Source organism: Ignavibacteriales bacterium, assembly GCA_016709155.1.
Classification (GTDB): domain Bacteria; phylum Bacteroidota; class Ignavibacteria; order Ignavibacteriales; family Ignavibacteriaceae; genus JADJEI01.
Window position 1 is genome coordinate 634,386 of the sequence record JADJEI010000001.1, and the last position, 57,671, is coordinate 692,056.

Sequence of the window (57,671 nt, forward strand, 5' to 3'; positions counted from 1 at the left end):
ATATTAGTGAAGTAAAGGCATACTTCCCCACGTGAAGCACAGTCGCGTGCAAATTGCAATCCCAGTAAAGTCCTGCCTGATTTATGCTGCCCGATTAAAAGATATGATCCCCCTCGATAGAAGCCTCCCCAGGAAGAATCAACTAATGGAATTCCGGTTGGTATAATTTGTATTCGTCTTTTCATTTTCAAAATTTTCAAATAAATGCCAAATTTTATGCCGTTTCAAAACAAACTGAATGAAAACAATTTCAATGGATAAATTGAATTCTCTTGCTCTAAACAGAGACAAGTAATTTTACCTGTATTAGATTGCAACATAAGAAATATTTATGCAGAAAGTAATACTTATCTGCTAAGTGCGAAGGGAGAAATGAAATAAAGTTTTTCACAAAAAAATATAAAATCTTTTACCGGTTTGAAAAAAATCCATAGACAAATATTGCTGTGGCATTCCCGGATATTGTTGGCTCGTTTGTTACAAAGTCCTGAAAGTCGTCAAAGAATTTGCCGCTATCAGAATTAAATTTTTCATACTCCAAATTTTTCCGGTTTATGGGATATTTATCTAAAACGGATTGGGGAGCAGGTCCTGCAGTAAGAGCTCCGGGCAAATAACCATTGTGGAAATAACCGACTTGCGAATGCATGCGTTGGGGAAATTTTTTCCCAACTCCATAAATGAAACTTAATCCCCAGGAATTTCTACCCAGCACAAAATCACGGTGGTTATAAATTAAATTATCGTATTTATTACTATGAGAAATAGCTTTGAATAAAATTCCTTGTAGAGTGATTCCAAGAAATGAATTTGTTGTTCCCCATGAATAAGGCATTCCCAAACCAAAGGAAGAAGAATCAGAGAACTTTTGAAATGACTGAAGATTATTTTCGATATATTTTAAATAAGAATTGTCAATCTTTGATAATTTATAGTGTGCTAATGAATTTATGTTTGACGAGCTCCACCAATAATCGGATCCAGCACTATCGGCGAATTGCTTTGCATCATTCAAATATTCTTCTTCGCCTGTCGCATAAAATAATTCGACAGCCCCTAAAGCAAGTTTTCCCCAAAAAGCATTATCCTGATAAAATCCGGAATAACTGGAATCAATATTATCAACACTATTTTTAAAATCGTAAAGGTTTAGAGCAGCATTCAAACATTTGACAGCGAAAGAAGAATCAAGAAATTTATTGTGCCATATACGGTAAGCAGAAGCCATTACAGCGGTGAAGATACCGATTTGATTTTTCCAATTCCATAAAACCCAGGCCTATCAAACATCAACGAATCGTCTTCAGGCATTCTCCAAATAAGTTTGTGGTCATCCAGGTCCTGAACTTGAGTAATAATTTTTCCCGGGGCATAATTGCAGCGCAAAAGCCAATCCAATCCGATTCTTGCTTCTTCTAAAATATCGGGGACAGAATTTCCGTTATTATCAAAATTAAATTTTTCTTCATCAAACTCATAAGCAAACAAAAGCATGTAGGTTGTATAGGCAGCAGTAGAAAAAAACTTTATATAATCACCTGCATCGTGCCATCCTCCTGTTACATCAATGGACACCACAGTGGAATCACCAATTACAGCAGAAACATCTGAAAGGTGGCAAGGCTGGTGTAGAAATGGATTGGTGGGTCCGCATCTTTGAACTTTTAAGAATAACATGAGCGAATCAACCATTGAATTATAAATACGCTCCCCTATCAAAAATGCTTCAGATCGAACATCAGAATAACTGATATAATATTTTCCCGGAGTTGTGATTGAATCAAAACGAATTTCTTTACAATTAAAAGAATCACTGCCTGGAAAAGATATTTGAGTTACAATGTTCGTAAAACAATTTGATTGTTTGATACATCTATTATTTTAAATGAATCTGTTTGAGTTGGGGTATCAACCAATATAATAGCTGATTTAAGATCATCTGGAAGAAAACCAACTTGATTTAAACGAATAAATATTTGCGGTTGGCTTTGACTAAAAACAGAAGTAAGCGAAATGATAAAAAAAAACATAAGGACTGAATGAAATCGTTTCATCCAATCAGCTAATCTAAAGTCGTCATTTTTTTTTAACTTCAGCCGGAAAATTTGTGCCTACAATTATATCCCATACAGGCGAACTAACTCCGTAACCTTTATTTGAGTTGAGGTAGTGATGTCTCATGTGGTGATTTTTTATTGCAAGCCAGAATTTACCGTGCATGTTAAAATGATGAACTGCATAATGAGTAATATCATAAAAAAGATATCCGCCGATAAACCCGATGAAAAATGGTGCGACATATATTCCGCCTAAAAAACTCTGAAAAATAAAATAAAATAATGCAGCGAGAGGAATGCTGACAGCAGGAGGCATCACTAATCTGCGCGAATCGCTTGGGTAATCATGATGAACACCATGAAACATGAAATGCATTTTTTTTCCAAATGAACTTTTTGGTTCATAATGAAAAATAAAACGGTGCAGCAAATATTCTGTTAATGTCCAAACAGCAATTCCAAATAAAATGAACTCAGAAATCTGTCCGGCAGTTAGCGAGAAAAAAAATATCGACCGATAAAAAGAAGAAACCTATCACCGGCAAATAAATATAAAGCGGGACAGTGAAGTGAACCCGTGAGAAAAATTCAAGAATATCGTTCTTGAACATTCTAACTGTTTCATCCTTATTGGATACAAAATTTTTAGCCATAGTTACTTTCCTTAAAAATACATTTCATAAGATTATTGAGATTAACTAAATCTTTGAGATCAAAATAAATATTTTTCACTTACTTGTAAAGTGCAATTTGTCAATTAAGATACATAAATCAATTCTTAGAGGTCAAAAAGTAAATTTGAAGGTTTTTACAACAAATCTTTAATGACAATTATCTTCCTCCCAAATTATGTTTTTTGCAGATATGGGGATAAATACTTTCTTTAACTTAATTATTAGATTCAACTTGAACTTCTCTTATGAAATTCATAATATTGTTTAATAAAATTTATTGACTAATTAAACTGTTAGGATGAGCATGGGATTAACAACTTCTGGGATTATTTTTATGACCGCCGCATGGGGTAGCATTTTCATACTAACTATTTATTGCTTCCTCAAAGTTTTAAGATCTGATAAAAAATAACCCTTATACATCAGTAATATTTCCTGAGTGCTATAAAAAATTAGTTGTGGGTTAAAGTAACTTTCATTTGGAAATTATCCCGTTTGGAATTTCTTCCTTACCGTTAAAAGTCCTGTTGATATAAATGGCTTTGAATGCTTCATTACTTTCTACCGCAGCAAGTTTGATCTTCCCCTCTTTTATACTCTGATAAAGCAAATCACCTTCAATGAGATAATAAAATTTATTTCTAAACTCCTCAAGTGAAATACCACAAGTAGCGGCATATTTAGCTAATTCGTGTGGATCCTCAAAATCAGCCTGGTTCAGTCTTAACATATATCTTCGCGCAATATAAAATGATTCGGAACTTGGATCAACCAATCTAACTTTTGTCTTATTAGTAAGCGGGTCAATAATATCCTGAAAAAACAAGGGGACAAAATATCCATTTTGAATTGAGACCATCGCACCTGAACCGCCATTCAATATAAATTGAGCAGCAGCGAATCCAAGATCTCTCGTATATTCCATGTCAAATGGAATTGGGTCAGCACAACGAAGTTCATAACCAATATTTTTTGCAACGATAGTCGCTTTAAGATTAAACTCCTTCAGCCTTTCTTGAACTTTAAATTTTAAAATCTCACCAAAATTAATTTCGGCAATTCTAATATTATCGTGATCATCTCTTTCTACATTCATTAATGATTCGAGCTCACTGCTATCTAAATGCTCTACCAATCCTTCAGCAATAATAGCTACTCCGTCGGTGCGGCCATAACTGAGTCTTTTAATAATAGAACCAACTAAAATATCGGTGATATGCGAAAGTTTAATTTTTTTTCCTGAAAATTCTTCCGGAATTAAAGTAAGTGTAGAACCAGTTGCTTTACCAATTCCAAGTGCCAGATGACCGGCTTTTCTACCCATTGAAACGACAAAATACCATCGTGATGTTGTTTGAGCATCAACCATCAAGTTCTTAACTACTTCAACTCCGATATGCCTTGCAGTTTGAAAACCAAATGTCGGTATTCCATGAGGTAGGTCAAGATCGTTATCAATAGTTTTCGGAACGTGCACAACTTTAATCCTTCCGGCAGCCATCTCGTTAACTTTAAGTGCGCTGAAAGCAGTGTCATCACCGCCAATTGTTATTAATTTATCAACGTTCAATCTTAATAAAGATGTTACAGTGTTCTCTAAATGCTTTTTATCTTTTGTAGGGTTTGCCCGGGATATGCCGATGTAAGAACCACCCCTGAAATGAATTCGGCTAACATTCTGAATAGTCAATTCTTTTATGTGAGAAATATCCCCTTCCATAATCCATTGGAATCCATCTTTAACTCCGATCACTTCAACACCTTCGAGCGCTGCGCGAATAGTTGATGCACCGATAACGCTATTGATTCCGGGGGCTGGTCCTCCTCCAACAAGTAAAGCTAATTTTTTAGGTGCAATTGACATATAATTATTCCTAGTATCATTCAATAAATAATAAAATCTTTACGGCAGAATTTTTAATTTGGCAAATTTAAGCATCAGTTGTTTTAGATTTCCGCCTTCAAACTGGACAGTAGCTTTTTGCATATCACCTGCCCCAACGACATCTGTTACTTTCCCAAGTCCAAATTTTTCGTGCATCACCCTTGCGCCGGGTCGAATTGAGACTGTCACATGGCTAAAATCTTCATAATCAACTTTTTCAAAATATTCATAATAAATTTCTTTTTTAGATTTTCTGGCATTTTTTCTTCCAAGGGCACCGTCAAGCTCAGCAATGGTAGATGGATCTAATTCATCAATAAACCTCGAGCGAGACTGATAGGCAACTTCACCAAATCTATATCTGGAACGGGCATGAGAAAGATAAATTTTCTTTTGCGCACGAGTAATTGCAACATAAAATAATCTTCTTTCCTCTTCCAAAGAAGCATCTGAAAAAAATCTATTTGAAAGTGGAAAAATTTCTTCTTCCAATCCGGGGATAAATACAATCGGGAATTCCAGACCTTTAGAGCTGTGAATGGTCATAAATGTAACTGCATTTTTTTCTTCTTTATAATTATCTACATCCTGCATCAGAGAAACTTCTTCTATAAATTTTTCAAGAGTATTTGCAGTCGATTGACTGGAATACTCGGAAAGTGCGCCAAGCAACTGATTAATATTTTCCCAACGGGATAAAGATTCGGGAGTGCCTTCTTCCTTAAACATTCTTAAAATTCCAAGATCATCTACCAATGCTCTTGAAAGTTCACCGATGGATAAATTATTTTTAAGGCTTATATATTTATCGAGCAGCAACTTAAAATGTTTAACATTCTTCTGTATTCTTTCTTTAATGTTGATAACTTCAAATACCCTGCCCATTGTATCGAAGAGTGAAAGTTCATGCTTGCGAGCAAAGTCTATCATCCGTTTAATTGTTGTATTGCCAATTCCACGTTGTGGAAAGTTCATAATCCGTAAAAGACTTTCCTCATCCTTTGGGTTTGAGATAACCTTGAAGTAAGCAACAATATCTTTGACTTCCTTCCTTTTGTAAAATTCTACCCCGCCAATTATACAATAAGGTATTTTTTCCCGCCGGAAAATGTCTTCGAGTGCACGGCTTTGGGCATTAGTTCTGTAGAGCACAGAAAAATCCTTGTAAGCAATTTTCTTTTTAGCAATTTCAATTTTTATAAATTTTGCTATTTGCATTGCTTCATCTTTCTCGTCAGCACAGCGCATCAAAGTAAGCTGCTCGCCATCATTGTTTTTTGTCCACAGCGTTTTCGAGTATTGCTGTTTATTGTTTTTGATTAACGAGTCTGCAGCGGCAAGTATTGTTTTGGTTGACCGATAATTCTGCTCAAGTCTAAAAACTTTACATTTAGAAAAATCCTTTTCAAGATCAAGCATATTATTGATATTGGCTCCGCGCCAGCTGTAAATGCTCTGTGCATCATCACCAACTACGGCAATTTTTCCTTCGCGGGATACAAGCATTTTTAGCAACACATATTGGGCAATATTTGTATCTTGAAATTCGTCAACAAGAATGTAGGAAAACATTTTTCTATACTTTTGATGAATGCGCGGATTATCATTAAATAAGTCAATTGGTTTAAGAAGAAGATCGTCAAAATCCAGCGCATTGAATTCTGAAAGACGCTGTTGATATTGGGTGTATACTGCGGCTATTGTATCATGGTGGATATATTCTTTCTGCTTTTTCTTATATTCTGCCGGAAGTATCATGTGATTTTTTAAATAACTGATACGATGTCTAACGTTATTTGCAGATAACCCTTCAATATCAATATTCAAGTCATCCATGATATTCAATACCAGCGAAGTTGAATCTTCAGTATCGTAGATTGAAAAATTGTTTGAGTATTCTGAATACTTGGATTCAATTCTCAAAATTCTGGCAAAAATAGAATGGAAAGTTCCCATCCACATTCCATCAGCCTTCGCCCCCACTAACTTTTTGATCCGCTCCTTCATTTCGTTAGCTGCTTTGTTCGTAAAAGTTAAAGCCAGGATGGTAGAGGGGTCATAACCCTTATCTAAAAGGTAAGCAACTTTATAAGTAAGCACCCTTGTCTTACCGCTTCCAGCGCCAGCAACTATTAGTTCTGCACCATCTAAGTATTCGACTGCCTTTTTTTGGGCTTCGTTTAGTGATTTTAAATCTATCATTTCCTCAACTAATATTTTTTGAAGTGCAAATATAGCTAATCAATTCTGATTTTTAAATATTTGAATTAAACCGGGTACTATAGCTGAATTAACTATATACTTCTTAATTGATTATTTCGATGCTTTTAAAATCAAAATTAAAATCAATTAATTGGTAATTTAGTTATCAGATTAAATAACATAATTAGTTCATATTTGAATAGTTTAACAATACTTTAATAATTTTCGAGTGGAAATATTTTGGACGTAACGATCCTTTTTTTTTATTATTATAACAACAAAAAAGTAGAATGTAAGCAATAGCAGTGCAGATATTATATGAAAGCAAAACGAACATCAAAAACGAAACCCTTAATTGATACAAAACTTCCAAAAATTTATACTGAAATTTTCGATAAATTAAACGAAAATATTGTAGTATGCTCGACTGACCGCAAAATTGTTTTCATTAATAACTCTGCAAAAAAAATAATACGTACCAGTAATTTCTCCGAAACCCAAACTATTCTTTTAGATGAATTCCTATCGGAGGATAACCTTGAGAATATAGAATCCATATTTGACAAAATAGTCAATAAAAGTAAAGGAGAAATTCTTATTGATAATAAAATCAAAGCAAATAAGAACTTGTTTGAATGGACATCTTTAAAATTTTCACGATTGGAGATAGAGCCCGGCGTACTATTTGTAATTATTTCGATAAATGATATCAGCGAAATAAAGAAACTTGAATTTCAAATACGGGATGATGAACAGCGCTATAAAATGATGGCAAACTTAACCACCGAGGGAATACTCATCCACAATAATGGTATAGTATTAGATGCTAATCAATCATTGTTAAGACTTTTAAACACCACAATTCAAGAAGTAAAAAATAAAAACATCATTGAACTTTTCTCCGCCTCCGAAAAGGATAAACAAATAATTTATAATAATATCTCGAACAAGCTGGAAAATTCTTACCAGGTAGCAGCTAAATTAGCGAATAAGACAAGAATTAATTTGGAGATACAACCGAAAAATTTGTTCTACAAAGGCAAAAATTTACGAGTTGCGCTTGTTAGAAACATATCTGAAAAAAAGAAGGAAGAGAAAAAAAATTTCGCACTTTATAAAATTTCCGAGGCTGTACATGATTCGGGTAATTTAAACGAACTTTATTCAATAATACACAAGATATTAAGTGAACTTATTCCCGTTGAGAATTTTTACATTGCTATTTATGATGATGTTGCTGATAGAATTAGCTTCCCTTTTTTTGTTGATAAAGTTGATAAGGCGCCATTAACTCAAAAACCGGGCAAAGGATTAACTGAATATGTGATTCGTACAGGCGAACCGCTTCTAGCCCCTCCTGATGTTTTTGAGGGACTTGAACAATCTGGCGAAGTAGAAAGTATCGGAGAACCAAGTATAGATTGGCTTGGAGTGCCTTTAAAGGTTGGATTGAAAACTATCGGTGTTCTCGCTATTCAGAGTTATGAAGAACGCGTAAGGTTCGGAATGGAAGAATTAAATATACTTCAATTTGTGTCAACTCAAATTGCGAACGCAATCGAAAGGAAGAGGAATGAAACCAAGCTGATTGAAAGCGAAGAACAGATCAGGCTTCTTCTGGATTCAACTGCAGAGGCAATATATGCCACTGATGTTAATGGAATTTGTTTTATGGCTAATCAAGCTTGCGCTAAAATACTTGGCTATGATAGTATTGATTCCTTTATAAAAAAAAATATGCACAATTTAATTCATCATTCTCATCGCGATGGTTCAAGTTATCCTATCGAAAGTTGTGAAATTTTATTAGCCGTCAAAACTAATTCTAAACTACACAGAGATGAAGATGTATTTTGGAAATCAGATGGCACTCCATTAGAAGTTGAATATTGGTCGCATCCGATACATAAAGCTGATAAAATAATTGGCGCAGTTGTCACTTTTGTTGATATAACAGATAGAATTAAGGCACAACAAAAGATTCATGAGTACAATGAAGAATTGAAAAATTTGAATGCAAGTAAAGACAAATTCTTCTCAGTTGTAGCTCACGATCTGCGAAGTCCATTTCATGGGTTACTTGGTTTGAGTGAAATAATCGTAGATGAATTTGATTTTCTTGAAAAACCAGACTTAAAAGAATATATGGCGAACATTCACAAAACAATTGAAAATGTTTATCGCCTAATAGAAAACCTTCTCGAATGGTCAAGGCTGCAATCTGGTAAAATGACTTTCTCCCCTGCAAAACTGAATTTATATAAATCCATCGAAACTGTTCAACAAGTCTTAATTGGTGTTTCTTCTCTAAAAGACATCACCATAATAAACAATACATCAAAGGGTATATTTGTTCACGCAGATGAAAAGATGCTAAGATCGGTTTTGCAGAATTTAATTACTAATGGCATCAAATTCAGCAATCCTAATTCTGAAATAACAATTAGCGCTGCTTCAGACAAAGAAATAGTTACAGTATCCGTAAGCGATAAAGGCATTGGCATGGATGAAGATACGCTTTCCAAAATATTTTCACTCGATCATTCGATCACAACTCCGGGAACGGCTCAGGAAAAAGGCACAGGACTTGGATTAGTTCTCTGTCACGAAATGATTGAAAAACACAGCGGTAAAATCTGGGCTGCAAGTAAAAAAGGTATTGGTACTGATTTTCATTTCACTCTTCCTTTAATTAATGTTTAAAATTTGGCAATATTATTTTACTTGATAAGTAATAAAAATGCCATTATGTTTCAATTGAAATTAAAATTAAAACTGCTGTTGAAGTAAATCTTGAAGTATTTTAATATTTTGATCGCGTTCCTGATACTAATTAGCTTAACTAAAACTGAGGCACAAAACTTTGGGACATTAAGGGGGAGTGTTACTGATTCACTTTCCGGTGAGGCTCTTCCTTTCGCAAATATTTTACTAAAAGGAACTAATATGGGTGCGTCGGCTGATCTTAAAGGGAACTTTACAATACCTGGAATTCCCTCGGAGAAAAATTATATTGCCGTCGTTAGTTATCTCAGCTACTCTCCCAGAGAAATTCAAGTTCAAATTAATCAGAACCAGATCACTCAGTTGAGAATTGAACTTGCACCATCAGCAATAAGATTGGAAGCGGTAGAAAAAATTGGCCAGAAATATGACCGTCCCAATGAAACTGACATCGGACTGCAGAAATTAACCATTCGTGAGATTGAATATCTTCCGCAAGGAGTTGAGACCGACATTTTTCGTTCATTGCAATTTTTACCTGGAGTAAAATCGACGGGGGATGTTTCCGCCCGTTATTATGTCCGCGGCGGAAGCAGCAATCAGAATTTAGTTTTGTTTAATGGGGTTTCTGTTTATAATCCTTTTCACGCACTTGGATTATTCAGCATCATTGATCCGGAAATTATTAATGCAGTAGAATTTTTTAAAGGCGGATTCACGGCTGATTATGGCGGACGACTTTCCTCTGTGCTAAATTTGGTTACAAAAGATGGTAACAAAAATAAATTTGCAGCAAACGTTACAGGAAGTTTTCTCACGGCGAAAGCTTCGGTTGAAGGTCCATTGCCAATTGGATCGTTTATAATCTCTGGAAGAAAGAGTACATTCAACAGCATTCTAAAAAAATTCTTAAACTATAAAGAAGCGCCGTTCGATTTTTATGATTTATCTTTTAAATTCAATTACATTAGTTCCGGTACGGGAAGTCTAACAAAAATTTCAGTACACGGTTTCAATAGTTTAGATCAACTGATCGGAGCAAACTCGAGTGAGGCTGATTACAAATGGAGTAATAACATTTATGGGGCATATCTTTTCCAGGAATGGGAAAATGTCCCTGTATATTCCGAGACAAATTTTTCCATCAGTAATTTCTATGGGGAAGTTTTTCCAAATTTAAGCATCACAAAACCACGAAGAAATTTCATTAATGATGTAACTCTTCGGTCTGATGTCTCATACATTGCCGAATCAAAGGATGAAATCAAAGCTGGTTATAGTATAAAATCTATCAACACCGAATTAAATTTTGAAAACCTTCAAGGTGCCGCAACAGATTTAAATGATAAGTCACTTCAATTGGCACTTTATGTTAAATATAAATTTTTAAGATTTGAAGATTTCGGTGCGGATATCGGAAGCAGATTAAATGTTATTTCACTTAGCGAACAAGCCGGTCCAATTGCTGAACCAAGAGTTAATGTTACTTACCGTGTTTTCCCCTTCCTTGCGTTGAAAGGTGCAGGGGGAATTTACTCTCAGGATTTGATTACTCTCACAAACGAGAATGAAATAATTTCTTTATTCGAACCTTGGGTGATTACTCCCAACTACTTAAAACCTTCTGAGGCTTTTCATTATGTTCTGGGAATAGAGTATAACGGAATTGAAAACCTAACTTTTACAATTGAAGGCTATTATAAAAAATTAAATAATACAGCCGAAGAAAATCCGAATAAAATTCAAGCCGGCGATCCTGATTTTATTAATGGTAGTGGTGAAGCTTACGGCTCGGAATATTGGCTGAAATATACAAATGGTATTATTGACGCATCTGCTTCATATTCATTAAGCTGGGCATATAGAAATATTGATGGATGGATATCATATCCGAAATACGATTCGCGCCATAGTGTTACGTTAAATCTATCTTTCAATTTTGGCGATGGCTGGCAAAGCAGTGTGAGCTGGTTTTTCAATTCTGGTTTACCATTCACTCAAATCAGCGGTTACTACGACAAGTTATATATTGAAGATCTTTTTAATATTGGAAGTTTATTCGGCAGTTACCTTCCCTTCACTGTGCTCGCAGATAGAAATCTTGGCAGGCTGCCAACCTATCACAGATTAGATTTTAACATTTCCAAAGAATTTAATCTGGGATTTACAAATCTCGATTTTAGTATAAATGTGCTAAACGTTTACGATAGAAAAAATATATTTTATTTTGATAGAAAAACTGGGCAGCGTGTTAATATGCTTCCGATATTACCAACAGCAACATTGAAAATTTCAATATGAAAAAAAGATTATTAATATCTCTTGTGATATTTGCTTCATTAAGTATTTTATCTTGTGAGGAAGAGTTTAATCCGAAAATAGAATTTCAAGAAAAATATATTTTATATTCAATAATAAATCCAGATTCATCATTTCAGACAGCAGTGTTGCTAAAAACCTACGATGTGCCCGGTTATGATCCTTATATTAATTCGGAAGATCCTTCTGTGAAAGACGCCACAATAATACTAGTTCAAAATGACCGAGCTTATTTTTTACAAGACACATTAACTTCGAGAGAAGATACTTCAAGATATAATTCAAACCTGCATTTTTATTACACAAACGATTTCGAAATAAATGGGGATGATTCCCTTTAGATATTTGCTCTTCTACCAAGCGGTAATAGATTGTCCGCGCTTACTAAGCTCCCGGAAAGTGTCACATTTGATACATCAAGCGACCATCTTCTTCCGGTGGAGGATCAGCAGTATTTTCAGTTTATCTGGAATGGACCAGTATCAAGCAGGTGGTATCTTCCAAAACTTACTTTTTATTATTTAGTCGATGGTGTTAGATATGGAAAGGATATCCCTATCACTTATAATAATGAAAATGGGAAATGGGTTCCTGAATTTCCGGCAGTAACAAATACTAACACCGTAAGATTTGAAATGACTTCACTTGATTCTGTTTTCAGACAAATTAGTGAAGGAGATGAGGATAAAGCCCATTATAAAATACTTGGAGCTGTGCTAAGCTTATTGGTTTTCGATGAGGAATTATCTCGATATTATTCTACCACAAATGGATTTCTTGATGACTTTACTGTAAAACTCGACGAAACAGACTACACAAATATTGACGGTGGTTTCGGAATCTTTGCTTCTTATGTGCGTTCACAAACAGGAGCTATATTCAATGAAACATTTATAAGATCATTTGGTTATACCCCAGGCTTACCTTAACTTTTATTATGATGAAAAAATATTCGATAAAAAAAATATTATCTGTCTTTGTAATTATTCAGTGTTTTCTGATAAATTCTTGTGATAAGGTAGTATCGGTTACAACTGATGATGAGCTTTTACCAACAGGTAAATTATTTGTTGATTCCAGTCCGTCTGGTTCATTAATATATCTGAATGGAAAATTTACAGGCTATTTAACTCCGGATACTATTAAATTTTTACAGGAAGGGACATATCAACTTTTAATCAAGCAGCAATACTTTAATGATGTAACGTCAACAGTTGTAGTAAATAGTGATTCATTAACAATGACTTTTATTGACTATAAAAAAATCAGCGGTGTTTTTGGTAAACTAAATATTGATTCAAATCCCCGCGGAGCCGAAATTATTCTTAACGATTCGTCCACAAATAAATTTACTCCTGATATAATTGAGGGGATACTTCCCGGGAAGTATGAACTTAGACTACGCATAAGCGGTTTTTGGGATTCGAAATCGGAAGTGGAAATATTCAGTGGTACAACAAAGTACCCTTTTTTAAATTTAACTGATAGTCTAATTTGGGTAAATTATTCTACTGCAAACTCTGGACTTATTTCTGATTACATTACTCACGTTGCAATTGAGAATGGAATTATCAAGTGGGCTGCTACAAACGGAAACGGTTTAGTGAGGTTTGATGATCAAGAATGGAAAACTTATTCGGAAGAAAACTCCCCCCTACCTTCAAATTTTGTAAAGTACATCACCATTGACACTGATAATAAAAAATGGATAGCGACAACTTATGGCTTAGCTGTTTACGATGATTTTAATTGGACAATTTATAATACGTCCAATTCAGGTTTACCTGTTAATGAGATAAACTGTATTGCAATTGCACCTGACGGCAAAAAATGGATCGGAACAGCAGGCGGCGGTCTCCTAAGTTTCGATGGAAGCACCTGGAATGTTTATAATACAACCAATTCTAATGTCGGATCTAATTTCATAGAGACAGTTGTTATTGATGAAGAGGGGAATATTTGGACAGGGACTTACGATAAAGGTATCGCGAAATTCAACGGTGATTCATGGGTGAGATTTAATAGTTTTAAAACAGGATTTTCAAACAATGCAATGAATATTGCGATAGATCATTCAGGAATTATTTGGGCTGCAATCGGCTTTGTCAATGACATACCGGGCGGCTCGGCTTTTTATGATGGCGCGAATTGGACAACTAACCAATTCTTACCTTCGGATGAAGTTTTTTACGTTACGGTCGATGACCAAAATAACAAATGGTTCGCAAATTCGTACCTTGGAATTTCTAAATTTGATGGAAATACGTGGATAAACTATAACACAACAAATTCCAGAATACCAAATGATAGGATTTTTTCCATTGCAATTGATGGTGCAGGCAATAAATGGATGGCAACCTATGGTGGTGGTTTAAGCAAATATAAAGGTAACTAACTCTGTTCTAAACTATCATCTTCCGGGGATGTTCTGCACACCATTTTTTTATATATTCTGCAATATTTTGTGTGGATGCGCCTGGAGTAAATAATTCTCCCACTCCCATTTTTCTTAGTTCTTTCATATCATCTTCCGGAATTATACCACCCCCTGTTAATAAAATATCATCAATTCCTTTTTCTTTCATTAGTTCTAAAATGCGCGGGAAAATTGTCATGTGCGCTCCTGATAAAATACTGATTCCAATTACATCAGCGTCTTCTTGGATCGCAGCATCTACAATTCTCTCCGGTGTTTGTCTCAAGCCTGTATAAATAACCTCCATGCCTGCATCTCGCAGTGCGGCAGCAATAACTTTCGCTCCTCGATCGTGCCCATCTAATCCTGCTTTTGCAACTATAACTCGAATTTTATTGCTCATATAAGCTCCTTGAATTTCTTTTCTGTTTCAAATCTATTTCGATTTCATTCTTATAAATCTTTTCGACTGACTCAACTATAATATTTCACAAAAATAATTACATTTGAAAAATAGGTCTTCTACTCGACTTTGGCAAAGACAGGTTAGCTTGATAAATATTCCCGTCTTTTATTAAATACACCAAATATTCCGCCGCTATGGAGAAAAATTACTTTGTGATTTTTACTATTGTTTAGGAAATTTTCATGGAATGCATAAAATGCTTTTCCCGTATATGACGGGTCTAAGAGGATGCCGGATTGTTGCGCAAATTTCTTAATCAATTTTAGTTTTTCATTGGAGATATTCTTATATCCCTCACTTGAATAACCATCGAGAATAATAAGATTGTCGGAATTAATATTTAAACTGATTTTATTCTCTCTGCAAAATGCTTCTGCCAACAACAGAATTTTTTCTTTGATAATTTCTTTAGGATAAAGAACATTTATAGCAAAAACTTTGGCGTTTATTTTAGCGGCTGTCATTCCGGCAAGAATTCCTGCGGCTGTTCCACCTGTTCCTGCTGCCGTTAAAATTCCATTTATCTTTTTCAAATTTATTTGTGAATTCAATTCATTAACAAATTCAAAATAACCATTAATTCCAACTACAGTTGAACCCCCTTCCGGAATAACATGAACCTTCAATTTTCTTTTTTCAAATATTATTTTTTCGTCAAACATAATCTGATTGACATGCTGATATTCAGGATAACTTAGGTAACGAATTTCAGCACCAAAAAACTTACACAGAAATAAATTACCATCTGGATTAGCCTTGTCGGTTCCCCATAAAAATAATTTTGTTTTCATACCGAGCTTTGATGCAGCAATGACAGCAGCACGGGCATGATTGGATTGATCACCGCCGCAAGTAAACACATAGTCAGATTTTTCTTTTTTCGCATAATAAAGGATGTACTCAAGCTTTCGAACTTTGTTGCCTGATAATTCAACTACGGTAAGATCGTCCCTCTTAATGAGAAACTTCTTACCATTAAAGTCAATCTGCTGCAAAGGCGTAAGTAGATTTGCTAAAAATATTTTTTTCATTTTAATTATTCGCTTGATTTAAGCTTAAATTTATAAAAAGCTCTGATCCTTTTTAAATCATCGGGTGTATCAACTGAAAAGGATTCGTGCTCTGTTACCACAATTTTTATTTTCATACCATTCTCGAGCATACGCAACTGCTCAAGCTTTTCAGCTCTTTCGAGGTCAGTGCTTTCCAGAGTCGTAAATTTCAAAAGTGCATCGCGCTTGTAAACATATAAGCCTATGTGTTTATATATTTCGCCAAGCTGCAATCTCTCATAGTTCGTCTTTGCATCTCTCACAAATGGAATAGCAGAACGAGAGAAATACATCGCATAATTATTGTAATCAAAAACAACTTTAACCACCGCAGAGGATTTTAATTCTTCGACAGATTTAATTCTCTTAGCAAGCGTTGTTACATAAACATTGCGATCAAATATCATCGGCTCAATTGCTTGATCAATCATCTCCCCTTCGATAAATGGTTCATCACCTTGAATATTTACAATGATTTTCGCTTTTGGTAAAGTTTTAGCAACGTAAGCAATTCTATCTGAGCCAGTAGAAATTTCCTTAGGAGTAATCATAGCTTCCCCCCCGAAACTTCTGATAACCTCTGCTACCTTCAAATCATCAACAGCTACGATAACTTTATTCAGTAATTTAGATTTTAATGCGCTTTCATAAGTATGTTGAATCATGGGTTTTCCACCAATATCAGCTAAAGGCTTTCCCATTAGTCTTGTACTTGCAAAACGAGCAGGAATTATTCCAACAACCATAAATTATTTTTTAAATTTAATTTAAGAATCAAAAACATACTCACTTATTTCAATTGAAGTTTTTAATTATTATATCCCTTATGGTTTTCATCATCTCAATTTCATCCTGACGGGATTTCAGTTCTTGAGTAGGGATTGGCTTATCAATTCGCATTATTATTTCACCTTTATTGAATTTTAATTTTCCTTTCGGCATAATTCTACTCGAGCCAATAATTGTAATAGGAACTATCGGATACCCCACGCTTGAAGCAAGTCTGAATGCTCCGCGTTTAAATTCCTGAACCTGTCCATCCGGACTGCGGGTACCTTCGGCAAAAACTAAAATAGAAACATTTTTTTCTTTCATTACCTCTTTTGCTTTTTGAATACTTTTCAAAGCACTTTCAGCATTTTTTCTATCAATACTGACATAAGGTCCTGCGGCAAGCTGCCAGCCGAATAATGGAATTTTAGAAAGTTCTTTTTTATAAATCATTGCCAAACGATTTGGAACTCCATATTGCAGCGCTGTGATATCGAACTGGCTCGCATGGTTCGAAACAAAAACATAAGTGGCATTTGGATCGATATTTTCAAGACCCTCCACCTTAAGTCTGATCCCGGTAATCAACAAAATTCCACCGGAGAATAATTTAGAAATCCAAAAGTAAACTATAAAGCGTCGTTCAATGAATGCAAAGATCAGCGCAAGTATTGAGCAGATTGTTGTATGAATTACAATTAGAAATAATTTGAAATATGTAATCATAAATTTGAAAATGGAGTTTTAGAGTTTCGATTAAAAGATTGAAAGTTATTTAGTGTTTTTTCTTCTTTTAAAATTGTTTTTGTTCTCTTTGCAATTGATGGATGGCTATAAAAATACCATTCAACAAAGGGATGAGGCTCAGGATCGCCTAAATTTTGCTTATTTAACTTTTCAAATGTAGTTATGAATACAGAAGCTTTTTGCGTCGCTTGAATTGCATACTTGTCAGCTTCGTATTCATACTTTCTGGAAAGAATGTTTCCCAATGGTGTTTGAACTAATCCGATGATCATTAGCCAAAGCGCTAACAACGGCAATGCAGCTATTTGTTCAATACTTTTTAGATTGAACCATGCAAGAGAATTTGAATAAAGAATTGATACAAAATAAAGTGTTATAAAACTCGCAGCCGTATCGTATATAATATTTTTTATGATGTGTTTCTTCTTGTAGTGACCGAGTTCGTGAGCTATAACCGTTTCAATTTCATCTTCAGAAAAATTATCCAGCAAAGTATCGCCAAGTAAAATTCGTTTTGATTTGCCAATTCCGGTAAATGCGGCATTAGCTTTCTTCGTGTTTTTACTCATGTCAAACTTGAAAATATTTTCAACTTTTATCCCTGCTTCGTTTGCTAAATGTGTTATCCTATTTTTTAATGATTCGTTTTCAATTGGAATTAATTTGTAAAATAGCGGCAGGATAAACACCGGTACAACACGAGCAAGAATTACTGAGAATAGAAATAACACTACCGCAAAAGGAAGCCACCAATTAGTTCCATAATGAAGAATGCTGTAGTAAAAAACTACCATGATTGGAGCTGCAATTACAGAGGATACTGCAACTGCTTTAAAACTTTCCCACACCCATTTTACGAAAGACTGATTTGAAAGATTGTATTTGTGTTCAAGATAAAACCCTGAGTAAAAACTTAGCGGACTTAACAGAACAGCCGAACCAACTCCCATAAAAAAAATAAATGATAGAAAGACTAAGTAATCGTTCAAGGAATAACTTCGGATAAGCTCTTCGAGCCAGGTATTCAATCCAATTTTTACAAATAAAAAAATCAGAATAAAACCAAGCAATGTTTCGAATATTCCGACAATTAATTTTGACTTATTATATTTTTTATTATCCATTAAAGAAGAAAAATCATTTGTAGAAATTTAAACAAAAAAACCCGAAGCTTATCAAAAACTTCGGGTTTTAAGTTACACGACTAAAATTTATTTTGAACTATCTTCTGATTCGTCTTCCTTATCAGAATGTTTGCATTCCTTTTTTTCATCACTGCCTTTGCAGCAGTCCATTTTTTTATCGTCATCTTTTTTGCAGCAATCCATTTTCATTTCGCCGTCTTTTTTGCATTTCATATCAGATTTGGTACTGTCATCCATGCAAACCATAGAATTGTGTTCCATTGAACATTTTTGATCTTGTTTGCATTCCATTTTATTTTTTTTGCAGCAATTTTCATCTTCAGTATTAGCGTTTGAGAAAAAGGATAATCCAATTACAAACGCAAAAACAAATAATAGATACTTCATTTTATTAACCTTCCCTTTATTCAGATTTCTTTTTAATTGATTTTCCATCATCACTTAATTTACCGATGTACTTCTCAGGATTATTTTTAAATTTCTTTAAACAGCTTTTGCAGCAAAGAGCATAAGTTTTTCCATCGTACTGATATGTAATTTCCGGATCAACTTCTTCACCGCTGACAGGACATACTGTGTTAAATGGTTTATTTGAGTCAACAGTTTGTGTTTGTTCGGTTTTTTGTGTTTGCGTCTTTTGTATTTTCTTGAGCCAAGATTTTGGTTGAAAATCCAACAGCAAGAATAAATACAAAGAAAAAGATCATTTTTTTCATTCATTACCTTTCATTTTTTAATAATTGTTGTTTTAAAACTATTCAATTTATGTCATTAAAAAAAGCATTAATTATTGGACTAAATAATTTCGAGTTCCCCTTTAATCACCCAGCCTATTTTTCCATCGGGCAATTTGATTTTATACCAATCTTCAAGTTCGTCTTCAATTTTAACTTTTAGCCCTTCATGAATCAAAAAGTTATCCTTACTTTGATTATCAGGCGAAGTTTTAGCTATTACTTTAGTAGTCATTACTATCCCAAATTTCCAATTCATTTCCCGATTAAGATTTATTGTTAGAATTGAAGCAGTAAAAAGGAATATTAAACTGAGAAACAAACCGGTAAGGAAAGAAGCCTTTTGGAATTCAATTTTTTTGGTGAAAAAATAAACCACAATACAGGTAAGTATCAATAAAAATATCCCGAGTATAACAAAACTCCATCCGTTAACAGTAAATAAACCGATTAAATTTTCCCACCATTGAAAGAGAAAAAACTTTGGCAAAGTTTCAATTTTGTCAACAGTTTTCAAGTTTACAAAGGCAAGATTATGTAACACATCTTCAACGCCGGGTGACAACTTGAGTGCTTTTTCATAATTCAAGATTGCCTTGCCAAGTTTTCCAAGACGGAAATAAGAATTACCAAGATTATAAAAAAGTGAAGTGCCTTTATAACCTTGATAAATTAATTTTTCATATTCAGAAGCAGCAAATTCAAAATTTCCCATCTTATAATTATGATTTGCCGAGCTAAAAATATTCTCCACATCTTGTGCTGCATTAGAAATTGACGGCAATTGAAATAAAATTAGTAAGTAAAAAATATAAGCAAATTGAATCGAAGGAAATTTCATAAGTTATTTTATGCTCCTTTCGATTTCAATTATAACGTGTGAAATACTTTCGTACATTTCTTTCATCGCAGTTTCGCCATCAGTGTTTGGAGCAAATCGGACAAACTCACACTTTTGTACAGAATCTCTCAACTCATCAATTATCTGATCCGGGATCTTTTTCCCTTTTAATATTTCACAAGCATGCTCAAGAGTAAATTCTGCTTTTGAAATGTGTAATTTATCTTCAAGATAGCCGAACAGTGCAAACGAAATCTCAGTAAAGAAAATTTCAACTTTATTTTCTTCCAATAATTTTTTTGCGGCTTTCAATCTATTCTTTGCAACTTTTTGAGCACGCTGATACTTCATCAGTTGAACATTTCCTGAAAGCTTATCCTGACGTCGTTTCCAATTAACAAGTAAAACAACCGTGACCAATGGAACAATAAACGACACCCAATATCCAAATTGGAAAAGCACAATTCCGGAATTATTTGAAATATCATCTGATTCGATTTTTAAATACCTGATATCCTGATCAAGTGTTTCTACCCCCTGTTTGTTTGTGTATTCTGAGATGTTAGCCTCGCCCTGAGCTATATCAATAGTGTAACTTTGTGTAGTTAACGTAACGTAAGATTTTTTTGAGGGATCGAAATAAGAAAATTCTATTGGTGGAATTTCCTTTATGCCTGCAATTCTCGGAACAATAACGTACTCAATAGTTTTTACTCCGGTTACAACAGCGCCTGCACTTATTTGTTCATCAGTTTTAGGTTCATATTTATCCAACCCTGTCGGGAGTGTTAATTCAGGTATATTTAAAAGTTTTATATTTCCGGAACCAGAAATTGTAAGTTTAAGTGTGATTGGTTCATTGGTTTTATATTTTTTCTGTTCGATAGAAGAAGTGATTTCAAACCTGCCAACAGCACCTGCAAAAGACTTAGGCTTCTTTGCTTCCGGAAGTGGAAGCACTGATATTTTTACAGTATTTGATTTCGCATTGTATTCATAAGTCTCACTCCTTCCGAAAGGATCATTAAAAAAATCATCAAAAATATTATTGCTTCGTTTTTTCTTTTGAATTTGAACAGGAACATTTAATTCAAATGGAGTAATTGAAAGCTCACCGGTTTGCGAAGGAAAAAGTGCAGCTCTTTTTAGTACACCCACTCTGTATTGTTTACCATTAATAACTTCTGTAGTAAAATCAATATTGTTTGCAGTCTCAATTTCTTCCGACCAAAACCCTTCATAATTCGGAAGTTTATTAATAGACATTTGCGAGGCAATATTTAATCGGGTATAAAGCTTATAGACAACTGTAACTTGCTCGCCGAGATAAACCTTTTGTTTATCAACGATAGTGCGAATAAATAAGTTGTCCGCAATATCTGCATTCGATATGGTATTATCATTTGACTGCTGCTGAGGCTGCGTATTGCCTTTTACTACTTCGATTGTCAGAGGTTGCGTTTTAAAAGTTCCACCATCAAATTGAATTGAAGCGCTTCCAATAGAATATTTACCAATGCTTCTTGGCTGTAAGTAATAAGAATATGTTCGTGATGCAGAAACATTTCCATTAATTATCTGCATGCTTGTTGATTGATTCGGTCCGGAAAGAGCAAGGAAATTTGTAAATGCAGGTGGGGTGAAATTATTTAGACTGTTAATATCTTTTCCTTCAAAAGTAAAAGATATTTCGAATTGCTCATTTAGTCCAACCTTGTTTTTATCAACTGAAGCATAGAATTTTTGAGCATAATTAAGCGAGCCGAACAATAAAATTATGAGTAATATTTTTGAAGTCATCTTACCAATCTTTGTCAGTGCGAATAACATTACCAGCTTTCTTCCGCAATTTTTTCTGAAGATCTTTTTCATTGTTTTTTAATGCATTCAGAATTCTTTCCGATTCCTCTTTTGAAATTTTACTCGGTTTTTGTTTCAAAGCGTCTTGCTTAGTTTGTTGGTCTTTTTGGTTTTGCTGCTGTTGATTTTGATTCTGCTGATCCTTTTTATCTTGCTTTTGATCTTTATTATCTTGTTTATTCTGATCTTTATTCTGCTCATCCTTGTTTTGTTTGTTATCGTTTTTTTGATCCTTATTGTTTTGATCATTCTTCTGTTGATTTTGTTTGTCCTTTAATAAGGATAATGCATAAGATAAATTATATTTTGTGTCCTCATCGTTTGGATTCAGTTTGAGTGCGTTTTTATATGCATTAACACTTTCTTCAAGTTTCTGAGATTTTAAAAGAGAATTGCCGATATTATGCTGCAACTTTGCTTTCAGCTCATTATCATTTGTCTGACTTTGAAGCGACTGATATGTTTTTATAGCTTCGTCATACTTGCCCTGTTTGTAATAAGTATCGCCCAGATTGAATTTAGACTCGAAAAGTTCAGGTTCACTTTCAATGCTTTTCTTAAAATTAATTTCAGCATCATTAAATTTTCCATCTTTGTATAAATCAACACCATCATTATTCATTGAGCATGTGCTTTGACCAACGGAAATAACTTGTATTGATATAATGAGTAAAACAAAAAAGTATCTTTTCATAAATCTATCTAATTGTTTAATCTTTCTTTTCTAACCCTAATTTTTGATTTAACTTTTTTATAAAATTTGGATTTTCTGTCAGTCATAAAAAATTCTACGAATAAAAACATTACAGCAGGAATTAAAAAATAGTAGAAGCGATCTTCATAATCAGTTACTTTCTTTACACCGAACTCAGTTTTTTCGATGTCTGATAAATCCTTAAATATCTTGTCCAGATGATCATCGTAATTTGAACCCCGAAAATATTTACCATCCCCCTGCTCAGTAATTTTAATCAAAACTGATTCATCGAGTTTTGTCAGAACAGTATTTCCCATTCTGTCTTCTTTAAATCCCATTGGTCGTCCTTTGGGGTCATAAATCGGGATGGGAACACCATCAGGTGAGCCAAGCCCAATAGCATAAATTTTTATATCTTTTTCCTGAGCATCTGAAACTGCTGCATCAATATCGCCTTCGTGATCTTCGCCATCAGTAATTACAACAATCACTTTTTGAGTTGCAACCGAATCAAAAGACTGAACTGCCATATTTATTGCTGATGCAATTGCAGTACCCGGCTGCGGCACAGAATTAAAATCTACAGCAGATAGAAATAAATTTGCTGCTGAATAATCTGTTGTAAGAGGAAACTGAACATAAGCATCGCCGGAAAAGATGATCAGCCCGATTCTATCGCCGCGAAGTTTTTGAATCAAGTTTGAAATCTGAAACTTTGCTTTTTCCAACCGGTTTGGCTTAATGTCTTCTGCTTGCATGCTTAACGAAACATCAAGACAAATAACTACATCTATACCCTGCTGTTTCACTTCTTCTAATTTACTACCTACCTGAGGATTAGCCAAAGCAAATACACCAAACACAAGGGCAAGAATGATAAGGACAAAGCGGAAAATATTTTTCAATGAACTGTAATCAGGAATTAAGATAGAATGGAGTTTCGTATCAGCAAAATTTACAAGTGATTTATTTTTTAAGTAAACCGCAAACCAGTAGCCAGTAATAATAATAGGAATTAAATATAGAAAAGCTAAATACTCCGGATGCTCAAATCTAAACATTAAGGCAGCCTCCTGAAAATCGTTTTACTTAAAATCAATTCTAACAATATTAAAAGTAAACCAATTTTAAGCCATCCATAATAAAGCTCTGCTGCACTTTGGTAGGATGTAACCTCCACTTTAGTTTTTTCAAGCTTGTCTATTTTATTATAAATTTCATTCAATGTACGATTATCAGTTGCACGGAAATATTGCCCCCCCGTTGATTCGGCAATATTTTTAAGTAATGCTTCATCAATTTCAACAGGCACCATTTGATAACGAATTCCAAATGGGGTTTGAACCGGATACGGCGCTTCACCACGCGTGCCAACGCCAATTGTATAAATTCTTATCCCGTAATTTTTAGCAATTTCAACTGCCGTTAAAGGATCAACTTCACCGGCATTATTTACTCCATCAGTAAGTAAAATAATTATTTTGCTTTTTGCTTCGCTGTCTTTCAACCTGTTTGTACCATTAGCAAGAGCATTGCCAATAGCTGTGCCGTCTTCAATCATTCCACTTTTTATTTCACTCAAAAGATTTCGCAGTACGTTATAATCAACCGTTAAGGGACATTGTGTAAAAGCATACCGCGAAAAAACAACTAACCCAATCCGATCAGAAACTCTTCCTTCAATAAATTTATCAATTACATTTTTGCAGATTCCAATCTGTTAGGTCTCAAATCTTCGGCAAGAAACATTGCCCGAAATATCAAGTACGAGTGAAATATCAATTCCTTCGGCGTAAATATTTTCGCCGGAAGAAAATGTTTGCGGACGCGCTAATGCAATGATCATGAAAGCCAAAGCCGCAGCACGTAAAAAAATTGGAACGTCTTTTAATTTTTCTTTCCAGTTGGATGAAACCCCGTCTAAAAATTTTAAATAAGAATAATTTATTCCCGGCTCCCGTTTTCGACCTTTAAAATAGTGCCAAAAGATCATTGCAGGAATCACCAACAAGAACCAAAGTACATAGGGATATGCGAATGATAAATCTTCTGCAATCATGCTGATTCCTTCATTGCTTCGGTTTGATTTGGAATGGTTTGTTGTACTATCGTTCGTGCTTGATTCATCATTTCAATATTTATTGAATCCATCGGAATAAATGTTGCGAACTTGACAAGATCAGCGTTTGTTAAAAAATCCCGTGTAACATTTAATATATCTTTTGCGTCAGAATAGTTCTTCAATAACTCAATTGATTCCGATGTTGTTAATTCAAGTGCGGGGTAATTAAATCTCTCCTCAAAATATTTTCTTATGATTTCAGTAATTTCAGAATGATATTCTTTTACCATTCCATTTTTCCAGAGTTCTTTTGATTCAAGTTCTTTCAAACTATTTAATGCCAGTATGTGCGGAGGAAGAATAATAATTTTATCGGGCTTCAACGCATGCTTCTTTTTCAAAAAATATTTCCTGACAATAAAGATAATTAAAGCCAGCAATATCAAGCCGCCAAGAACCCATAGTAAAATTATTTTCCAATCAAGTGGAATTGTCATTGGTTCTTTTACATCTTTAATATCCTCTTCCTTCGAAACTTTTAAAGAATGAACTGTAAAGGAAATGGGATTACTAAAAACTACTTTGAGAGTCGAATCACTTTTAATTAATTCCCGAGTAATTATCGGTGAAATTTTTGCGTTAGATGCAGCAAGCTTGTAATAAATCGGTAAAGGCGGAATTGTAACATCTGAAGAGTCATACCGTGACAGTGTAAATTTATAGTCTGTAATTTTTTTTGAGCCGGCTTCTTTAGTGATTGGAGTTTCGGTTTTAATTATATCTATATTTTTTAAGCTGTCCTGAAAGAAAGGATTCATTAAAAAAATATTTTTATCATATTCTACACTTACTGTAAAATGGATATAATCCCCAATCTGATAATCAGAAGTATCTGTAAAAGCTTTCACACCGATTTCTTGAGAGCGAACAAGAACGGTAGCGAGAATTAAGAAAAAAATATTTTTTTACCATCTTTTCTCTCTCATTCTGAAAAACTTAACAAGCGGTTTAATATAATTTTGCCCTGCCTGCACTTCAATGGAATCAAGTCCGCTAGAATTAAAAAGTGATTTTCTCTGCTTATCGTGCTCAATTCTTTTTCTTAAAAGCTGCAGCTTGAAATTTTTATCCGAAGTATCCACCCACCTATCATCTCCGGTTTCAGCATCTTTTAATTTAACAAGACCTATGGAAGGGATAGCACTTTCGGTACGATCATCTATCACTACCCCGATTAGATCATGCCTCTTTCCAACAGTGCGAAGAATTTTATCATATCCGGTATCAAAATAATCCGAAAGCAAAAAAACTATTGCCCTTTTTTTTACGGCATTATTCAAATACTCTAATGCAGCTTTGATGTTGGTGCGTTTAGCTTGTGGTTCAAATGAAAGTACTTCGCGAACTATTCGAAGTACGTGTTTATTACCTTTTCGTGGTGCAACAAATTTCTCAATTTTATCGGTAAAAAGCAGCAAACCAACTTTGTCATTATTCTTCAATGCGGAAAATGCAAGAATTGCACTGAGTTCGGCAGCAACACGCTGTTTGGTTTTTTCAAGTGTCCCATAGTTTAATGAGCCGCTCATATCAACACACAAAACTACAGTCAGTTCCCTTTCCTCTTCAAAAATCTTTACGAACGGATGACCAAATCGAGCAGTTACATTCCAATCAATATTCCGGATATCATCGCCGTATTGGTATTCGCGAACCTCGGAGAATTCCATTCCCCTGCCTTTGAAAACAGAATGATATTCACCCGAAAAAACTTGATTAACAAGTCCTTTGGTTCTGATTTCTATTTGGCGGACTTGTTTTAATAATTCTTTTGTTTCCAATCTTACGGCACTTCAACTTTGTTTAAGATTTCCTCAATGATGGACTCTGAAGTAATTTCTTCGGCTTCAGCTTCGTAAGTAACCGCAATTCTATGGCGCAGAACGTCATGACAAATAGCGCGTACATCTTCGGGAATTACGTAGCCCCTCCTGCGGATAAATGCAATTGCTTTTGCACCAAGAGCCAGATTGATTGTGGCTCTCGGTGAAGCTCCATAAGCAATTAAATCAGAAAGTTTATCCAGGCCAAATTCTTTTGGATTTCTTGTGGCAAAAACAATATCAAGAATGTACTTTTCAATTTTTTCGTCAAGATAAATTTCGTGAATTAATTTTCGTGCATTTAAAATATCCTGCGTTGAAATGACGGGCTGAATTTTTATTTCATCAGCATCCACATTTTGTTTCATAATTTTTAGTTCTTCGTCCCTATTTGGATAGCTGATTTTAACCTTCAACATAAAACGATCAACCTGCGCTTCGGGAAGTGGATATGTTCCCTCCTGCTCGATAGGGTTTTGCGTTGCAAGAACAAGGAAGGGTTCATCAAGTTTGAAAGTGCTCTCGCCGATTGTCACCTGACGTTCCTGCATAGCTTCGAGTAAAGCACTTTGAACCTTGGCGGGGGCACGGTTTATTTCATCTGCCAAAATGAAATTTGCAAACAGCGGACCTTTTTTAATTAGAAAATTACCTTCCTTCTGATTGTAAATTTGAGTACCAACCAAATCAGCCGGCAGCAAGTCCGGTGTGAATTGTATTCTCTGAAATTTTGCTTTCATCGCTGCGGCGAGAGTTTTTATCGCAAGTGTTTTTGCTAATCCCGGGACTCCTTCAAGCAAAATATGTCCGTTGCCAAGCACGCCAACAATTAATCGCTCCACCATGGCTTTTTGTCCAACGATCGTTTTGCCTATTTCATTGATTAATAAATCTATGAATGCACTTTCGTTTTTTATTTTTTCATTTAAAGCAGAAATATCCACGCTTTTCCTCTTTAGTTTTTAATAATTTATTTAGTAATAATTTTAGACGGATGCAAACTTATAAATGTTGCATTTTTTTACAAGGTAAGAATAATTCATTTAATCAACTACTTTGAAAACCGCAAATTTAAGATAAGAAGTCTCAGGCATCGAAATTAATCTTGGATGATCAAATGAAGCGCCATTAAAATGTATAAGCTGAACCTGACGCACGGCTTTTTGTGAAGCATTTTGAATGACTGAAAAAAAATCTGCCTCGTTTAAATGATGCGAGCATGACGAAGTAACTAACCATCCATTTGGCTTCGTACAATTCAAGGCGAGTCTATTTAATTTTTCATACCCTTTTTTTGCGGCGGCAATACTTTTTTTATTTTTTGCAAATGCCGGCGGGTCAATCATAACAACATCAAACTTCTCCTGATTGGAAATTCTTTCCAGGTAATCAAACACATCTTCAGTAATAAATTCTGTCCCTGATTCAAACTTGTTTAATTCAAAATTCTTTTTAGCTGTAGTAATTTCATTAGCCGATGAATCTACAAAAGTTACAGATGCAGCTCCTGACTTTGCTGCGTGAAGTCCAAATCCTCCTGAATTACAAAAACAATCTAAAACCTTTTTACCTCTTGTCAACTGCTCGATAAAAAATCTATTATCCGATTGATCAAAATAAAAGCCAGTTTTTTGAGATTGCTCAAAATTTATTTTATAATTAACTGTCCCATCATTAATTATTTCGATTGGAAAATTACCCAAATATATTTCATTGGTTTCCTCCAAACCTTCGAGCTGACGGAAATAATTTTCATTCTTCGAAAAAATATTTTCGGCAGAAAACTCTTCCTTTAATATTTGAACAATTGTTGAGATATTTTTTTGCATACCAAACGAATAAACCTGAAGAACAAAAGTCTGATTGTATTTATCTATAATTAAACCCGGTAGAAAGTCGCTCTCACTAAAAACCATTCTATAAGAATCTCTTTGTGGATAAAAAGTTTTCCGAAGAGAATTTGCGGAAATAATTCTCTGTCGAAAAAGTGCTGCAAAATCATCAATCAAACTGAAGGAGATCATCCTGACAGCAATTAAGGAATTTTTGTTGTAAAATCCTGTTCCAATTAATTCATCACGAAAGTTGTAAACCTGAACTAAATCACCGTTTGAAGGCTCGCCTTCGAGCTTTAATATTTCATTGCTAAACACCCAAAGATGCCCGGAGAGTATCCGTTTATCCTCATTTTTTTTTAGAAAAACTTTGTCCGCCATAATCCAAAAACATTTGATAATTTTGTTACTGCAATTTACTAATTCATAAGCTGAGCTGAAATTTATTTTGAATAAAATCAATAAATGAAAAATTTTGACGGAATTATTTTTGATGTTGATGGTACTCTAACTTCAACCAACGAATTGATATTTGCGGCGTTCAATTTTATCGCCGCTAAATATTTAAACAAAACTTTTACAAATCAAGATATAATGAATCTGTTTGGTCCTCCGGAAGATGTAATTCTAAAAGAACTATGCGGTGATAATTTTGAATCTGCACAAAAAGATTATTACCAATTTTATTCAGACAACCATCATCTTGCATTCATCTATCCGGGAATTATTGATATACTTGAATACCTCAAATCAAAAAATGTTTTTCTATCGGTGTACACCGGCAAAGGCAGAAGAGCCGCATTGATTACATTGGACAAACTAAATATTTCAAAGTATTTCGATATGATCGTTACAGGTGATGATGTTGAAAACCACAAACCCCATCCCGAGGGAATTTTAGTTTTCTTAGATAAGTTTAATCTTAAAAGAGAGAGAGTATTAATGATAGGAGATGCTCCTTCGGATATTAAAGCTGCTAAAAGCGCAGGAGTAAAAGTCGCTTCGGTTTTATGGGATCCGTATGTTAAAAAAGAATTGAATTTAGCTTTGAAAAGCGATTATATTTTTCACGATGTTGATGAATTAAAACTATTCTTAATTAAAAATATAGATTGATAAAAATTGAAATGTTATTTCGCTTCGTGAGTTGTCAGCTTTTTTGTGTTTCTCTAAAATTTTAGACTAACACCGATCTTTGAATCTGTATCGAACGGTTTTATATGGTCGGGTGGACGGTTATCATATCTTAAATTAGCATCAATATAAATATCAAAATATTTACTTATGCTTATCGCCAAAGAATTTTCAGATATTATTCTGTAGTCTTCCCACCTCCCAATTGCAGGCTGAAAATATGTGATTGTAGTAAAGTTCAAGTTGTTATTGAAACTGATATTTGAAGTAACGTATGAACTTGATCTATGAGTAAATGTTCTTACTCCATGCAGAGAATTTTCCGGGAGATCATATTTTTCAAATTCATAAAAATACGCTGTGCCGATTCGAAACTTAAAATTATCTGAAGTAAAAATTTTGAATCTTAATCCCCCTCCCGCAAGATACCGGTTGAGCAGCAGCCTCGATTTATTAAAATCACTCTGCAAAAATGTTTCTACTTGAATTCCTTTCCAAAGCGAGCAAACATTTCTCAAATGCACTAAAGCTTCATTTGAAAATTCCTCCCCGCTTTGCCAGCCATATTCACCTTTAAAAACAAGGAAAGTATAATCATTACCGAAATTGTAATTTAATCTACCGCCAAGCCCAACTCTCTGGAAATCAACATTACCGGTTCTGAAGTCAATTTCTAAATCTGCGTTACCGGAAAAGCCTAAAGTATCAGCGTCTTTCCTGAATTTTTCAGTGTTCACCTGTGCGTGAGTTTGAGCAAAAAATAAAAAGAATATTAACAGCACAAACTCAATTTTATTTATCATAATACCTTCCTATTTAAAAGTCTCATATTTTTAATTCTAAATTAATAATGACAGAATAATTTGAGCTAATATTATCAAAATAAATTCTACACTCATAAATTATTTCATCACTTTTATTAATAAATTGCATTAACTTTTTTATAAAACAAATCATTGAGTTTAAGATGAATACGAAACTGTGGGTAATAAGAAAAGTAAAAGCATTATTCTGCATCCTAAAGCTGCACATAATTTTTGGATTATTTGAAAATTTGATGCTGCAAATAACTTACTTATCAAAGTTATCACGCTGGATTTCTCAATCACCTAAAATTAAATTCAATGATTTCTATACCGGAAAAGTTATCTACACAAACAGGTTCAAGCTGCATCAACTAATAGCTGATCAGGAAATACAAAATCAAGAAATTGATTATCTCGAATTTGGTGTTGCAAGCGGCATTGCTTTTAAATGGTGGGTGGATAAAAATAAAAATCCCGGAAGCAGATTCTATGGCTTTGATGTTTTTACCGGTTTACCCGAAGACTTTGGTGTGATGAAAAAAAATCATTTTAATACGGAAGGACAAACACCTGTGATTGATGATAACAGAGTTACCTTTATTAAAGGACTATTTCAAGATTCACTGCCAGTGTTTTTAAAAAGTTTTAAATCACAAAAGAGAAAAGTAATTCATGGATGCTGATCTTTATACGTCAACCCTATTTGTGCTAACAAGTATTTTCCCGTACTTGGGCAAAGGCGACATAATAATCTTCGATGAGTTTGGTGTCCCGACACATGAATTTCGAGCGTTTTATGAAATTGTATCTTGTTACAATATTGATTTTGAATTATTAGGAGCAATTAATAATTATTTGCAAATCGCTATAAGACTGAGGTAGTTTAAAATATACAATCCGACCGCCCATTAGTCCCCTCCTTCACAAGAGCTCGTCCCGATTTTCAATCCGTATGACGAATCGAAGCAGGGACGCTATACTTTTTAAAAGAGCAGGAAGTTTGTTGAGACTAAGAAAATGATTTTACTGAGATAAAATATTTTTTTTAACCTCAATTGACAAATTGAATTAAGATTACGAAGGGCTCACTCGAACCCTTTTTATTTTACCATTCCTTTATGCATTTTTCCATTTGTTTAATTTTTTATCTATTCATCTACTACCTGATATTAAATTAAGATTGTCTTTAAAGATAGATTTGCTAATCAATGAATTAAAATATTTATATGAAAATAATTTACTTACTTTTATTTATTATCGCTTTCGCATCAGCGATCAACAGTCAAACAAAAATTTCGGGGACTATAAAAGACGCCGATAGCTCCCCTGCCTGGCGCCAATATTTATATAAAAGATACTTATGATGGAATTTCTTCTTTAGCCGATGGTAGTTTTTCTTTTGTTACCGATGAAGAAGGTGAAGCAATTTTCGTGGTAAGTTTTGTTGGATATAAAACGTTTGAACAATCCATCCAGCTTGACGGAAAAGATAAAACAATTGAGGTGATACTTGAAGAAGAATCAACCGAGATGGGGACAGTGATCGTTTCTGCAGGTTCATTTGAAGCGAGCGACGAAAACAAAGCAGTAATTCTTCGTCCGCTTGATATTGTCAGCACAGGATCAGATGCGGATATTTACTCCACCCTTGAAACATTACCCGGCGCTCAGCAGATCGGTGAAACTGAAGGACTATTTGTACGCGGCGGATCAGCTTCCGAAACTAAAACTATAATTGATGAAATGATCGTGCAGAACCCATTTTTCTCAAGCATTCCCGATCTTCCTTCACGAGGCAGATTTTCCCCCTTCCTGTTTAAGGGAACAATATTCAGCACGGGGGGTTACTCTGCACAATACGGTCAGGCACTTTCTTCTGTCCTTGTTTTAAAAACTGAAGACCTGCTGAAGCAAACACTTTCTGCAATCAGTTTAATGGCATTGGGATTTGGCGGTTCGCATACACAACTCTGGGAAAATTCTTCCCTTTCTGCTGAAGCAGGTTATTATAACCTTGATCCCTATTTCAAACTCCAACCTCAGAGAACTGACTGGATAAAAGCTCCTGAAAGTTTTGCAGGCTCAATGAATTTCAGGTACAAAACTTCTGCTACCGGAATGCTCAAGGCTTTTACATCATATAGCAGCGGTGATCTTTCACTTTATACTCCTAATCTTGACAATCTAACTGAAAAAGATTTATTCAGAATGAAGGATGGTAATTTTTTCTTCAACACTAATTACCGCGAAATACTTGGAGATGACTGGACAATCTTCAGCGGCTATTCTTTCAGCAATGATTATAATAAAATAAACCTTACAAATGATTACATCGAGCAGGGTCAGATACTTAATACAGGGAAAGTTACTCTTTCAAAAAAAATATTCACCGGTGCGTTTCTCACTTTCGGTTCTGAAGTTCAGAATATTATTTACGACAACAGCTTCAATGAATTCAATAAAAGACTTAACGAACTGTATATCGCAGGTTATGTTGAATCAGACATATCAATTACAAAAGATATTGCTGCAAGGGTTGGGGTACGAGGCGAGCATTCAAAATTAATCAATGAATTTAATTTCGCCCCCCGTATTTCTCTGGCTTATAAACTTGGCAAATATGATCAGCTTAATTTTGCTTACGGACAATTTTACCAGACTCCCGCGAAGGATTTTCTATTACAGACGACTGATTTAAATTATGAGCAGGCAGATCATTACATTTTGAATTATCAGTACATCGGTGAGAAAACAACTTTCAGGATCGAAGCATATTACAAGGATTATGATCAGCTTACAAAAGGGACAATCTTTACTTACCCTTATTTTAATTTACCATTCACATCGTTTACAAATGCTGGCAAAGGCTATGCAAAAGGAATTGATGTATTCTGGAAAGACAACCAGCTTTTTGATTTCGGATATTATTGGATTTCTTATTCATATCTCGATACGAAACGGGAATACTTAAATTATCCGACTCTTGCTACTCCCCCGTTTGCAACGCCGCATACTTTTTCTTTCGTATTTAAATACTGGCTGCAAGATATTACTACATTTGTTGGTGTGACTTATAGCTTTGCTACCGGCAGACCATATTTCAATCCCAATAACCCGGAGTTTCTTGGTGATCGTGCAAAAAATTATCACAATCTTAGTTTAAATTTCAGTTACATCACAAGTATCTTTGATAATTTTACGGTAGTGTTTTTTTCAGTTGATAACCTGATCGGCTACAATAATGTTTTTGGATACAGGTATTCAACTGATGGAACGATTAAAAGTCCTGTGGTAGCGCCTGCACTCAGGACAGCGTTTATCGGTATGTTTATTTCAATTGGTCAGATTAATCCATATTAAAAGGAAAATAAAAATGAAATACGTCCTCTTCTCAATTTTAGCTCTTCTGTTTATCGGCAATTCTTTTGCCCAGGATAAATATGAAAAGACAATGAAAAAAAATCTTGCAAAGATTGATTCTGCTAAATCAGTTGAAGACCTTATCGAAGCAGCAAACAGCTTTGAAAGGATTGCACTTGCTGAAAAAGATAAATGGCTTCCTTACTACTATGTTTCTTTTTGCTATACCCTTGCGAACTACCAGGCAAAGGAAAACAGTGAGAAAGATTCATATCTCGATAAAGCAGATTCCTTTCTCCACATTGCTGATTCGCTTGAAGCAGATAATTCTGAAATTTATACTTTACGCGGAATGATTTCACAATCAAGAATGGCGGTTGATCCGATGAACAGGTGGATGAAATACGGCGCAGAGGCTGATCGTTATTTCAAAAAAGCAGTTGAGCTTGATTCACTAAACCCCCGTCCGGATTATTTAGTTGGCACAGGATTATTTTACACACCCGAACAATTTGGCGGCGGACCTAAAACAGCGAAACCCCTGCTTGAAAAAGCTCTGGACAAGTTTAACAATTTTATTCCCGAAAATGATATTGCCCCAAACTGGGAAGAGAAATGACCGAACAAATGTTAGAGGAAATTAATAAGAAGTGAAAAGATTATTGTATGTAACTTTCGGAAACTTCGATGATTTCTATATTATTCGGCATCCTTCAAGGTCTAAAGCAGTGACCTTGAAGGATGCTGAGTAAGGTTCATTTATAATTTATCGAACTCCAATGGAAAAATACACTTGTAAAATTCTTCTTATAATCCAAATCTGTACCCGATATTAAATTGAAGCAGTAAGGCATCATACCCGAACATATTAGGTCCGGCTCATTCCACGGCATTGTGTGATCAGCCCGCTCACCTATGAATGCACCTACCCTTGCGCCTATAAATAAGTCTTTGCTGATATTATAGTCAAAACCCCCTCCAAGCTGCCAGACAAAATGAGTTGCGGCTGCGCTCTGTTCAAAACCGGGTGAGTACTGCTCATTTAGATCTACGTTTAATGTTTTGCCGTCAACATTCACAAAGCCGACACTGCCAAACAAATATGGCATTGCTTCGCCAAGCGTGTATCCCCATTTACCTGTTAAATATACTGCGTAACGGTAGCTTGCCTCATACGTTACAAGGTCAGGGAAATACTGTTTATCAACTGCAGTTCCTTTTTCCATATAAAGTGGAATGACTAACTCGGCGCCCCACATCCAATCGCTATCGAATTGATCCTGATAACCAACGAAGATTCCAAACATTGGGCTATCATCATTGTAGTCGCCGGTTGATGATTCATGAGTCGGATCGTCAGAGTTTAGTTTGCCTGAAACATAACCGCCAAATGCGCCGGCATACCATTTAGTTGTGTCGGATGGATCACCTGCAAAAGCTTGTGAACAGGAAATGAGAATAGAAAAGCAGCTAAGAGCAATCAGGAAATTCAATGTGCTTGTGAACATATTGTACTCCTTTCGTTCGGGGATATATTTTTTTATCCCGGTTAGTTAATTATTCTTACTGCTCAACTTTCCGGAGAGTTATAAAAGTATAAGCAGTAATGTTTATTAAGCTTTATTTTAGCACACTCAACTGAAGATTAAAGTAAAAAACTCGGGATAAACATACTAAAGTGAATAAATACTTTCAAGAAAAAATATAAGAAAATCATTTTTTCAGGAAACTCGCTCTACGGGAACAAGCCTGATTAAACCTTACATCCTGTGATATGCTTCGCTTCCTTAAAAGCTTTTGCAAAGATTTTCTTTAGAATTGTGGTGTTCACATCGCTGAGAGATTTGATATAGAGGCACCCACCTCCAATTTTGTATTTACCAAGTTTGGAAAGCTCCGGTTGAACAGCCTTAAGTCCGCCGGTTAAATAAATGCTCATGTTTTGTTTTCTTGGTGCGAAACCGATGAATAAAAAGTCTCCCTCCCTTCCGCTTTCATAAACATAATGATATGACCCGAACCCGATGATTGCACTTCCCCACATAACAGGTTTTTCTTTGGTAACAGCCTGCATCAACTTCATAATCTCAAAACAGTCTTTTCGTTTTTGTGTATCCTGAATTTTATTCAGAAAAGTATCTGCACTCTCGCTTGTTGGTTTGGTTTTATTTTCTGCCATCGGAATAATTCCTTTCAATAATTAAGGGTGGGTTGTGCCGCACTTAGCCAAGAATGATTTTCGTTTTTTTTTTAATAACTCTTTTTGAGCAATGGATTTTTATGCTCTTTCCCAAAATACCACATATAAAATTATCTTTTTTCTTTTGTATTCACTATCTTTTGGTCTTCAATAGTTGCTGGTTATATTAAAATTTTCTTAATATTAACAAATGAATGCTTAATTCATTTTTTCAAGACTAATATTATCAAGCCATGCTTTTCTATCTCCACCAAGATAAAAATAGAAGCCAACACTATAGTTTGATGTTGTAACATTGGGTGCCGTGAATTCATATTGATACTCTGTCCAATCCGAAGCAGGTTTTGCTCCATGAATAGTATTGGCTTGAACTTGCCAAGTGAATTCAACGGTATTAAGGAAAATTGCAAACTCACTTTCGCTGCCGAGTGAATCGTGTTTTATCCAATAAGTGAGTCTATATGTTTCATTTGATATTATATTAGCTGGATTAACCAGTTGGTAATAGTAATTTACTCCTGGTGAATTTTCAATCCTTATTGAGTAATTTCCATCCTGGACAATTGTGCTATCGACAAAATAATACCCAAGCGTAGTAGTCTGAGCATTCCAGAATAATGGATATCCTGTCAGTGAATTGAGGAGTTCAAAATTACCATTATTTAATACTTGCATATTTTCGGTTGTTGCAGATACTATATTGCTTCCCCCCAATCTGCCAAAATCATTCATAACATAAACCCTAAAAAAATACTCTGTAAATGGATTTAGTCCGGATACATTAAATACAGTATCATCAAAAGCGGTTGAAACATGGATAAGTAAACCTGTTGTTTCATCTAGCCCAGAACTGTTATGACTATAAATTTTATATTCTCTAAAATCTGTTGCATCAGTCGCAGACCAAATTAATTGAAGTGAATTTGAAGTCACATTTTGAGGATCATATAATTGAACACCTTTTGGGAGTTGTAAACTACCAGTTTCGGTATCTCCATTTACTGTTAATGCGATAGTTCTTTCTGTGAATTGTCCATTTTCAAGACTCTTTGAAGCTGTAAGTTCGTGATTTCCATTACTGACATTATTTATTTCGAAATAACCAAGACTATCTGTTACGCTTATTAAGTTTGATGATTTATCAATACTCACACTAGTGTTTGGAGCTACTTTACCTCCAAAGAATATAGTCCCATATACTCTGTAACCATTTGATGAAATTATCGAATTTTCAGTACAATCATTGATAGTTAAGAATAAAAAAAAGGCTGTTATAATTTGTAAAATTTTCATCTTATTACTCCTAAAAATTTTAATAAAACGTTTAGTATTTTTTCCGAAGTTGATGGAAAAAATATACTTGCATTTTGCAAACCGTATCGTGAACGGCATATCGAGGGCATTATTTCAACGCCTAAACTTTGGATAAAATACAAAAGTACAAAGCTGTCGTACTTGCACTATGGTATTTAATGGCCACATTATCATCTATTTGTTATCTCTCTTCGTTTGTTATTGGAAAAAATAAATCTCTTTATCCAGCCGATATAAGCTTCCGCGGTTCTCTCACTGTAATGTTTCGCCCTCATCCCGGTATTGATATGTTCAAGTAATTTCAGTCTGTGTCCCATGATTCACAAAAACATCCTCATTTGTTTGGTTAAACTTATTAACTGCTTTCCCCAATGTCAAGAAATTCGTAAATATTTTTTGATTATTTTAATTCTTTATAGCAACTCGCATTTCGTTAAGTATCTGAATCAATATGAATATTACAACAATGTGCAGTAATATCTCTTATTCAATTTATTTGTTACACTCTTTCAAAAGAGCAACGAAATAATATTATAAATGTTTATATTTCTTTTAATAATATCTTTTAAGCTATTTTTGATAAGAATTTTTTTAATACTAAAAAATATAAAATAATTCAACCGAGCCTAAACATTAAAGTAGCTTACATCTAATATTTCTAAATAAAAAATGAAAAGATATATTTTTATAATAATATTATTTGCATTACAATTTCGATCATTAGCTCAAAATGAGTACTGGGAAAATATAGATGGACTTTACGGTGGGTTACTGCTTTCAATTGATAAAAATGAGGATGAAATTTACTGTGCTGGAAACGGAGGAGTATTTAAAAGCAATGATTTCGGTGAAAATTGGACTAACCTTGGACTGTATGAAGAATCAGTAAATAAGATTAAAATTGTATCTGAACACCTGTTTGCTATCTCAAATACAGGATGTTATAAATATATAGCGGAGGATTCGTCTTGGTTGAATGTAAATGAAGGTAGGTGGCAATCAATGGATGCAAAGGGTTCCGTAATATTTGTAGGATCAGATTATTACGGCATCTTCAGATCCTTAAATTTAGGCGAGACGTGGACTGAAGTAAACAACGGTATTGATAATAAGGATATTGAAGAAATCTTGATCATTTCGGATAGTATTGTTTTAGCTTCAGCTTCTGGAACTAGTGGTTCAGGTATATTTAGAAGTACGAATCTTGGTGATAGCTGGGAGAGAACAAATCCTGATAAATATGCATGGAATTTTGAAGGTATTACTGAGTATAATAATATTTTATATGCTTTTGATTTTTCAAACTATGCGAAAGTCTATAAGAGTATTGATAGTGGGAAAACATGGATTTTGCCCCTCTACTCTACCTCCCCTTCAGATATAATTCAGTCTATATACTCGGACAGTACTGGAATTTATGTTTGTGTCTACCACCATGGTATTTTTAAATCAACTAATGAAGGTTCTAGCTGGACCAGTCTTAATGCTGGTTTAAATAATATAAATGTGTTGTCACTCAGTTCAAACGATTCACGTCTTTTTGCTGCAACTTTTGATGGTTTTTATAGATCACCAAAAAAAAATGTGCAATGGGTAAAAAAAAGTAAAGGTATAGGAAATTATGGAATTACCTCTCTATCTGAAATTGGTGGTAATTTATTAATCGGCACATATGGTTCCGGGTTGTTCATTAGTGAGGGTAATATCTTTGAAAATTTATATTTAGGTACTGATTTAATGTTTATTAAAGATGTTTTAGTGTCAAATGACTTGCTATATGCGTTAGCAAGTAGCTGGCCATCAATGGATTATGTGACTTTTCTTGTTTCTACAGATGTCGGGATTACCTGGACTCAAATCGATAATGGTTTCGATACCTATGGTTTAGAACAAATTGCAATTAATAATAATTATATTTATGTAAGTAGTGTTTATGGAATATTTAGAAAATCTATTCAAGGTAATCTATGGGAAAAACTAACCAATGGTATACCGTATAATATCAACGCTTCTGATATTGCTTGTTCTGATTCTGTCATTATTGTATCAAATGGATCTGCAGAAATTTATATAAGTAATAATAATGGTGATAGCTGGCAGACAAAAGCCATTCAAGGTCTTTTCTCCGCCAGTAAATTATTATCAGGAAGTAGTGGCGAATTTTATCTTGGTTCTAATCAAGTAAGTGTGCTATTTAGAAGTACCGACTACGGAGAAACGTGGGAATCTTTAAATAACCCCCATTTTAATTCCAGTGTTGAATCTATTTTTAAATTTAATAACGAAGTTTTTGTAGGATTATCTTATGATGGAATATCAATTGGCAAAGATGAAGGAAATGACTGGATTACAAGTAATTATGGTTTAATTTCTAAAAAAATCACGAGCTTTACCCATACCGGAAACATAATTTATTGTGGATCGGATCGTAATGGGATATTTAAAAGATCAATTGATTTGACTCAACCAATACCGGATACTACCATTTATCATCAGACTACAATTACCTTTAAATGGACTTCTTCTCCTGGTATTTCTCAATACAGATTCCAAATTGCGGAAGATTCCTCATTAACAAATCTTATTTATGAAAGCAGCGATTTATACGATACTTCTATAACCTTACATTCACTTGATTACAATAAAATATATTATTGGAGAATCAGTAGTATTACAAAATATTGGAATGATAATTTTTCAGAAGTACAAAAAGTAGAAATTGGAAGTCCTCTTAACTATAAGCTTTACCAAAATTATCCAAATCCATTTAATAATGAAACCACAATTGCATTCGAAATGCCTTATAAAAGTTTTGCTGAACTTGAACTCTACGATATTCTAGGCAGAACTGTTAAGACATTACTAAAAGAAGAATCAGGACCCGGCTTACATGAATACATTTTAAACAATGAAGAACTGGCAAGTGGTGTATATATAGTTAGATTTAGAGCAATAGGCTATACAAAATCAATCAAATTAGTTCTTCTAAAATGAAAATGACCCCCTTTTCTCTCATACACGTCAATATTATTAATCATTATTTTAGCAATTTTGACCAAAACGAATAACTTTTCTGCCAGTCATCATTAGTGAGTCTAGGACTATCTCATTTTACAGGTAATTTTTTACCGGTAACTGGTTCTTTTTACAGAATATCTAAAATTTTTCTGCCGGATTTAAATTCTCTTCAAGCAGATTAAAATTTTACTCCAATTTATTTAAATCTTTTGCTGTCAGATTTAAATTTTTCTTCACCAACTTTAAGTTTTTTACTATTTATTTTAAATTTTCTATCATCAGATTAAAATCTAATGCTGATAAATCTGAATATTTTATCACAATTTTTAAATCTTCTGTAAGTAGGTGTGAAGATCATATTAGTAGATTTAAAACTAATTATTTATTTGCCAAAGTATTTATCAATAACTTAAATTCTTTCCTAATCAAAGTTAGATTAGATATAAACTTACTGATATTTTCTGCCTAAAGATGTAAAGAAATTCTTATTGGCATAATGTTTGTTTAGGTAATAGTTAATTCATTTATGAAAAGATGTTAAACCGGTAGAAAAATAATAAGCATTGCCGGTGAATTTATTCTCAATAAACAAAATAACGAGGTAAAAGAAATGAGCAACACTGATTACGTCCCTAAAAAAATAGCCGCAATAGACTCGTGGGAAGAAAACCTATCCACAAAACTTCCTGCTTATACTGCTTTATTCAACCTCCCCCCCGCTATGGTGACTGATTTAATGAATCTTATAAATGAACACCGCACAGCCTACGCAGAGCAAGTTTTTATAGAAGCAACTTATCGTTCAAAAGTAGCCGCCACAGACTTAAAAAAAAATGCAGCAATAAGCGGGAATGGGGGGATAAGGAAAGTTATGAAAATGATTAAGTCACATTCAAATTATACAACTTCCATTGGTGCTGATTTGGGGATTGAAGTGAATAACTCGGAGGCAAGCGATGATAACAGGCGTGCAACAATTAAGGTCAAAATAGTTCCCGGTAAGGTAATGATCAAATCAAAGATGAAAAGGGTAGATGCTTTTAATGTTTACAGCCGGGTTGCAGATGAAGAGAAGTTTATTTTTATCGGCACATCCGTAATTCCGTGGTTTGAAGATGAACGCCCGAAGCTAAACGGAGCACCGGAAAAAAGAGAATATTTTATTAGGCTTGTAATCAAAAATAAGGAGGTAGGAATACAATCTGATATCGCTACCATAGTTGTTGGATAGCACATCCTTTTAACAAATATAAATAATAAAATTGCAGTAAAGCAGATACGCTGATCCTTTAGCTGATGGGGCTGTCTCAAAAGTCTCATTTTGTCATCCTGAGCTTGTCGAAGGATGAGCTTGTCGAAGGATGAGCTTGTCGAAGACTGATGGAAGGATGATGGCAATGCCACTCAGTGTGACAGTAAAAATTACTTTTGAGAAGGCCTCAAATCAATCATAAATAATCAGTCTGGTCAGCGTACTATTCCTAGTTCCTTTTTTAATTAGATGCCGTAACGGTTACTACTTTATTCGGTGCGTAGTTCCATGCATCACCCTTTTTAGTTTCGTCGTTGTTGGTGCTGTTGCCGTTTGCAAAGATCGTTACTTCGCCGGCAGTTTCGGGAGCGGTGTATTTGAAATTAAAAACAATTTTACCCTCGCTGAAAGCTCTTGGCATTGTATGAGTTAACTCACCCCCCTTATATCTTAATCCTTCGCCTTCAATTAGTTTACCGGACGATACAGCTATGTTTGTACCGCCTGTTTTCATCGGACCGCCGAAAATGGTGATGGTATAATCGGCAGTTTCATTTGGTTTAAGATCAGAAGGACCATCAATAATAACAGTAACTTTAGAGTTTGCATCGCCGTGACAGTCGCAACCCTCGCCATTCTTTTTAGTTGTACCGATTTTACCTTTCTCTTTCGCGTAAAGGATAAAACTGATCATTACTATAATTAAAAAAACATTAAAAAATATTCTGCGGACATTGTGATTCATAAAATTTCCTTTTGAATTGTGGTGATTGATTTTACTACAAACAGATAATAAAGTAACGCTGAATAATTGTACCGTTGTCATCCTGAGTTTATCGAAGGATGACAATTTAAAATTATGTCACATTTCTCGCAAGGGGATGCCTCTGGCAGACAAGCTCAATGTGACAGTTTAATATTTTCAGAAAAAATCTTCAGCGTGTTCTTAAAATTATTTAAGAAGGACCATCTTTTTAGTCTCAACAAAATCGCCGGCTTTAAGTCTATAGTAATAAACACCGCTTGGAAGTGACATTCCTTGCAGCGCTCCGGTATTAAATTCAACTTCATAACTGCCGGGAGATTGCTGCTCGTTAACGAGCGTTGCTACTTCATTGCCGAGGATGTCGTACACAAGAAGCCTCTTTCCCAACCCCTCTCCAAAGGAGAGGGGAGTAGAAATTGTGTAACGAATTATTGTAGTTGGATTAAACGGATTCGGATAATTCTGTCCAAGAGAAAAGAAATAATTGATGAGTTGATAGCGGCATCATTATCTTTAGAAAGATTTTTAAGTGTAAAGTTTTCATTTAATTCAATTGGTTCACCATCATCGGGAATATATGCCATAGTGATAGATTCAATTCCGCTTGTGTACCAAACACCGCCGGGACCGTCATAACTTGTTCCCTCCCCCCAGATCACGTGGTTTGTTCCATCGCTGTCAACTGAGAGACTTAGATAATCACCGTATGTAAATTGATAACCATCTGAATTTTTATAAGGCGCACCCGTTTTGCGGTTCGATAATCGCAGTGCACGGCTCCAGGTTTGTCCGCCATCAGTTGTGCGGCGATAAAAAGTATTCCAGCCATTTGTGTTTCCATTTTTATTTCCCTGCCAGACTATTCGAAAGTCTCCCGCTGAAATTCCTGATCTAATTGATGGAAATGAATTCCATGCATTAACATTATGATGAGAAATTTGTTTACGCTCACTCCAGTTGATTCCATCGGAAGAAGTTTTAATATAAATTTGCTGAGGTTGGTAGGGAACAAGCCCTGCATTATAAGCTAACATAATCATTCCGTTTTGATCAACAGCAACATCAGCGATTGAAGAATAGAAGCCGTAATAACATCCCGGGATGGTATCACAGTTTGGAGCCGCTTGAGAGCTGTCAAGCAAAGTAGTTATCCAACTTGCACCCCCGTCGTAACTGCTGACTAAATTGATATACGTAACACCGTTATAATCGCCGGGATAATTTACCACAGCAAAATGAACATCACCATTTGGAGCAATCGCTCCCCCGACCTGCATCCACGATCTGCCGTGACTATCGCTTGTTTGAATTGGGGTGCTAAACGTTTGACCGTAATCATGCGAGCTGACAAAATAAATTTGATTTTTATTAAAGCCGATATAAACATCTTTGCCGTCAGGTGAAATAACTAACCACGCATGATCTGTCCACGCCATATTTGGGGCAGCATCAACGGGGGTCGTCCACGTATCACCATGATCCTTGGACTTTGTTAATTTAGTTTTCCAATCAGGACCATCGAGCCAAACAGCGTAAATAGTTCCATCATCAGCAACTTGTATTTGAGGGTCAGCTTGCCACTGATGAACCGCTGCAATAGTTTTATCGCTCCCCCATGTTGCGCCGTTATCGGAAGAGCTTCTGAAAATAATTGAAGATAAAGTCGCAGTAAAACGAGTAGTCAATTGATAAACATAATCAGAACTGCGATCAACAGCGGCGTATGGTTCCCAATCATCTTCACCGCTCCAAACGCGCTCGGAATTCCAGCCGGGGGCATAATCAGAGGGTGAGGAAAATAATTCGATATTTGTTTCCGCTGCAAATGAACGACCGCTCCAGCTTTTCTTTTTCTCACCTTCGGGATTGGATGATTTATTCTTAACTGAAGTCTGAGAGTTATCCATCTGTATAAAAAAGAATGCCGAAGCGAATGAGATGATAAATAGAAAAACTATTATTTCTTTCAAATGGATATTAAGTTTACCAATCCGCTTCTTCATAAAGCCTCTTATAATAAATGTTTTTGATTTGATTGATTATTTTAGCACACTGACTAATAGAAGTAATAAAATAATATTCTATAATTACTTCAGTTTTTTTATCGTAACCCTAAACTAATCATTATTAAGTTTAGTCTCAATTAACAATGATAGAAATTCTTTTCTTAAATTTGAATTGCGGTTATAGAAATGATACATATTCGTAGGGAGAGAATATTCACCATTAATTTAATGGAACTTTTAACAGGTAGTTTTGTAAACATGACTGTGAATATATTTCAATAAAAAATTTTCAAATTAAATTTGGAGCAACAAATGAATACGATAATCCTTTTCGCTCTCAGCTTTTTTTCCATCCTAACATTCGCTCAAACTGATGAGCAAAAGTCTATTGCAGTAACTGTTTATAATCAGAATCTCGGAGTAGTAAAAGATACCAGAACCTTTGATATCAATTCAGGCATTTCAAAAATATTCTTAACCGATGTAGCACAGCAAATTGATCCTACAAGTGTGCACATAAAATTAAATGGCGAAGTACTTGAGCAGAATTATCAGTATGATCTTGTCAGTCTCGATAAAATTCTGATGAAATATATTGATAAGGATATTCAACTTATAGGCGAGAACAACGAACTGCTTGAAGGTACTTTGCTTGCACCTTATGGCGGACAGTTTGTAATTCGCAAAAAGGATGGTGGACTAACTTTACTGCCTAATCTCACAAAGTACAGAATAAATGTAGCAGCACTTCCCGAAGGATTAATAACGAAACCAACTTTGGTCTGGACTGTCAACTCCGAATCATCAGGCAAGCAAGATGTTGAAGTTTCATATCAAACCTCGGGGATGAACTGGCATGCTGAGTATGTTGCTGTCTTAAATGAAACTGATACTAAACTTGATCTTAATTCATGGGTGAGTGTCGAAAATAATTCGGGCACAACTTATAAAAACGCAGTCTTAAAACTTGTTGCCGGAGATGTTCATCTTGTTCAACCAAACTATCCTGATATGAGGATGATGGATGGAATGGTGATGGAAAAATCAATTAGCAATGCACCGCAATTTGAAGAGAAGGAATTTTTTGAATATCATATTTACAACCTTCAACGACCTGCAACAATATCCAACAACGAAGTGAAACAAATTTCATTATTCGAAACTCAGAATGTTAGTGTTACAAAAAAATATCTTTTCAGGAGCGGTTACTACAATTATAATTACGGAAATCAATCACAGGGGAAGGTGGCAGTAGTGGTCGAGTTTGAAAACAAAGATAATAATAATCTGGGGATGCCGATGCCAAAAGGAAAGTGCGGATGTATAAATCAGACGGCGAAACTATTGAATTTATTGGCGACGATATGATTGATGACAATCCAAAGAATGAAACAATTAAGCTAAAAATTGGTGATGCTTTTGATGTGCTTGCAGAAGAAGTTCAAACTGATTACAAAAAAATAACCGACAGAGTATATGAGCAGGAATGGGAAATCACTTTGAAGAATCGAAAGAAAGAAGATATAGTTGTTGAAGTTGAAAAAAATATCGGTAATTTTTGGGAAGTATTAAACTCAACTCATACTTACGAAAAGAAAGATGCTTCGAGTCTTAGGTTTAAAGTGCCTGTCGGTAAAGACAGTGAGACAAAATTAAAATTCAGAATAAGATATAATTATTAAAACAATTAGTAGAGACGCAGCCCGCTGCGTCTCTACGGATTAATATTACTTTGCAGTTTCTTTATATGTTTTCCACATCGGCAAAAGACTATTTGCTTCTGTCACGTCTTCCTGTGCAGCAGTTTTGAATTTGAGTTCGCGCGAACCATCTTCCCAAACTATCACCGGGAAGTTTCCATCAGCACCAAGCCACTTGCCATTTGACTCGATAAATGTTTCATTATAATTTGAAAGGTGATACATAATCGGACTGCAATCACAATTCTTTGTAATGAAGAATCCAATACTGTCAAGATTTTCAAAATTAAAAGCAACTTCACCCATCAACATTCCGTCTTTTTCAAATAGTTTTTTGCCTGTCACTTTCAATTTTGGATTGTCGTCTTCGAATCTTGTACCGTTCAAGTAGTCGTCAACAAGTTCACCAAAATCTTTAAAGGAAACATTTTTCCCGTCATCCAACTGCGAAACAATATTGTAAAATAAAATCTTACCACTGCCCGAGCCATCTTTATTCACTTTATACGAATACTCTTTGTACTGCGTAGTCAAACATCCTGAAGCAGCAAAAGAAAAAATAATTAATGCTGTAAACAGCGAAGTGCTCTTGATTAGTTTCAATTTATAACTCCTATTTGATTAAATATATTTACTGCAAGTTACTTTCTGTAAAATTGAATTCAAACTATTAATTCGAAAATGTTATTCTCACACTTCTGACAAAACTCTCACATTTCGTTTGACATTTCCCGTTTGGCATTTGACTTTCAGAAATATAATCCATACCAGACTCCCGAAGGAGAAATACGCACGGCAGGTAGGGGCAGATGAATAAAATTAAATTCACTCTTCAAAAATTTTACGAGTCCGCTGTCTTCACCTATTGGAATTTTAGAAATATCAATATCGAGCCCGACGAAAAACTCGTGCCGTCCCCCTTGCGGATCAATACCAATTCCCTTTGCACCATAGCCAAAAGCAATGCCGATCGGTGCAAGCCACTTTGGATAACTTGCTTTCAAACTTTCGGGAAAATAATGATAAGGATTAACGCCAAGCCAGAAGGTCATTCCCTCGTAATCGTCAATTATACTTCCCGGCACTTTTATATATTTCGCCTGCTTCCAGGCTTCAGATTTATGATAACTAATTTTGGGATGCAATCCGCCAAACAGCTCATTGTTGTTTTGCTGAAGAATGTAAAACCCCGCCCCAAAAGTATTTGCAAGCACATCCCCCCAGCTATAACCCCACTCAAGAAAAAATCCATCGGAGACTTCAATCTGCATCATCCACAGCCAGCCTGTTAAAGCACCAAGCAGCACGGAAGAATTACCGGAAACCCCTGACCAGCGATAAGCTTTAGCGGTTAAATCACTGACAAAATATGCATCCATTGCATGACCGAATTTATCCATCCACCTGTACTTTCTAAAATCTTCTGCAAAGTCAAGTGTGTGCCAGTACGAATGGCGTTGCGTGTACCAAAGATTTTTCAATTGGTTATAACCAGCAAAATCAACAACTGCAATAGCACCAAGTACGCTGGCGATTTTATAACCGTTTAAATCATTTTCCCCCCGCCAGATAGTTCCGTCTGATAATTCTTTTAGAGTGTTTGATGAATAGTAAATTGAAGATCCGGGCTTATACTGAATGCTATCAGTCTCAATAGTTAAAGAATCACCCGCAGGATGTGTAGTTCGAAGTTCCTGTGCATTTATCAAACTGAAGTTTGATAAAATTAATAGAATCAAGAATGTTTGGTTATAACGCTTCAAATTGTTTTTTATAAAAGTGAAATCAAAAATATTTCCTAAGAATTCTATTAGCAAGATAAAATAAAAAGGATACTTATAATTATTTTATTTAAAAAAATGAATACCATTGGTCGAAAAATTTACTAATTTTAATCGAAAGAAATTCAGGAGAAATTGAGATGAATATAAAAAGGTTACTTTTTTCAATTTTAGTTTTTCTGTTTATTCTGAACCCGATAAATAACTTTGCTCAAGGACCGGGTGAACCGTTTCACCCAATGACTGCACCGGGGGCAAGGGGTATAAGTATTCACTTACATATACTATTTTGGGAAAATCCTGCTGGAACAATTTATAATGAAGTTTATTTCAGCGATGACCCTGCTCTTGTTTCTGCGATGGATCCTTCGGTAAAAATACTTGATGGTTATCCTTCAACAGTTTTTGATTCAGTTTCACTTAATCTTTATGGACAATTAGAATATTACAAAGCCTACTATTGGAAAGTTGTCGAGTATGATTCATTATCTTTTTCTCCATCACCTACCTGGAATTTCACTTCAAGATATAATCCAACGTCTCCAATTTTTTTCTTTGATAATTTTGAAGATGGATTATTGAATTGGACAATTACAAACGAAGGTGGAGATTGTATCTGGGACCTTTTTAATTTGTCATCAAGACCTTATACCCTGCCTCCATCTGCAACTGGAAATGTTTTAGCTGCAGATGCTGATTATTGTGGCTCGGGTTCTTCAACCCTGACTACAGCTTCTGTAACATTTCTAACCGAAGGTCTTATTTTTGGTCTTAAAATTGAATGGGACAATGACTGGCAAGCGATCAGTAACGAGGACTTTGGTTATGTTGACATTAGCACTGATCAGGGAACCACATGGATAAACATAACAACATTTGATCAAGTTGATGTTAGAAATACTCATGAGGAACATTACTATTATTTTTATACATCCACGAACAATTTTATTCTGAGACTGGTTAGTGTCCAACCTGGCTGGGATTGGTGGTGGGTTGTTGATAATTTTAAAATTAGTGGTGACGGAGCATTAACCCCTATGCTTCCACCAGGATTGTTGAAAGCCCGGGCTGATACTTCTGACTTAGCAGTTAACCTAACTTGGGGTAGTGGTTCCAGTCCTGATCCTATTATTGGCTATCGCATTCAAAAGAAAAACGGTCTTCCTACAGATGCTAGCAACTATGTTACGATAGCCGAAACGAACTCGAGTACTTTTTCATTTATCGATGAAGGTGTTGAACTTAATAAAATTTATACCTATCATATATCCACGCTTTCAGGTCCATCCGGAGGTAGTAGCATATTTAGCAATGAGGCTACTGCTTACGTTCCGCCGGTTGTCCCTGTTGAGCTTCTATCATTCACTTCTTCCACTGTTGATAATGATATAACTTTGCTTTGGACAACTGCGACAGAAATAAATAACTCCGGATTTGAAATTGAAAGAGAACAAGTCTCCAGTCCGCAGTCTGCGGGCAGCAATGGGGAGTGGCAAACAATTGGTTTCATTCCCGGACACGGAACCACTTCAGAAAAACAATCTTATTCTTTTAAGGATGAGAATCTTTCTTCGGGAAAATATCTGTACCGATTAAAACAAATTGATTATGACGGCAGTTTCGAATACTCAAACACAATTGAAGTTGAAATTACTGCACCGTTAGAATTTTCACTTGAGCAGAATTATCCAAACCCATTTAATCCAACAACAAAAATTAAATACACAATTCCCTCTGTCACTCTTCGACAAGCTCAGAGTGACATATTAGTTTCGTTAAAAGTTTTTGATGTTTTAGGAAATGAGGTAGCAACATTAGTGAATGAATTCAAACCTGCTGGTGAATATAATATAGATTTTACCGCAGTGTCTTTACCAAGTGGTGTGTATTTCTATCAACTAAAAGCTGGTGAGTTTATTCAGACTCGTAAGATGATTTTAATAAAATAGGAGAAATTCCAATGAAAAATATTAATGTGTCCCTTATTTTTTACCTATTATTCGGTTTCATTCCAAATAGTACAGTGTCACAATGGCTTAACATAAGCGGTCAAACTCCAGGTGAAACAATTGCGGTAGCAGTAAGCCCGTTGGAGATATGTTTATATCAACCAGTACCAATAATATGTATAGATCAGATGATGGTGGTATTAATTGGGTTGAATTACCTTACCCTGAATCGCCAGTTAAAGGAATTCATGTTATTGGTGATCAAGAGATGTTTACTTCAGGGGATTGGGGTGTGATTTATTATTCCTCTGATAATGGAAATTCTTGGGAAGCAAGATCTAATGGTATAAGTCCGGGAGATATAATTACCACAATTGTTAAATCCCCTACAGGAAAATTATTTTTAGGTGGCTACACAGATTGTCTGTCTTGCGATGGGGGAGGGATCTATCAATCGACGGATAATGGTAATAGCTGGAGCTTACTTGCTTTTCTAAATAATTATTTTAATTGCATTGCAATTGATTCCGAGGGTGTTATTTACGCAGATGCTTACAATGGAGTTTACAAATCAACTGATGATGGTGATTCTTGGCAACTAAAAAATACTGGCATGGGGGGATATGACTACATTAGCTATATTTCTATTGCCGGAGGTGACACAATATGGGCTGCAACCGAAGTTTATGGAAATAAAATGTATAGATCAATTAACAAGGGAGAAAGTTGGGAGCAGAAATCAGTGGGGCTCCCTAACGATGAGGTTTCTGGTTTATTAAATTATACACCATATGTTTTCTGCTGTTATAAAAATGCAGGAATATATAGAACAGATGATCAAGGCAATTCTTGGAGTGAAGTAACTTCGACTATCCCTAACTTTCTATATTACTCTTTGGCGAAAACTAGTTATAATAGTCTTCTAGCAGCAACCAGCGGAGGTGTTTTCAAATCTGATTACCAGGGCTTAGAATGGAATAAGTTAACTAATTCTATCGCCCATCTTTTGATTTCATCAATTACAATTGCTGCAAATGGCAATATTATTGCTGGTTCCGATGGTGGTGGAATTTACACATCAGGTGATCAAGGTTTAAGCTGGAATCAAAACTCTATTCTAAATACTGATAATGATTATGAATTTAATCACATTCAAAAAAATTCTAACAACGATATTTTTGCTGCAGTGCACGGTTACCTTAGTTATAACTCACTGTACAAATCTACTGACCAAGGAATTAGTTGGGCTCATATTGGTGTTGGACATTCAACGGAGTATGGTATCACATCATTGTATATCGATGAAAACGACAAACTTTATACTGGTGAGTTCGATAGGGTTAATTTTTCTACCGACAACGGAGTAACTTGGACTTCCACGCATATTTGGGGTTCATCAAGTTGGGTCTATTCGATCGTTTCAAAACCTGATGATCTGGTTATCATTGGTACTTACGGAAACGGAATCTTTCGATCTATTGATGGAGGGTTATCTTTTGTGGCAGCAGGTCTTGCTTATCAACATGTTTACGCATTATTGAGAGATTCTTTAGGTAATATTTACGCAGGCAGTACGGGTGGATTTTTTAAATCAACCGATGATGGAATAACGTGGCAGCCACATAATAATGGCTTAGATGGTGGCTCCACGATTCTCGATTTATTATTATTAGGTGATAAAACAATTTTAGCAACATCCTATTCAGGTTTTTATTTTACTGAAGACCAAGGTGACAATTGGCATAAACTGAATGATGGCTTGCTTCCTGCTTATGTTCGTTCTTTGGCATTAAATATTAATAATACAATTTATTTAGGAACAAACGAGGGTGTATATAAATTTTTCGGTGAACTACCTGTCGAGATTCTCTCATTCTCGTCCGCTGTTATCGATAATGATGTGACACTCAATTGGCAAACTGCAACAGAAATAAACAACTCTGGGTTTGAAATTGAAAGAGAACAAGTCTTCAGTCAACAGTCTTCAATCAGCAATGGAGAGTGGCAAACAATTGGTTTCATTCCCGGGCACGGAACCACTTCGGAAAAGCAATCCTATTCTTTTAAGGATGAAAATCTTTCCTCAGGGAAATATCAATACCGGTTAAAGCAAATTGATTATGACGGCAGCTTCGAATACTCAAACACAATTGAAGTTGAAATTACTGCACCGTTAGAATTTTCACTTCTACAGAACTATCCCAATCCATTTAATCCGACAACAAAAATAAAATATACAATTCCCTCTGTCACCCTGAGCTTGTCGAAGGGTGACATATTGGTTTCGTTAAAAGTTTTTGATGTTTTAGGAAATGAGGTGGCAACATTAGTGAATGAATTCAAACCTGCTGGTGAATATAATATAGATTTTACCGCAGCGTCTTTACCAAGCGGGGTGTATTTCTATCAACTAAAAGCTGGTGAGTTTATTCAGACTCGTAAAATGATTTTAATAAAATAAACAGGTGGACTAATGAAGGTACTTATCGTTGTTGCTCATCCTGATGATGAAATTCTGGGGATGGGAGGAACATTACTGAAACATCAAAATTCGGGCGACGAGATATTTATTCATATTCTTACAGATGGTCATTCATCAAGATTAAATGAAACAACAACAAACAAAAAAAATAGTGAGTCAATAAAAAGAAGGTTAAAATCAGCTCGTTTTGTTGCGAAGCAACTGAGTGCTATAAAAATTCATATTGACTCTTTCAAAGACCAAATGCTGGATAATTATCCATTAATTAAGATCGTTAAAGCAATCGAAATTTTTTCTAAAAAAATTGATCCCGATATTGTATATACACATTTTGGAGGTGATGTTAATATGGATCATCGTATTACTTTTCTTGCTGTGCTTACTGCTTTTAGACCCGTAAATAAAAATACTCCTTCCAAAATTTTATGTGCTGAGATTCCGTCTTCCACCGAATGGGGAGACATAAAATTCAATCCGAACTATTTTGTCGATATATCTGATTTTCTTGATAGCAAAACTAAGCTGTTGTCTTGCTATGATTATGAAATGAAAGAATTTCCTCACCCGAGATCAATTGAAGCAATAAAAAACCATTCTTATAACTGTGGAAGTGTAATATCTGCTAAAGCTGCCGAAGCATTTTTTTAATTAGAGAAATCTGGAAGTAATTATTATGGTGGATATAAAATGACAGAATCTAAAGATTTAACTAAGTACTTTGATCAATTGCTTAATAATTCTTTTGATGAAAATACTAGCTATTTGGATCTGCTAAAGGGTTTTACAAGTAGGCGAATTCTTATTACCGGAGCCGCAGGATCAATTGGATCAGAAATTTCAAAAAAAATTATCTCGTATAAACCAGAATCATTGGGGCTTCTCGACATAAATGAAAGCGAACTTAATAATCTAATACTTGATTTAACTGAACAAACAAAGATACCGGTTCATCTTTTCCTTTGTGATGTTAGTAGAAGAAATTCGTTGCAAAGCATTTTTAATAATTTCAAGCCTGAATTAGTTTTTCATGTGGCTGCATATAAGCATATACATATTTTAGAAGACTTCCCAGACGAAGCAATACGAGTTAATGTACTTGGAACTTATAATGTTGCTTCTTTATCCGGCGAATTTAATGCTGATAAATTTGTGTTTATTTCAACCGATAAGGCTGTAAATCCTATTAGTAAAATGGGGCAATCAAAAAAAGCAGCGGAGGCAATATTGTTAAAACTCGGTAAATTTTATAAAACAAATTTTATTATAATTCGGTTATGTAACGTACTAGGAAGCAGGGGTAGTGTATCCGAAATATTTATTAGACAAATATTAAAAGGTGGTCCGGTTACACTAACTCACCCAGATATGAAAAGATATTTTATAACCCTCCCTCAAGCGGCAATTTTTGCATTAAAGGCAGCCGAATATGGCAGAAATGGTTGTCTATTTATTCCCAGACTTAATAAACCTATAAAGATTGCAGAGCTTTTAAATGCACTTATTAAAAAATTTAATCCCTCTGTCGAACCACAAATAGAGGTGATAACTACTGGGTTTCGTAAAGGTGAAAAATTAATTGAGGAAATTTTGACTCGGGATGAAATTGATATTATGATATCCGTTGATGGATTATTAAAGATTGAGCCATATAAAATAAACCAAGATTATTTTGAATTCTTTAGCAATTTTTTAAATGTGGAGGATGATGAGTATTTAGATATCAAGAATAAAATACTTAATTAATATTCACCTTATGCAGGTGAGTATAAAACCTCCGAGGTTTTGTAAATAGTATCTTTCTGAGGCTGTTTTTTAGCGCTAAATAGAAAATATTTTCATAAACCTATTCATCGAAACCTCGGAGGTTTGCTGTTTTGCGTAACATGAGTTAATAGTTAAATGATCCATTCATTAGTAAAATTACCTTTGTGAATTTTTATAAAATAGTTGCAAAGATTTTTCTACGAACTTTGCTGGAGAAGTTATTCAATAAAAGTTCGCAGAGAAGTAATCAGTAAATTTCCTGTTCAATATATGTAATGATCTATCACATTCTTTATTGCTGCCTCACAAACTTTACAGAATGGTTTATCTCCTTTGGAAAACATTATACAGTCAAGCATCGGGCGGTAAAATCCTTTGGGTAAATATCCCGCCCCCTCGAATGCACCCACCTGATCCCAATATTTACTGCTCATCAAATACTTATCAACTTTTTCAGATTGCTGTTTATCTTTCATTGCGTATTCTTCTTCTGCTGCTTTGATTTGCTCCTCAGGTGCTCGATTCTTTTTTAACTCAGCGATGTAACTATTTAACCTGTTTCTTTCTTTTAACCACTCATAACTGAATTTATCAAACTCCTCCTTTCCCCACGGAGTTGGGATTTCAATTCCTTCACTTAAGTATTCTTTCCATTTCACATTTTGAGGATCCAGTAATGCAGTCACATTTGGTTCGATTGGTTCAAGAGTTGGTTTATAAAAATCATTATAAGCAACATCGGAAGTGTAATATTCGTCAGCAAGCCCGGTAAACGAATGACCGAACTCGTGCGTGAATAAATATTTTGCAAATTGATTGTCCGTGCTGTATGTGCAGAACTGATTATAGATTCCACCCCCGCCATAACGCGAATGATTGACTTGAATATAAATTGCATCATACGGAACATTTGCTGCAAGATCGCGCATAGTTTTATTGTCCTCAGTCATCAAATATCTTTCTGATCCAAGTGACCAAAAGGTTGTACTCAATACTGTATTGACAAAAATATCCGCGCCTGGCAAATCGGTACCGCTTTCTTCAGAGGGCTTGAACACACCATAAAAATTGAAATCACTTTTTTGAGAAGTGTAAGGTTCCTGTTCCAGAAAATAATTCACGAAACGATTCAAGTCATTTTCAAATTTTTCCCGCTCGCTAATCGTATAACCTTCGGCAAGAATAACAACATCAACCTTGAAATGCGGGTCGCCGCTGTATGCAGGTTGAAAAATCTCAGCCGAACTGTCTTCAACTTTATCTTTGATAATAAAAATATTTTGCGGATCAATCTCTGTCTTGAAAAATTCTTTCATTTCATTTTGTTCATTCCGTTCTTCGATTGCAAATATGATTTTGCTCTTGGGAAATGGAATGATTGCACTCTCTGAGAAACTTTTCATTTTTCCATCTACCCCGCCGTCAGATGATCTGTATTCACCAAAGAAAGTGTCAAAGCCTTTTGAGAAAATTAACTTGTTGGAAGCGGCATCATAAATTTTATAGTAGTATTTTCCATTATTCAAATCATCAACTAAGTGTGTGAGGCTTCCTGCCCAAATTCCATAGTGGTAAATTTTATCCATCGTTATCATTTCATTTTTTGCATCGCCTATGTGAAAGTAATCAATTCGCATTGTTTCGTCTAAAAAATAATCTTCAAAGAATAAATCATTTTGGGCAAATAATGGAATTGATATCAGCAGCAGGAAAATTATTTTTATCATTGTTACCTCTTTGTTAAAGTTCAATCTGAATTTAGTAATAGCAAATTAAGAATCTTTTAATGAACTTTGAATTAGATTTTTTTTGAAACTTTAACTGATAATCATATAGAAGATTTATTATGAAATTCAAATCATTTTATTTTTTAACTCAAATACTTATAATTTTTACCGTCATATTCTTTGGTGACTCACTTGCGCAGACCGATAATAGTTGGAAGCTGTACGATGATACTGAAGTTGCGTTAGTTGAGATCACTGTTGATCCTGCTGCAGTTGAATGGCTTTATCAAAATCCTCAAAGTGATTCGATGTTTGTCTGCTCGGTTCATTTCAAAAATTTATTAGTTGATAAAATAGTTGATTCGGTTGGATTCGGTTTAAGAGGGAACACTTCACGAGAAGCACAAAAAAAATCTTTCCAATTATCTTTTAATGAATTTATTAAAGGACAGCAGCTTTCTGATGTTGATGTTCTAAATCTTAATGCCGAGCATAACGATCCTTCAATTATCAGAAGTAAATTATGCTGGGATTTTTATAATAAGATCGGAATGATATCCAGCAGAGCCGCTCATTCAGAGGTTTACATCAACGGGCAATACTACGGACTATATATTTCCGTTGAACACATTGACGAAGAATTTCTTAAACATAAATTTTCAGATCCCGATGGTAATTTATGGAAATGCCTCTACCCTGCCGATCTTGTTTATCTCGGCAGCGATCCAAATCTGTATAAATTTAGTGACGGCAACCGACGAACCTATGATTTAAAAACTAATGAATCTGAAGATAATTATTTTCAGCTTGCACGATTGATAAATATAATTAATAATACTCCCGAAAATCTTTTTGCCGATTCGCTCGAAAAAATTATAGATGTCTCTGATGTATTAAAATATTTTGCGGTGAATATATTAACAGGAAGCTGGGATGATTACTGGTCGTTGATGAATAATTACTATCTCTACCACTCCCCGTCTGAAAATAAGTTTCACTGGATCCCATTTGATTACGACAATACATTTGGTGTTGATTGGTTCGACATAGATTGGGCAAATGTGAATCCTTATGATTTCCCCAAAATAGTTAACAGTGATAGACCGCTTGCTGAAAGGATGATGAATAATTTTCAGTATAAAAATCTGTACACGCACTTTCTTCAATTTTATCGCGACAATGTTTATGAGCTTCAACTTTGGGAAAATCGTATTGATGAAATCAAAGATATGATTACTCCATCTGCACTTGCTGATACTTTTAAAGGAAAAGACTACGGCTTCACTCCAAATGATTTTTTTGATTCATACTCTGCAACAGGATATTCGAATCAACACGTTAAACGCGGCTTAAAAGAATACGTGAATCTCAGAAATTCGTCTTTGAATTCATTTTTGTTTTTTGTAAATGCGCCACCAATCATTTATTCAATTGATTTTACCCCCACCATTCCGCTGCCAAATCAATCAATCGAAGTTAATGCTTCTGGATTTTCAAATGCAGGTATTAGCTCGATGATAATAAAATATTATCCACAGGATCATGCAAACTCAATTGATTATGCAATGACATTTAATCCTGTTGCTGGAACTATGCTTGTTGAGGAATCAGATAGATGGAGTGGAAATATTCCTGCGCTCGGCGATAATGGTTTTGGCTCTTTCCAAATTTTAGTAACGGATCAAAACAGTTTAAGTCAAACATATCCGCGCCATGGCAAAATTCATATTCAGACGCCTGAGATTTTATCCGACAATATTGTTATTAATGAACTGCTCGCAAAAAATGATTCCATTATTCCCGATCAGGATGGTGAATATGATGACTGGATCGAAATTTATAACCCAACCAATGAGCAAATAACGTTAACCGGAAAATATCTAACAGATGATCCTGATAGCTTAACGAAATGGCAATTTCCTTCCGCATTAATTCCTGCAAACAGCTTCCTCTTGATTTGGGCGGATAATGATTTAGCACAGCAAGGCTTTCACACTAACTTTGCTTTAAATGCTGACGGTGAATTTCTCACTTTAGTTGCA

The 57,671-nt window shown here is 34.8% G+C and carries 50 protein-coding genes and 2 pseudogenes (2 of these 52 cut by a window edge); 18 read left to right on the forward strand and 34 right to left on the reverse strand.

Annotation, left to right across the window (positions count from 1 at the left end; all coding sequences use genetic code 11):
* The 7 genes and pseudogenes from IPH11_03300 to IPH11_03330 all read right to left on the reverse strand — a co-directional run.
* A protein-coding gene (locus IPH11_03300; protein MBK6912729.1) for a hypothetical protein crosses the window boundary here: on the reverse strand, positions 1–185 show its 5' end (the start). 1,039 nt of this gene lie to the left of the window's left edge; only the first 185 of its 1,224 coding nucleotides appear in the window; its start codon is at positions 183–185; the stop codon falls past the left edge of the window.
* A 224-nt stretch (positions 186–409) separates the two neighbouring features.
* Positions 410–1,228, reverse strand: a complete 819-nt coding sequence (locus IPH11_03305; GenBank protein ID MBK6912730.1) for a glycoside hydrolase family 9 protein — start codon at positions 1,226–1,228, stop codon at positions 410–412.
* Positions 1,228–1,692 (reverse strand): glycoside hydrolase family 9 protein, encoded by a 465-nt coding sequence (locus IPH11_03310; protein MBK6912731.1) that lies wholly within the window; start codon positions 1,690–1,692, stop codon positions 1,228–1,230. The genes IPH11_03305 and IPH11_03310 overlap by 1 nt, the downstream gene beginning before the upstream one ends.
* A 143-nt stretch (positions 1,693–1,835) precedes the next feature.
* The gene (locus tag IPH11_03315) at positions 1,836–2,054 is read right to left on the reverse strand and encodes a hypothetical protein (GenBank protein ID MBK6912732.1); all 219 of its coding nucleotides are present in this window, start codon (positions 2,052–2,054) and stop codon (positions 1,836–1,838) included.
* A 22-nt stretch (positions 2,055–2,076) separates the two neighbouring features.
* Positions 2,077–2,710 (reverse strand): annotated as a pseudogene (locus IPH11_03320) (sterol desaturase family protein).
* Between the two features lie 496 nt (positions 2,711–3,206).
* Complete coding sequence (locus IPH11_03325; GenBank protein MBK6912733.1) at positions 3,207–4,595, reverse strand: 6-phosphofructokinase; 1,389 nt, start codon at positions 4,593–4,595, stop codon at positions 3,207–3,209.
* Positions 4,596–4,634: 39 nt separating this feature from the next.
* The gene (locus IPH11_03330; protein MBK6912734.1) at positions 4,635–6,818 is read right to left on the reverse strand and encodes a UvrD-helicase domain-containing protein; all 2,184 of its coding nucleotides are present in this window, start codon (positions 6,816–6,818) and stop codon (positions 4,635–4,637) included.
* 318 nt (positions 6,819–7,136) lie between these two features.
* Here IPH11_03330 and IPH11_03335 point away from each other — a divergent pair, with 318 nt between their 5' ends.
* The 5 genes from IPH11_03335 to IPH11_03355 all read left to right on the forward strand — a co-directional run bounded on the left by IPH11_03335 (position 7,137) and on the right by IPH11_03355 (position 14,256).
* Positions 7,137–9,521 carry a PAS domain S-box protein gene (locus tag IPH11_03335; protein MBK6912735.1) on the forward strand — a complete coding sequence of 795 codons (2,385 nt, stop codon included), beginning with the start codon at positions 7,137–7,139 and terminating at the stop codon, positions 9,519–9,521.
* Positions 9,522–9,611: 90 nt separating this feature from the next.
* Positions 9,612–11,843, forward strand: coding sequence for a TonB-dependent receptor (locus IPH11_03340; GenBank protein MBK6912736.1), 2,232 nt, complete (start codon positions 9,612–9,614; stop codon positions 11,841–11,843).
* Positions 11,840–12,202: a DUF4249 family protein gene (locus IPH11_03345; GenBank protein MBK6912737.1), complete on the forward strand. Its 363-nt coding sequence runs from the start codon at positions 11,840–11,842 to the stop codon at positions 12,200–12,202. The genes IPH11_03340 and IPH11_03345 overlap by 4 nt, the downstream gene beginning before the upstream one ends.
* 30 nt (positions 12,203–12,232) lie before the next feature.
* Positions 12,233–12,790, forward strand: a complete 558-nt coding sequence (locus IPH11_03350) for a hypothetical protein (GenBank protein MBK6912738.1) — start codon at positions 12,233–12,235, stop codon at positions 12,788–12,790.
* An 11-nt stretch (positions 12,791–12,801) separates the two neighbouring features.
* On the forward strand, positions 12,802–14,256 hold the full coding sequence (locus IPH11_03355) for a PEGA domain-containing protein (protein MBK6912739.1): 1,455 nt from the start codon (positions 12,802–12,804) through the stop codon (positions 14,254–14,256).
* Between the two features lie 7 nt (positions 14,257–14,263).
* Here the strand turns inward: IPH11_03355 and IPH11_03360 are convergent, their stop codons facing one another.
* The 16 genes and pseudogenes from IPH11_03360 to IPH11_03435 all read right to left on the reverse strand — a co-directional run bounded on the left by IPH11_03360 (position 14,264) and on the right by IPH11_03435 (position 28,751).
* Positions 14,264–14,680, reverse strand: a complete 417-nt coding sequence (locus IPH11_03360) for a cobalamin B12-binding domain-containing protein (protein ID MBK6912740.1) — start codon at positions 14,678–14,680, stop codon at positions 14,264–14,266.
* 143 nt (positions 14,681–14,823) lie between these two features.
* Complete coding sequence (locus tag IPH11_03365) at positions 14,824–15,774, reverse strand: pyridoxal-phosphate dependent enzyme (protein MBK6912741.1); 951 nt, start codon at positions 15,772–15,774, stop codon at positions 14,824–14,826.
* A gap of 5 nt (positions 15,775–15,779) precedes the next feature.
* Positions 15,780–16,541, reverse strand: a complete 762-nt coding sequence (gene kdsB / locus IPH11_03370) for a 3-deoxy-manno-octulosonate cytidylyltransferase (GenBank protein MBK6912742.1) — start codon at positions 16,539–16,541, stop codon at positions 15,780–15,782.
* Positions 16,542–16,590: 49 nt separating this feature from the next.
* Positions 16,591–17,292, reverse strand: coding sequence for a 1-acyl-sn-glycerol-3-phosphate acyltransferase (locus IPH11_03375; GenBank protein ID MBK6912743.1), 702 nt, complete (start codon positions 17,290–17,292; stop codon positions 16,591–16,593).
* Positions 17,289–18,437 carry a M48 family metallopeptidase gene (locus IPH11_03380; protein MBK6912744.1) on the reverse strand — a complete coding sequence of 383 codons (1,149 nt, stop codon included), beginning with the start codon at positions 18,435–18,437 and terminating at the stop codon, positions 17,289–17,291. The genes IPH11_03375 and IPH11_03380 overlap by 4 nt, the downstream gene beginning before the upstream one ends.
* 87 nt (positions 18,438–18,524) lie before the next feature.
* A complete protein-coding gene (locus IPH11_03385; GenBank protein ID MBK6912745.1) occupies positions 18,525–18,845 on the reverse strand; it encodes a hypothetical protein in 321 nt (106 codons plus the stop codon).
* Positions 18,846–18,861: 16 nt separating this feature from the next.
* Positions 18,862–19,101 carry a YHS domain-containing protein gene (locus tag IPH11_03390; protein MBK6912746.1) on the reverse strand — a complete coding sequence of 80 codons (240 nt, stop codon included), beginning with the start codon at positions 19,099–19,101 and terminating at the stop codon, positions 18,862–18,864.
* Positions 19,102–19,253: 152 nt separating this feature from the next.
* On the reverse strand, positions 19,254–20,033 hold the full coding sequence (locus IPH11_03395) for a tetratricopeptide repeat protein (GenBank protein MBK6912747.1): 780 nt from the start codon (positions 20,031–20,033) through the stop codon (positions 19,254–19,256).
* A gap of 3 nt (positions 20,034–20,036) precedes the next feature.
* A complete protein-coding gene (locus IPH11_03400; protein ID MBK6912748.1) occupies positions 20,037–21,833 on the reverse strand; it encodes a protein BatD in 1,797 nt (598 codons plus the stop codon).
* A gap of 1 nt (position 21,834) precedes the next feature.
* Positions 21,835–22,587 (reverse strand): tetratricopeptide repeat protein, encoded by a 753-nt coding sequence (locus IPH11_03405; protein ID MBK6912749.1) that lies wholly within the window; start codon positions 22,585–22,587, stop codon positions 21,835–21,837.
* A gap of 8 nt (positions 22,588–22,595) precedes the next feature.
* A complete protein-coding gene (locus IPH11_03410; protein MBK6912750.1) occupies positions 22,596–23,651 on the reverse strand; it encodes a VWA domain-containing protein in 1,056 nt (351 codons plus the stop codon).
* Positions 23,651–24,649, reverse strand: a pseudogene (locus tag IPH11_03415) (VWA domain-containing protein). The gene IPH11_03410 and the pseudogene IPH11_03415 overlap by 1 nt, the downstream one beginning before the upstream one ends.
* Positions 24,646–25,560 (reverse strand): hypothetical protein, encoded by a 915-nt coding sequence (locus IPH11_03420; GenBank protein ID MBK6912751.1) that lies wholly within the window; start codon positions 25,558–25,560, stop codon positions 24,646–24,648. Before IPH11_03420 ends, IPH11_03415 begins: the two are co-directional and overlap by 4 nt.
* A gap of 57 nt (positions 25,561–25,617) precedes the next feature.
* A complete protein-coding gene (locus tag IPH11_03425; protein MBK6912752.1) occupies positions 25,618–26,493 on the reverse strand; it encodes a DUF58 domain-containing protein in 876 nt (291 codons plus the stop codon).
* A 2-nt stretch (positions 26,494–26,495) separates the two neighbouring features.
* Entirely contained in the window at positions 26,496–27,479 is a 984-nt protein-coding gene (locus IPH11_03430) for a MoxR family ATPase (protein ID MBK6912753.1), read from the reverse strand.
* Between the two features lie 99 nt (positions 27,480–27,578).
* Positions 27,579–28,751, reverse strand: a complete 1,173-nt coding sequence (locus IPH11_03435) for a class I SAM-dependent rRNA methyltransferase (GenBank protein MBK6912754.1) — start codon at positions 28,749–28,751, stop codon at positions 27,579–27,581.
* Positions 28,752–28,835: 84 nt separating this feature from the next.
* On the opposite strand from IPH11_03435, the gene IPH11_03440 reads away from it, so the two are divergent.
* Positions 28,836–29,486 carry an HAD family hydrolase gene (locus tag IPH11_03440; GenBank protein ID MBK6912755.1) on the forward strand — a complete coding sequence of 217 codons (651 nt, stop codon included), beginning with the start codon at positions 28,836–28,838 and terminating at the stop codon, positions 29,484–29,486.
* A gap of 53 nt (positions 29,487–29,539) precedes the next feature.
* Here the strand turns inward: IPH11_03440 and IPH11_03445 are convergent, their stop codons facing one another.
* On the reverse strand, positions 29,540–30,307 hold the full coding sequence (locus IPH11_03445) for a DUF481 domain-containing protein (protein ID MBK6912756.1): 768 nt from the start codon (positions 30,305–30,307) through the stop codon (positions 29,540–29,542).
* Between the two features lie 164 nt (positions 30,308–30,471).
* Between IPH11_03445 and IPH11_03450 the strand changes: the two genes are divergently transcribed.
* The 3 genes from IPH11_03450 to IPH11_03460 all read left to right on the forward strand — a co-directional run bounded on the left by IPH11_03450 (position 30,472) and on the right by IPH11_03460 (position 34,289).
* Complete coding sequence (locus tag IPH11_03450; GenBank protein ID MBK6912757.1) at positions 30,472–30,993, forward strand: hypothetical protein; 522 nt, start codon at positions 30,472–30,474, stop codon at positions 30,991–30,993.
* A 748-nt stretch (positions 30,994–31,741) separates the two neighbouring features.
* A complete protein-coding gene (locus IPH11_03455) occupies positions 31,742–33,670 on the forward strand; it encodes a TonB-dependent receptor (protein ID MBK6912758.1) in 1,929 nt (642 codons plus the stop codon).
* 13 nt (positions 33,671–33,683) lie between these two features.
* Entirely contained in the window at positions 33,684–34,289 is a 606-nt protein-coding gene (locus IPH11_03460; protein ID MBK6912759.1) for a hypothetical protein, read from the forward strand.
* A 136-nt stretch (positions 34,290–34,425) separates the two neighbouring features.
* Here IPH11_03460 and IPH11_03465 read toward each other — a convergent pair whose 3' ends face one another.
* From IPH11_03465 to IPH11_03480, 4 genes are all read right to left on the reverse strand, one after another.
* Positions 34,426–35,178 carry an outer membrane beta-barrel protein gene (locus IPH11_03465; GenBank protein ID MBK6912760.1) on the reverse strand — a complete coding sequence of 251 codons (753 nt, stop codon included), beginning with the start codon at positions 35,176–35,178 and terminating at the stop codon, positions 34,426–34,428.
* Positions 35,179–35,423: 245 nt separating this feature from the next.
* Positions 35,424–35,849 (reverse strand): DUF1801 domain-containing protein, encoded by a 426-nt coding sequence (locus IPH11_03470; GenBank protein ID MBK6912761.1) that lies wholly within the window; start codon positions 35,847–35,849, stop codon positions 35,424–35,426.
* A gap of 219 nt (positions 35,850–36,068) precedes the next feature.
* Complete coding sequence (locus IPH11_03475; protein MBK6912762.1) at positions 36,069–37,163, reverse strand: carbohydrate binding domain-containing protein; 1,095 nt, start codon at positions 37,161–37,163, stop codon at positions 36,069–36,071.
* Positions 37,164–37,354: 191 nt separating this feature from the next.
* Positions 37,355–37,501, reverse strand: coding sequence for a phage integrase N-terminal SAM-like domain-containing protein (locus tag IPH11_03480; protein MBK6912763.1), 147 nt, complete (start codon positions 37,499–37,501; stop codon positions 37,355–37,357).
* 352 nt (positions 37,502–37,853) lie between these two features.
* Here IPH11_03480 and IPH11_03485 point away from each other — a divergent pair, with 352 nt between their 5' ends.
* Both IPH11_03485 and IPH11_03490 read left to right on the forward strand, forming a co-directional pair.
* Complete coding sequence (locus IPH11_03485) at positions 37,854–40,178, forward strand: T9SS type A sorting domain-containing protein (protein ID MBK6912764.1); 2,325 nt, start codon at positions 37,854–37,856, stop codon at positions 40,176–40,178.
* A gap of 634 nt (positions 40,179–40,812) precedes the next feature.
* Positions 40,813–41,433: a hypothetical protein gene (locus IPH11_03490; protein MBK6912765.1), complete on the forward strand. Its 621-nt coding sequence runs from the start codon at positions 40,813–40,815 to the stop codon at positions 41,431–41,433.
* 262 nt (positions 41,434–41,695) lie between these two features.
* Here IPH11_03490 and IPH11_03495 read toward each other — a convergent pair whose 3' ends face one another.
* The 3 genes from IPH11_03495 to IPH11_03505 all read right to left on the reverse strand — a co-directional run bounded on the left by IPH11_03495 (position 41,696) and on the right by IPH11_03505 (position 44,223).
* Complete coding sequence (locus IPH11_03495) at positions 41,696–42,199, reverse strand: hypothetical protein (GenBank protein ID MBK6912766.1); 504 nt, start codon at positions 42,197–42,199, stop codon at positions 41,696–41,698.
* 207 nt (positions 42,200–42,406) lie between these two features.
* Entirely contained in the window at positions 42,407–42,709 is a 303-nt protein-coding gene (locus IPH11_03500; GenBank protein MBK6912767.1) for a T9SS type A sorting domain-containing protein, read from the reverse strand.
* Positions 42,649–44,223, reverse strand: coding sequence for an exo-alpha-sialidase (locus IPH11_03505; GenBank protein ID MBK6912768.1), 1,575 nt, complete (start codon positions 44,221–44,223; stop codon positions 42,649–42,651). Before IPH11_03505 ends, IPH11_03500 begins: the two co-directional genes overlap by 61 nt.
* A 315-nt stretch (positions 44,224–44,538) precedes the next feature.
* On the opposite strand from IPH11_03505, the gene IPH11_03510 reads away from it, so the two are divergent.
* The gene (locus tag IPH11_03510) at positions 44,539–45,594 is read left to right on the forward strand and encodes a hypothetical protein (protein ID MBK6912769.1); all 1,056 of its coding nucleotides are present in this window, start codon (positions 44,539–44,541) and stop codon (positions 45,592–45,594) included.
* The gene (locus IPH11_03515) at positions 45,546–45,908 is read left to right on the forward strand and encodes a hypothetical protein (protein ID MBK6912770.1); all 363 of its coding nucleotides are present in this window, start codon (positions 45,546–45,548) and stop codon (positions 45,906–45,908) included. The genes IPH11_03510 and IPH11_03515 overlap by 49 nt, the downstream gene beginning before the upstream one ends.
* Positions 45,909–45,953: 45 nt before the next feature.
* Here the strand turns inward: IPH11_03515 and IPH11_03520 are convergent, their stop codons facing one another.
* Positions 45,954–46,529, reverse strand: a complete 576-nt coding sequence (locus IPH11_03520; GenBank protein ID MBK6912771.1) for a hypothetical protein — start codon at positions 46,527–46,529, stop codon at positions 45,954–45,956.
* Between the two features lie 146 nt (positions 46,530–46,675).
* Positions 46,676–47,689, reverse strand: a complete 1,014-nt coding sequence (locus tag IPH11_03525) for a DUF2279 domain-containing protein (protein ID MBK6912772.1) — start codon at positions 47,687–47,689, stop codon at positions 46,676–46,678.
* A 1,055-nt stretch (positions 47,690–48,744) separates the two neighbouring features.
* Here IPH11_03525 and IPH11_03530 point away from each other — a divergent pair.
* From IPH11_03530 to IPH11_03545, 4 genes are all read left to right on the forward strand, one after another.
* Positions 48,745–49,656, forward strand: coding sequence for a T9SS type A sorting domain-containing protein (locus IPH11_03530; protein MBK6912773.1), 912 nt, complete (start codon positions 48,745–48,747; stop codon positions 49,654–49,656).
* Positions 49,657–50,353: 697 nt separating this feature from the next.
* A complete protein-coding gene (locus IPH11_03535; GenBank protein ID MBK6912774.1) occupies positions 50,354–52,117 on the forward strand; it encodes a T9SS type A sorting domain-containing protein in 1,764 nt (587 codons plus the stop codon).
* Positions 52,118–52,129: 12 nt separating this feature from the next.
* On the forward strand, positions 52,130–52,786 hold the full coding sequence (locus IPH11_03540; protein MBK6912775.1) for a PIG-L family deacetylase: 657 nt from the start codon (positions 52,130–52,132) through the stop codon (positions 52,784–52,786).
* 39 nt (positions 52,787–52,825) lie between these two features.
* Positions 52,826–53,881 carry a polysaccharide biosynthesis protein gene (locus IPH11_03545; GenBank protein MBK6912776.1) on the forward strand — a complete coding sequence of 352 codons (1,056 nt, stop codon included), beginning with the start codon at positions 52,826–52,828 and terminating at the stop codon, positions 53,879–53,881.
* A 284-nt stretch (positions 53,882–54,165) separates the two neighbouring features.
* On the opposite strand, the gene IPH11_03550 is transcribed toward IPH11_03545, so the two are convergent.
* Complete coding sequence (locus tag IPH11_03550) at positions 54,166–55,629, reverse strand: peptidase M64 (protein ID MBK6912777.1); 1,464 nt, start codon at positions 55,627–55,629, stop codon at positions 54,166–54,168.
* A 119-nt stretch (positions 55,630–55,748) separates the two neighbouring features.
* Between IPH11_03550 and IPH11_03555 the strand changes: the two genes are divergently transcribed.
* Positions 55,749–57,671: the 5' portion of a CotH kinase family protein gene (locus IPH11_03555; GenBank protein ID MBK6912778.1), read on the forward strand. 462 nt of this gene lie beyond the right edge of the window; 1,923 of the gene's 2,385 nt are visible here — the first part of the coding sequence; it begins with the start codon at positions 55,749–55,751; its stop codon lies off the right edge, out of view.

Bases quoted from the DNA above. Each gene is read 5' to 3' on its own strand.
- IPH11_03405 (MBK6912749.1), bottom strand. From the start codon at position 22,587: ATGAAAAGATACTTTTTTGTTTTACTCATTATATCAATACAAGTTATT.
- IPH11_03450 (MBK6912757.1), top strand. From the start codon at position 30,472: ATGAATACGAAACTGTGGGTAATAAGAAAAGTAAAAGCATTATTCTGC.
- IPH11_03410 (MBK6912750.1), bottom strand. From the start codon at position 23,651: ATGTTTAGATTTGAGCATCCGGAGTATTTAGCTTTTCTATATTTAATT.
- IPH11_03435 (MBK6912754.1), bottom strand. From the start codon at position 28,751: ATGGCGGACAAAGTTTTTCTAAAAAAAAATGAGGATAAACGGATACTC.
- IPH11_03395 (MBK6912747.1), bottom strand. From the start codon at position 20,033: ATGAAATTTCCTTCGATTCAATTTGCTTATATTTTTTACTTACTAATT.
- IPH11_03335 (MBK6912735.1), top strand. From the start codon at position 7,137: ATGAAAGCAAAACGAACATCAAAAACGAAACCCTTAATTGATACAAAA.
- IPH11_03515 (MBK6912770.1), top strand. From the start codon at position 45,546: ATGTATAAATCAGACGGCGAAACTATTGAATTTATTGGCGACGATATG.
- IPH11_03460 (MBK6912759.1), top strand. From the start codon at position 33,684: ATGAAATACGTCCTCTTCTCAATTTTAGCTCTTCTGTTTATCGGCAAT.
- IPH11_03365 (MBK6912741.1), bottom strand. From the start codon at position 15,774: ATGAAAAAAATATTTTTAGCAAATCTACTTACGCCTTTGCAGCAGATT.
- IPH11_03540 (MBK6912775.1), top strand. From the start codon at position 52,130: ATGAAGGTACTTATCGTTGTTGCTCATCCTGATGATGAAATTCTGGGG.
- IPH11_03385 (MBK6912745.1), bottom strand. From the start codon at position 18,845: ATGAAGTATCTATTATTTGTTTTTGCGTTTGTAATTGGATTATCCTTT.
- IPH11_03545 (MBK6912776.1), top strand. From the start codon at position 52,826: ATGACAGAATCTAAAGATTTAACTAAGTACTTTGATCAATTGCTTAAT.
- IPH11_03485 (MBK6912764.1), top strand. From the start codon at position 37,854: ATGAAAAGATATATTTTTATAATAATATTATTTGCATTACAATTTCGA.
- IPH11_03400 (MBK6912748.1), bottom strand. From the start codon at position 21,833: ATGACTTCAAAAATATTACTCATAATTTTATTGTTCGGCTCGCTTAAT.
- IPH11_03535 (MBK6912774.1), top strand. From the start codon at position 50,354: ATGTATAGATCAATTAACAAGGGAGAAAGTTGGGAGCAGAAATCAGTG.
- IPH11_03490 (MBK6912765.1), top strand. From the start codon at position 40,813: ATGAGCAACACTGATTACGTCCCTAAAAAAATAGCCGCAATAGACTCG.
- IPH11_03375 (MBK6912743.1), bottom strand. From the start codon at position 17,292: ATGATTACATATTTCAAATTATTTCTAATTGTAATTCATACAACAATC.
- IPH11_03475 (MBK6912762.1), bottom strand. From the start codon at position 37,163: ATGAAAATTTTACAAATTATAACAGCCTTTTTTTTATTCTTAACTATC.
- IPH11_03330 (MBK6912734.1), bottom strand. From the start codon at position 6,818: ATGATAGATTTAAAATCACTAAACGAAGCCCAAAAAAAGGCAGTCGAA.
- IPH11_03440 (MBK6912755.1), top strand. From the start codon at position 28,836: ATGAAAAATTTTGACGGAATTATTTTTGATGTTGATGGTACTCTAACT.
- IPH11_03495 (MBK6912766.1), bottom strand. From the start codon at position 42,199: ATGAATCACAATGTCCGCAGAATATTTTTTAATGTTTTTTTAATTATA.
- IPH11_03305 (MBK6912730.1), bottom strand. From the start codon at position 1,228: ATGGCTTCTGCTTACCGTATATGGCACAATAAATTTCTTGATTCTTCT.
- IPH11_03465 (MBK6912760.1), bottom strand. From the start codon at position 35,178: ATGTTCACAAGCACATTGAATTTCCTGATTGCTCTTAGCTGCTTTTCT.
- IPH11_03380 (MBK6912744.1), bottom strand. From the start codon at position 18,437: ATGGATAATAAAAAATATAATAAGTCAAAATTAATTGTCGGAATATTC.
- IPH11_03315 (MBK6912732.1), bottom strand. From the start codon at position 2,054: ATGAAACGATTTCATTCAGTCCTTATGTTTTTTTTTATCATTTCGCTT.
- IPH11_03360 (MBK6912740.1), bottom strand. From the start codon at position 14,680: ATGAGCAATAAAATTCGAGTTATAGTTGCAAAAGCAGGATTAGATGGG.
- kdsB (MBK6912742.1), bottom strand. From the start codon at position 16,541: ATGGTTGTTGGAATAATTCCTGCTCGTTTTGCAAGTACAAGACTAATG.
- IPH11_03510 (MBK6912769.1), top strand. From the start codon at position 44,539: ATGAATACGATAATCCTTTTCGCTCTCAGCTTTTTTTCCATCCTAACA.
- IPH11_03480 (MBK6912763.1), bottom strand. From the start codon at position 37,501: ATGGGACACAGACTGAAATTACTTGAACATATCAATACCGGGATGAGG.
- IPH11_03345 (MBK6912737.1), top strand. From the start codon at position 11,840: ATGAAAAAAAGATTATTAATATCTCTTGTGATATTTGCTTCATTAAGT.
- IPH11_03470 (MBK6912761.1), bottom strand. From the start codon at position 35,849: ATGGCAGAAAATAAAACCAAACCAACAAGCGAGAGTGCAGATACTTTT.
- IPH11_03445 (MBK6912756.1), bottom strand. From the start codon at position 30,307: ATGATAAATAAAATTGAGTTTGTGCTGTTAATATTCTTTTTATTTTTT.
- IPH11_03310 (MBK6912731.1), bottom strand. From the start codon at position 1,692: ATGGTTGATTCGCTCATGTTATTCTTAAAAGTTCAAAGATGCGGACCC.
- IPH11_03505 (MBK6912768.1), bottom strand. From the start codon at position 44,223: ATGAAGAAGCGGATTGGTAAACTTAATATCCATTTGAAAGAAATAATA.
- IPH11_03530 (MBK6912773.1), top strand. From the start codon at position 48,745: ATGCTTCCACCAGGATTGTTGAAAGCCCGGGCTGATACTTCTGACTTA.
- IPH11_03550 (MBK6912777.1), bottom strand. From the start codon at position 55,629: ATGATAAAAATAATTTTCCTGCTGCTGATATCAATTCCATTATTTGCC.
- IPH11_03355 (MBK6912739.1), top strand. From the start codon at position 12,802: ATGAAAAAATATTCGATAAAAAAAATATTATCTGTCTTTGTAATTATT.
- IPH11_03325 (MBK6912733.1), bottom strand. From the start codon at position 4,595: ATGTCAATTGCACCTAAAAAATTAGCTTTACTTGTTGGAGGAGGACCA.